This window comes from Pedobacter chitinilyticus (genome assembly GCF_003313385.1).
In the GTDB taxonomy this organism is placed as follows: Bacteria; Bacteroidota; Bacteroidia; order Sphingobacteriales; family Sphingobacteriaceae; genus Pedobacter; species Pedobacter chitinilyticus.
In genome coordinates, this window is sequence record NZ_QMHN01000008.1 from 115,344 (window position 1) to 173,014 (window position 57,671).

Consider the following 57,671-nt stretch of genomic DNA (forward strand, 5'->3'; position numbering starts at 1 on the left):
GCATCAAAGGCAGAAGGTTCTGGACTCATTACCATTAATGGCAAGGTAATTCCTGCTTTGCGCAAGGTAATGCCCTCGTCTACATATGCCACCGTCAGGTAATCTACCTTATGGTGCTGTAATAAATTAGCAATTTCGAAACTTCCACTACCATAAGAAAAGGCTTTCACCATGGCCATGGTTTTTACGCCTGGGGCTAATTTGGTTTTATAAGATTGTAGGTTGTTCAGCAGGGCATTGAGGTTAATTTCCAGTACCGTATCATGTATTTTCTGCGCCAATCGTTTAATGATTCTTTCGAACTCAAATTTACGGGCACCTTTTACCAAGATGGTTTCGTGGTTAAAATTGAGCTGCGCTACATGGTTCAAAAAATCATCGGTATCCTTAAAAAAGGACTTTTCCATTTCAAACAAATGCGCATGGGCAGTAATATGTTCGCCCACCCCAATTAATCGGTTAATTTGCTTTTGCTTTAATAACAAAGCAATTTCCTGATACAGTTGATCTGCCGTTTTACCCGTTTCCTGCAAATCAGATAAGATTAAGGTACGTTTGGGATGCTGGTTTTGTTGGTTAAGGAAATCTAAGGCAATGGCTAAGGAAGAAATATCTGCACTGTAGCTATCATCAATCAGCGAACATTGGTCTATACCGTTCACCAACTGCAAACGCATGGCTACCCTGTTCAGTTTCGAAAGTCTCGCAACCACTTCTTCCGCAGCATAGCCCATAGCCAATAAAGTTGCCCAGCAAATCACTACGTTTTCTATAGAAGCCGCATCCGTAAAAGGAACCACCACCGCAATTTCCTTGTTTTGATAGTTGGCAAGGATGCGGGTACTGCTATTTTCGGTCATCACCTTCGTGATTTGCAAATCTGCCGACTGTACAAAGCTCCAAGTGAATTGGTGCTTCCCTGGTAATTCAAGGTCTTTTGTTAGGATATGTTCAGGTGCGTAAACAAAAGTCTCTACGTCCTTAAACAGTTTCAGTTTTTCCTTTAACTTCTCTTCCTTGCTGGCAAATCCTTCGTCGTGTGCTTCCCTAATATTCGTCAACACCCCTATGGTGGGTTGTATGATGTTGGCCAGTTTTTCCATTTCATGGGGTTTGGAAATACCTGCTTCAAAAATGCCTAATTGGTGATGCAGATTTAACTGCCAAACGGCTAAGGCCACCCCTATTTGCGAGTTATAACTCTTAGGGCTGCGTACCACTTGTTCATCTGCCGAAAGCAATTGGTACAACCATTCCTTAACAATGGTTTTGCCATTACTGCCTGTAATCCCAATCACCTTTAATGCATACTGGCTGCGATGAAAAGCCACTAACTGTTGTAGCGCCTCGAGGGTATCGGGTACTTCAATCCAATTGGCGGCTGGAAACTGCTTGGTATCGACCGCTTGGGAGACTACAAAATTCCTGATCCCTTGCTGATAGGCATTGGCAATGAACTGATGTCCGTCTCTTTGTGCCTTAATGGCGAAGAACAAACTATGTGGGGCATCGGCCAAACTACGGCTATCGATAATTAAGCTCTTAATATGTGCTTGTGGATGGTCCAAAAAGCTTTTGCCATTTAAAATTTCTGCAATTTGTTGGATGGTGTAGCTTTCTTTCGTCATGGCCATGATAGGTTAATGGGAATTTTTTACGAATTTCAGCAAATATTTATGAAAACCGATAAAGAAAAGAAATACAATTACGATAAAAAAACAGCTTTACAGAAAGCTGCCAATTGGTGTGCTTTTCAGGAACGCTCCCAGCAGGAAACCAGGGACAAGCTTTATGAATGGCAAATGCGACCTGATGAAGTGGAAGATATTATTGCCACTTTAATTGCCGAGAACTTTTTAAACGAGGAACGTTTTGCTTTTGCCTACGTTTCGGGAAAGTTCAAAATCAAGAAATGGGGAAAGCTCAAGATTAAACAGGGTTTGAAATTGAAAAGGGTACCTGATCTCCTCATCAAAAAGGCGATGAACAGCATTGATGAGGATGAGTATTTGGAGACCTTGCAAACCCTACTTGAAAAGAAGCAGGCCTTGGAGCGGGAGAAAAATGTTTTAAAGCGTCAATTGAAGCTTTTAAACTATCTTCAAAGCAAGGGTTATGAAAAGGATTTGATCTTTACTTTACTAAAATCATCTTAATTTAAGCATTGATTTTACAACAGTGAAAGTATATAAATATGAAAAACAACGACTTAGATTGTACTGTTAAATTTTTATTAAATATTTCTTGGCAAAAATATAAATCTGCGTATATTTGCATCACCAAAACGGAAATGGCGTCTTAAAGAAGCTTGAAAGTTTTGAAATATCGGATGATATTAACAATGCGAAAGTAGCTCAGTTGGTAGAGCACAACCTTGCCAAGGTTGGGGTCGCGAGTTCGAATCTCGTCTTTCGCTCTAAATGCCTTCCTACCAGGGGGCATTTAATTTGAAAAGCATTTATTGCTTGCTGAAGTGGTGGAACTGGTAGACACGCAGGACTTAAAATCCTGTGCCCTCAACAGGCGTGCGGGTTCGATTCCCGCCTTCAGTACAAACCTTCTTTATTCAGATAAAGAAGGTTTTTTTTCGAGATCTCCTCTTGAGGATTCCTTGAAAAGAAAATGCGAAAGTAGCTCAGTTGGTAGAGCACAACCTTGCCAAGGTTGGGGTCGCGAGTTCGAATCTCGTCTTTCGCTCTGAGAAGCTCCGTACATACGGGGCTTTTTTTGTTTAAAAGCGTCTTGCTTGTTGGTGAAGTTGATAAACACGTCCCGATTTAATACGAAAAAGCTGACTTATCCTCCGTTTATCAGATCAAAAAAAGCATACCATATAGAAAAATAAATGAATTTTTGGCAATTATATTTTAATTAAATAATATTTAAAGCTTATTAAAATCATTCTTATTCACTAATACTTTATATTAATCAGAACGACAACAAAACGTTATCAATTATTGATTCTAGAGTTGGATTTTAATTTAGCTAAGATGTCTTTCTGAATAATTTGGGGTACACTTTCATAATGACTAAACTGTGTGGTGTAAGACGCACGATATTCGCTTATAGAATGTAATGTTTTTAGATAGTCTAACATTTCGTTCAAGGGTACATAAGCAGTGAGTACTTCTAAATTATTTCGTTTGTCCATCCCTTGCAGCATACATCGGCGACGATTAAGGTCAACTAATATATCAACAAAAAATTGTTCGGGAGTAAGTATTTCTATCAACATGATAGGTTCTAAAATAATTGGTTTTGCCTTATATACAGCTTCACGGAAACCATTTTTAGCACAAAGTTCAAATGACAGTGCATCAGATTCTACTGTATGGAATGAACCACCAAATAGAGTAATCTTCATATTCTCCAAAGGGAAACCCGCCATCGGACCATAATTCATAGAAGTTTCGAACCCCTTACGAATGAATGGTATAAAATCCTCTGGTACTACACCACCTACAACCCTATTGACAAATTGAAATCCACCTTTACCTTCTGAAAGAAACGATTGATCAGCTGGACCAATCTCGAATTGGATATCTGCGAACTTACCACGACCACCAGATTGCTTCTTATAGATTTCTCGATGTAAAACACTTGCTGTCAGGGCCTCCTTGTAAGCAACTTGGGGTATTCCTGTGTTGATTTCCACCTTGAATTCATGATTAATTCGCAAGATGGTTTTAGAAAGATGTAATTCATTTATACAACGCAAAATGATCTGACCTGTATCTTCATCAAGTTCTACTCCAAGTGTAGAATCTTCCTCAGCCAATTTGGTGATACTCCTACTTAATCTTTCTATTTCAGATTGTATCTTCGGTTCTACAGAGATAGCGATCACACGCAAAGGGCCGTAAATACGATTTTTGAAATAATTTTTGATAGCATCAAAACGATTGGGATTCAGCATCCACATTACATCATCAAGGCTTTTTGCAGTAGCTTTTTTGGCAATTACACTCAAGTCATCCTCATCTAACATTGGTAGTTCTTGATCCTGATATACCCCTTCTGCAACATTTAAAAACAAACTTTCATCATTCAAAACCAAACCTAAATTTTTGAAGGCTTTATCAAAAAACAAGTTCATTTCAGCATTCATTCGATCAAAGTAGTATCCGTGATACATCCACATCGCAGATTGTAGCAAGGGCTCATTTCCTATGCTTTCTAATAAGGATCGGAACTCACTCAATACATTTACAAACTTTATAAATCCCCAAACTCCTTTGGCCATTTCATTTTTTTCATTTAATGACAAGACTTCCTTTAAAACTGAAGACGAGCCCAACACCTCCAAAACACCATTCAAACGGGTATAGCCCGCTTGGCTGTCATCCTCATACCAGACATAGTCAAGCATTCCTAAAAACCTTACAACATCTTCATCTTCCCTTAAGATTCTATTCAAGGTCATAAATATATGATATGCTCCAATAGCAGCACTATTATCTTCTGGGATTTTAAACTCTTTTCTATCTGTAGAAAAAAATTGAAGTGTAAAAGAAGTCAATAAATAGGGATAGCGTTCCTCATAATAGTTAACTATAGAAGGGTTATTGAGTACCAATTGTAATTCCGAAATCGTATCACGATCCAAATCACGGTCCAAATACCCTGCCAATACCCCAATAAAAAGCAGATTGTACCATTCAATTAAGGCATCAATCTCAAATCGTTTTATCAATTCCTCTCCATACACTCCTTTTGGAATATGGAACCTCAAAAGATGATCAAACTCTTCTGAATTATGCTCTTTTATAAATGATTGGACAACATTGAAACCATTATTGGTCTTACCTTGATTCCGGTAAATGACCTTTAGAGATTGTAAATTGCGATCAAATTCTTGGCTAGTCATTATCAAAATAGGCTTTTTAATAATTCAAATGGTTTATTATAGATATCATTAGGCTTACAAACGCCGATGTGGGACTCTCCTGGGACTACCTTAGCTGGAACATCTCCCAAATACTGGATATTCCTAACAACCTTATCTCCCTTTGCGTAGACCACTAATTTTGCTTTGGTAAACTCTCCCCTCCCTGAATTCTGCAAATGTTCCGTCTGACTTCTGATTTGGTCAATAATTCCATTTGGCGTAGTTGGATCAAGATCAGAAAGTATAGGATATCTAAATTTCACAAAAATCCCTAGCAAATTCATTATTCCAGGAAGCGCTTGTGTAGCCAATGAGATTATATTTGCCCCCTGATGTGCTGGAGCAAATAAGGCCAGGTTAGTTTTGTCCATCCAAGAGACACCTGAATGATATGCTAACAACAGTACCTGCCTAGCGAGGATCGCACCAAGCGAATGTGCTACAATTACAATACGATTGTAGGTTCGTTCAGCAAGTCCCATATCAGCAGGTAAAATGCCAGATGCCAAGGGGTTTTCAGCCAAACATAGAAAAGCATAAAGTTCTGCTGCATGATCCCCAGCTTGTCCTTTTAAGGTATCATAGCCGTAAAACAAGATATCTGTTTTGACAAATAACGGATCCAAAAGTAGCATCGTTGAAAAGTTATTCCAAGTCCCCAAGGCGCTCCCACCAAATCCATGAACAAATACGATTAAGGAGTTAGGCTCCATGAAGGAAAAAAAGGATTGAGAATTAATCCCATAAGAAGACGGAATTCCAGGTGTATGATTCACCATAATTACTTGTTAATAAGTGTGATTTAAATCAAGATATAATAAAAAAATCAATATTTAAAATATATAATTCAGTTTCAAATTGAGCAAATATTTTGGTTTAAAAAGATACATATACCGACTTGACTTTGTGTTAAAAAAGGTGAACATAAAGCTTATGCCTACAATACATAATACAAGAGCTTTTATGATGTATTGTAATAAGAAATAAAGCTCAATTAGTCGCTTTCTCTACCAATTCATTCTGTCCAGATTGATAAAGATGCACATCTAAATGCTGTCTGGTAATTGGCAGAAATTGTTGAGATCTTAATTAAAGCTCATTTAAGATTTATTCACGAGCCAAGACAATCTTCGTAACACTCCCTTTTCAAACGCACGTCTTCTCAATCATTGGTACATGTGCGCTCAAGAGACACCCTACTTGTCATTCCGAGTATAACGAGGAATCTCCAATTGAAGCACTTATGAGATCCTTCGCTACCGAAGTGTCGGTACAGGTAACGCTCTGGATGACAGAAGAACGCTACCTAGTTGTCGGTATAGGTAATGCTCTGGAAGATAAGTCCCCTATTGATGACGAAGTAGGAATGGATGAGCCAATGAACTAGCGACCCAATAAAAAAACCCGTGGCAGCATACTTGCTACCACAGGTTAAATGAATAATGCAATGGTTTATAAAATAAAACTGGTTAATACATTACTGTATGTACGTTGCGGAGCTGCACTTATGCCTGTTACACGAAATTCGTACTGCACGCCACTCTCCAAACCTGTAATGATGATTTTACTTTTGGTATCTACCACCACATCCCATTTTTCCGCCCCCTTTTTACGATTTTCAAATTGGTAACCACGAGCGTTATCAATGGTCTTAACACTCAATTTAACAGTACCTATATCACTAGGTTCAACCACAAAGTTCTGCGGCTTAGCTAAAACGCCAACAGGTTCTGGGGCTTTGGTCAAGCTAAAACCTGAAGTGGCCAAAATTTTACCATCATCCTTTGCAGTATATTTTACATACAAAGAAAGTTGCATTAAAAGGCCAGTCAATATTTCACGTTTGCTGTCACGGTCCATGATATTGGCCTTGGTTGGCGCTTCTTTGGCCAGTACTATGGCTACTTCCAAATCATCAGTAGCCGCTTTAATAGCTGCCAGTGAAGGATCAGGTGTAGGAAAATACACATTGTTCGTTAAACTGCTAGTGATTAATTGTGCCTTTCCTACTAATTCAGAATCATTGTACTTACTTAAAGACGTAGCAATGTCTACTTTTTTCATAAAAAGATAATTTATAGTTGATTATTTAATTGATTACTACATTGGGACTAATTTTTAAGGGTTGTGAGTTTAGGGGCTTGGAAATAGTGAAAATGCAAAAACGAATGGCAGATGAGGTGCAAAGGGAATTTGCTGAAAAAACAGAAGATACTGTAGGGACACCAGTAACAAGCGTTGAACCATCAAGGATACACACTGCTTGGGGATATTTTAACGAATTGGAAATGGCAATTGCCGAAAAGTAAAAAGGAATTGTATCGCTGAAGGCATATACTTTCCTCATGGAATGATTTAGCTTAGGATAAAAGATGTTCATGTAGGTGGATGTTTTCTGTTTTTCTTTTACATAGCAATAAAAATTAAAGAGAATTTACGGCTTGAAGGAGATGGAGGTAGCTGATATGAAATCAAATTTATTATTCGACAATGAGATTGTCAAGTATTTTTTTCTTTTTTATTTTGTGAATCAGTCAGTTAGAGCTTTTATGTTTGAACAATGAGCGTTACAAACCTCAGGTTTTCCTCAAGAAACCTCAGGTTTTCCCCATGAAACCTAAGGTTTTTCCCATGAAACCTCAGGTTTTTCCCAAGAAATCTCTGGTATTTCCTTAGAAACCTCAGGTCTTTCCTAAGAAACCCCAGGTTTTTCCCGAGAAACCTCAGGTATGTTCCAGCAAACGTAAGGTTGTTATCTAACGCTTCCTAGCCGTTAGCGAGGACTACTAAGCAGCTACGAAGTAAACCTAGCCAAACCAATACCCAGTTCAAAGATCTCTCCGCTACGGTCGAGATGACGAAGTAGTAACGGGAAAATCGTTAATAGAACGTCATTCCCGTGAAAACGGGAATCATAAAGCGCTTTAAGATCCCCGCATACGCGAGGATGACGATGTAGGAACGGGATGAGCTTATAGACCAATGGAGATCCTTCGCTACCGAAGTATCGGGACAGGCAACGCTCTGGATGACAGATATGGAGGATAACCAGTTAAACGATTAAACAAATAACCATTGCTTAAAAAGATCCTTCGCTCCCGAAGTGTCGGGACAGGTAACGCTCTGGATGACAAACATAGTTGGATAGCAAAGTCCAAAGATATTACTTCGTAGCTGCTTCGCGGTCTCCGCTACGGTCGAGATGACGAAGTAAGAACGGAAAAACCGTCAATAGAACGTCATTCCCGTGAAAACGGGAATCATCAAACGCTTTAAGATCCCCGCATACGCGAGGATGACGATGTAGGAATGGGATGAGCTAACAAATGAACCAGTGAACCAATGAACCAACAACCACCAGAGATCCTTCACTACCGAAGTGTCGGTACAGGTAACGCTCTGGATGACAAGATGGGAACGGGATGAATTAAGCAGGTTCCTACTACCATTCCCAAGTACTCCTCTCGCTCTTTTATGGAGAACCGAAGCAACCTTAAATCGTTTTTTTTAAGAAAAAATTCTAATGAATTGCTTTTTTTTATATTTTTCAAAAAAAAACGCTCATGCTATCTAATACATTTCGACGTCCTTGTAATTCTGTTACAGTTTCCAACAGGTTATTATTGCCAGTTCCGACACTTCTCATATTTCTAACGTAACTCATCTCATGAAAAGACTTAGTTTACTTATCTTATTTTCCATAGCATTTTACTTCTATGGATACGGGCAAGCATTAAAGAGCTATGTCCCTCCATCACCAACTGCTGCCAGTTTAGGCATATTTGGGGATATACCTGTTAGCTACTATAACGGACTTCCAAATATCTCAGTACCTCTTTTTAATATTCCTTTAAGTGGATTAGATTTTGCCTGTGATTTAAATTATAGTGCCGATGGGTTAAAAATTTTCAATGAAAGCTCTTCAGTTGGGCTTCACTGGTCAATTAGCAATACGGCAATGATCACTAGAAATTTGAGGTTATTGGATGATTTTTCCGCTAATGGATATTTTAAAGTACCTCCAGCCAATCGCACATTAGGAAGTGGAAAAGATCTCGAACCCGACATCTTCAACTATTATATCAATGGCAGGTCTGGAAAATTTCTAATTGACTATTCAAGCTCTTCTTATATTATTCGTTTTATAGGGGGAACCGAAGATCTAAAAATAGAAATTATTAATGGCGATAATTTTAGAATTACTGATACTTACGGCAATATATATAGATTTGAAAAGAAAGAATATCAATCTCAAAAAACTGGATCTAGTGCAACCGTAAATTATATCTCTGCTTGGTACCTCACCACTCTTGAAACGGTTAATAAGGATGTAATGACCATTGCTTATAAACAAAACACGCCAAAAATCATCCACGACTACTCCAGTAGTGTATCTTTAGCGGTCAATCCACCTTATACCGCACCAGATTGCGCATATCGCAGTGGCGGAGCTATCTATGAACTATTTGCAAGCGGTTCTTCATCAACAAGCACACATACAGAAACCGATGAAATATTAGTTGATGAAATTTCTTACCGAGGAGGAAAAGTATCTTTTTCCTATATGTATAGGATAGATCTCCGCACCAATGGAACTCCTGCTTCTTCTTTAAACAATATAACCATTAGAAATAACCAAAATGCCATTATAAAATATATTGGTTTAGATTATTCTTATTTCTATTCGCCAGGAGGAGGATCAAATGCCATAAATACTAGGTTAAAATTAAATAAACTGTACGTAAATACGAATAGTAATGCCTACCACTTTATTTATAATGAGCAATCACAATTGCCACCAAAAACGAACACCTATGGTAAGTATTATGCGTCAAACCCTACATTGGGCTTATTAAAAAAACTTTACTATCCTACTGGCGGTTATACAGAATTTGAATACGAAACACATATAGGCAGGTCCGATCAATATATGTTTTTAGAAAACAAAGGGGCAAGGATTTTACGTATCATCAATAAAGAAATAGATAATAGCACGTTACAGGTTACCAGATTTGACTATACCAAGCCAAGCGGTAATGGTAGGGTCTCCAGTGGACTGGATCTTTCGCCCAGTTTGCATTCTTTCCCAAGCGCATCTTATGGCAACTGCGACGGCATTAATTTCATCTTTTATTATAGTAGAATTTTTTCAGAAAACATTTTGCCAAGCGAATATGGCAATCCAAACGGATATGATGAAGTAACGGTTTATCATGGAGAAAATGGAGAAAACGGCAAAAGTACTTATTATTACAGAAATGTTGTTGACGTTTATCCTAATGGAATATTTCCTGGTGGCTATGGTGCAAGGGATGTAGGAAACGGAATGCTTCTTTCTGAAGAACATTATAAAAGGAAATCAGATGGTACATTTATATCCATTTCTAAAAAAAATTTCGAGTATGAGGGCGTTGGACTAGCTACCATTTTAGGAGCCAAAATTATACAATCAGGATTATCATATTACCACGTTTATACTGGTACTTATAGACCTATCAGTGAAAAAGAATATGTTTTTAATGAGAATGCTCATACTCTAGAGAAAGAAATGAGCTACGCTTACAATGGCTCTTATTTGCAACCAAAACAGATAACAACTACTTCAAGCAATGGTGATATCGTAAAGGTTATTAAACGTAATGCCTATGATATGGTGCAACTCGGGCAATCTAATCCGTATCAGCAAATGGTTAATAATAATATGCTAGCTCAAATTGTGGAAGAAGAGAAGCAAGTTAATAACGTTATCTATTCTAAATCCACAACACAATACAGTAATGGCTGGGCAGCAAATAGCAATTTAATTTTACCATCGATAGTAAAAACCCAATTTAAAACGGAACCCGCCGAAACTCGTGTACAGTACCATAATTATGACAACGTCGGCAATCCGATGATGACAGCAATAGCCAATGACTTGCCTAAAAGCTATAAATGGGGCTATAACCAGAAATATTTAGTTGGGGAATTTACCAATGCCAGCAGCGACGAATACTTCTTTGAAGATTTTGAAGGAAATGGCACCTTAACGGCCAACAGTACCAATAGTCATACAGGCAAAGGAGCTTATTCTGGTTCAATAGCGTTATCGAATTTTTTCTCACCCTCATATAATGGCAAATCATACTTACTTTCTTATTTTTATTACGAAAATGATTCGTGGCATCATCAACAAGTACCTTATAACGGACAAACGATATCGGGGACATTAGATAATATAATTATTTACCCTTCAAATGGCAAAGCATCAACTTATACTTATGAACCAGGCTTAGGCTTAAGCAGTTCTATTGATGTGAGCGGAAATACAACTTATTATGAATATGATTTCGCTTATAGGTTAAAAGCAGTACGTGATCAAAAAAAGCATATTGTGAAAGCCTATGATTATAATTACGTACTATTTAGTTATTATAGCAATCAAAAATCAAAATATTTCACAAAAAACAATTGCACTGGGAATGATTCTGCCGCTCCAGTTCTTTTTGTTGTACCTAGTGGACAATTTACTTCAACAGTAAGCCAAGAGCATGCTGATTTATTGGCCGAAAACTACTTAAATGAAAATGGGCAAGCTTACGCAAATGCCAATGGTATTTGTACTCCAACGGCAACCTACGAAATTAGCTATAACGTCGACCCTTATTTTGGTGCTGTTAGTTATACCATTACCAAGTCTTTTGACGATGGAAAACGTGCATTATGTAAGATTCGTATCCGTTATGATCCAATCAATATGGGCGGAGCTTTAACTGAAACAGTTTTAGAAATTCAAATGGAAAATGGCATGTTAACTTACTCCGACTACATGCAAATCAATGCAGCAACAACTTGTGAGGTTGAAATACTTGAGATTATAGAAAATTAAACGTTCGAAAATGAAAAGGCTCTTATTAAATTATTGCGTTTTAATCCTGACCTCGCTACAGTTTATTACTGTAGAACTTAAAGCACAAGCACAAATCATTCTTAATCAACCTAACCAAGGAGGAACCCATATCGCAACTGAAAGTATCGTTTTAGCTGATGGTTTTACCTCAGCAAATGGTTTTCATGCGTTAATAATACCAACATCCAATTGCATTCCTTTACAATCAACACCAACGATATCAAAGGCACATGTGATTACTTGGACTCCGCGAATATCAGGTCTTACCAATGTTTCAACTTTATCTTCACGTCCAATTTGCGAAGTCAATCAAAGTATTCAATACTTAGATGGTCTAGGCAGACCTTTACAATTAGTAGAGACAAGAGCAAACCCTGATGGATCAAAAGATTTAATTACGATTACAAATTATGATCAATTTGGTCGCGAAAAATTCAAATACCTCCCTTACACCGCTGGGGGAGTTCACGGTAGCTTCAGACAGGATGCGTTAGTACCTTCTTCAGGTGTTCATGATTTTTATAATCCTCAAGGAAGCAGTGGCGATCAGCTTTCAAATGGAATACCTAGAATACCCTCCCCTTTCTCAGAAACACAATTTGAGGCTTCTACACTAAACCGAACTTTTCAGAAAGGTGGCCCTGGTGATCCTTGGCAATTAGCTTCAGGACATACCATACGTAATGATTATTCTAGTAACAACCAAAAAACTAACCCAGTCCTTTCGGATTTTAGAGGAGCAAAGCTATTTAGAGCACAAATTCAAAGCAATACCGTTACTAGGAACCTAACGGAGGATGGATGGTATCCTGAAGGTACATTAGCAGTTAATATTTCTAAAAATGAAAATTGGGTATCAGGTAGAGCAGGTACAGAAGAGGAATTTATTGACAGAGACGGAAGGATTATATTAAAAAGAACATGGGAATCAGAAACGTCTCCACTTTCTACCTATTATGTTTATGATGACCTTGGCAATTTATGTTTTGTATTAACACCAGGTAGTAATCCAGATGGTTCGACTGCCATAACTACTCAGGTATTGAACAATTTTTGCTTCCAGTATTCATATGATCATCGAAATAGACAGATTGAGAAACAAGTCCCAGGAAAAGGAAAGGAAGAAATTGTTTACAATAAGCTTGATCAAGTTGTGCTATCTCGTGATGCAGAACAGTTAGATAAAGGAAAATGGCTATTTAATAAATATGATGCTCAAGGCAGGTTAATAATTACGGGCATAGTAAGCTCGACTGCATCAAGAGAAGATTGGCAAAATGATGTCAACAACCAGCTTACTCTTTTTGAAAAACGAGATGACACCAATGTAGCGAATACAAATACGGGATATAGTGATCAAACGCTACCGCTTCATTCTACGACTAATTATCAAGTTAATCAATATTTAACCATTAGCTATTTTGATGACTATAATTTTTTCGGCAACAATTTTGGGCATCCACAAAGTGGGCAAAGATTAGATGTTCATGGATTAGCGACAGGAAACAAAACTAATGTACTAGGCACATCAAATATGCTCTTAGATGTTAACTACTATGATACATACGGCAGATTAGTGGAAACCAGATCTCAAAATTATGTTAATGGAAACGATATTGTTACCAGCGTATATAATTTTACAGGACAAACAGTATTAACAAAAAGAGTACACTCTGGCTACAACAATCAATCCGTTAGCATTTCAAAAAGATATGAATACGATCATGTTGGAAGAAAAATTAATACTTATCAACGAATTGGAAATGAACAAAGCCCTGAAGTACTACTAGCTACCCTTATTTATAATGAACTTGGGCAAGTTAGGGAACAAATTCTTCACAACGGATTATATCCAATTAACTATACTTACAATTCCAGAGGATGGCTAAAAACAAAAACCTCTAGTTTATTTTCTTTTCAGCTAAAATATGAAGAAGGAAACACGCCCCAATATAATGGCAATATTAGTGAGCAAAACTGGGGAACTTCGTTAAACTATAACAGCAAATCATTTAGCTATACTTATGATCAGCTTAGTAGATTAATGACCGCTTCGTCACCTGGCATGAATGAAACAGTACATGGTTACGATGCGATGAGCAATATGACAGGGCTTACTCGAGAAGGACAGTCTGGCACTTACCAGTACATTGGGAATAGACTGCAAAAGATCATTAATGGAGGCTTAGCTACCAACGAATATTACTATGATTTGAATGGTAATGTAACCACTGATGGAAGAATAAATAAATTAATTACATATAATATTCTCAATCTCCCTACTTCATATGGCTCAGGAATTAATTTCCTTTATGATGCCCAAGGTAAAAAATTACGAAAAACAAGTACAGATATAATTGATTATGTTGATGGAATTAGATATCTCAATGGTGTTATTGAATTTGTAAGCACTGATTTTGGTGTAGCAAGAAAAAGTGGGTCAAATTATAGTTACGAATATTTCCTTGCAGATCACTTAGGAAACACACGAGCATCTATCCAATACAATCAAAATAATAATCAAATAGAAGCTTTCCAATATGAGAATTATTTCGCTTTTGGCCTCAGAAGTACTCCTTCTTTAGTTTCGGCTAATTCAACGCAGTTTCTTTATAATGGGAAGGAATTACAAGATGAATTAGGGCAGTACGACTACGGAGCCAGGTTTTATGACCCTGTTATAGGCCGATGGAGTGTTATAGATCCGCTGGTTGAGCTTTATCAAGAGGATACCTCTCCTTATATCTATGTTTTAAATAACCCGATCAGACTAACCGATCCAGATGGCAGGTACCCTTTTCCTTATGATTCAGCGCTACCATTTTTAAATGGTGTGGGTAGAGGGATTGCGACGGGCTTTAAGGGAACGCTCTCATTTTTAAAAGAAGGAGCCTGGAAAGCTGAGACCTGGAAAGGAATGGGCAATTTATCCTTAGGTATGATGCTAAAAAATTCCCCTGGATCATATGCAAATTTAGCCGCTTTTGACGCCGCCTATGGTACAAATACCCTTAATGCCGTGCTTGGTTTTGAAAGCCAGATAGCTGGAGGAGTTGATAAATTCGTTAATGGTGATGCAGGACAGAAGGGAGAAGTGGTTGGCCAAGTGCTTTATGCCGTAGCAGAAAGCGTTGCACTCAGCAAAGGTGCTGGTGTTGTTAGCAACGGTATAAAAGCTGGAAAAACTCTTTCAAGTGCGATTAATGCCGCCGAAACTGTAACTAATACCATTAAAACAACAGAGGTTGTTAAGACCACAACTAAGGCTGCAGCTGCTCCCCTAAAAAATATAAGCGGAACTCTGGATAATGCTGCAAATTTGGCTAGAAATCAACATTACGGACCTAATAAAAATATTTTTAGAAGATTAGCTCAAAATGCTCAAGATGTACAAGCTTTAGCTGAAGCTGAAGCAGGAATGGGGCGTAACCTTAATTTAAAACTGGGTGACCCTAGATATCAAGGATGGGAAAAGTGGCATCATAGTGTTGGGCCAAAAGGGAGCAAATCCGTTGTGCATTATTTGAGAGATCCTCAAACAGGATTTTTAACTGATTTTAAATTTAAATAGTTTATGAAAGTACTTTGTATCGCCGATTTAATTTCTTCTAAAAATAGTCCTCAATCAATAATAAATTGGGCAAATAATTCCGAATTAGAAATTACAGTTGGAAAAACATATACGGTATTCGCGATTTCAAAGTATTTTGATGTCTTGTTTTATTACATAATAAGCGACGAATCTAGCGAATATCCTTTAGCATACCCACATTATCTATTTGAAGTATACGATGAAAACATTTCGATTTTCTGGGATACTTCATATCTAAAAACGAAATCAATAGATACACTTGAAATTAAAAATGGTGATATAATTAGTTTCAAAGAATGGAGTGTTAAAGGTGAAAGATTTTATGAGAATTTACTTGAAGGAAATAGCGAAGAACTACGTATTTTCAAAAAATATCGTGATGATATGCTACGGGAATGAACTAGAAAAAGGATTATAAGTATTATTAAAACTACCCAGACAGTAACAAACGTCATAAAAGCAGTAGAGATTGTTAATTATTCCACTTGACCATCAGGGAACTGATTTTCAATTAAGGGTGTGGCAAGCTTTATTGGATATTCCTTATGGACGGGTGAAAACCTATGGCGACTTGGCCCGATAGCTTGGGGACATTAAGGCTGTACGTGCCGTAGGTGGTGCATTGAACAAAAATCCTATTTCTATCATCGTACCCTATCATCGGGTGGTAGGTACTTCTGGAAAACTGGTAGGCTTTGCTGGTGGGGTTGCCAATAAAGCCATTTTACTTGATTTGGAGACTGCTCATACTACACCAAAGCTGTTCTAAAAAGCCATTGTTTCGGAGATTAATTCGTGGTACCTCCTTGCAATAACTATAAAAGGATTGGTATTGCCTAAGCAAAACTAATTAATGGTAATTTCTACCAGTTCATTCTGTCCAAATTGGTAAAGGTGCACATCCAAATGCTGTCGGAAATTAACGATATCAATCATGTGATCACTCAGATCTACAATAATTTGATGAAAATCGACAAAGGGTTTAGCCAGCAGTACCAGTTTTCCATTGGCAGTAAAATCGGCCATTAATAAATAATCTTGGTAATAGGTTAGGATTTCGTTCCTAAAAGATTCTAAATGTTCAGTCATAGCATAATGTTTACGATTAGCATAACATCAGTTGACGAAAATTGTTTAGGGGTTAAAACATGCTAGTAAACAATGAGCAAAAAACAATGACTAATCACCAATGACCAATGATTAATGATCAAACAATGGAGGAGATCCTTCGCTACCGAAGAGTCGGGACAGGTAATGCTATGGATGGCAAACATAGTTGGATAGCAAAGTCCAAAGATCTCTCCACTACGGTCGAGATGACGGGAGTAGGAATGGGATGTGCTAACCAATGAACCAGTAAACCAATGAACCAGTAAACCAGTACTCCAAAAAGATCCTTCGCTACCGAATAACTAACTACTAGCAACTAGCCACTAACCACTAAAAAAATTAACCATGCAACCTAAAATTGTTTTTATGCATCATTAAAGTATATTCGTAATGACATGAAAAAACTTATAGCCGTACTCGCTTTGTTTATCCCTTTGGTTTCATTTGCACAGCAATGTGATTGTGCCTTAAATCTCGAATACACCATCACCCATGTAAAAGCAGACTATGCTGGTTTTAATGACAAAATCAAAAGTAACCAGCTAAAAACTTATGAAAAGTTTATTGCTTCTCTAAAAAAACGGGCCCTTGAAGCCAATAGTACCGATTCATGCTATGTATTGCTGAGAACATTTACCAATTATTTTAAAGACAACCATCTTCGTGTTCAGCTGGATTGGAGATACAAGAAAAAATATCCTGAATTGGCAAAGAAATTAAGCCAGCAGTTTGCTAAGCCAGTAACAGTGTTGCCATCAACGGAGAAATTGGACTGGAAAACCAGCTTCAGAATTTTGGATGACAAAACGATTTTGTTAAGATTGCCATCGTTTGAATGGAGTGAAAAGCAAGTGATTGATAGTTTGCTTAACAAATACAAATCATCCTTGGAAACCCTGCCCCATTGGATCATCGATTTAAGAGGAAATACTGGCGGTACAGATTATGCTTTTAGCGGATTAATTCCCTACATCTATAGCGGTACGATCAAAATTAAACCCGACGAATATCGTTCCTCGAGAGAGAACATTAAAATATTAACCGAAAACCTAAAAGATGAAGAGCTTTCTCAAGCAGGAAAGGATTTTTTAGGGAAGCTAATTGATTTAATGAAGCAACATCCAAATCAGTTTGTAAACCCATCGGGAAAGGAAAGCTTTGACATCACACGCGACACAATCTATCGATACCCAGCTAAAGTTGCGATTTTAATGGATAGAAACACGGCAAGTTCCGCAGAGTCGTTTCTATTGAGTGCAGTACAAAGCAAAAAAGTAAAATTGTATGGAGAGAATTCTGCAGGTACTTTAGATTATAACAATACCCAGTTTTTTGATATTCCATGTAAAGACTTCAATTTGGTGATCCCCATTGGGCGTTCAAAACGTCTTCCAAAAAACCCCATCGACAATATTGGGATGAAACCTACAGTAATTATTGATACCAAAGAAATGGACAAGGTTAATTATGTTAAGCAAGCGATGGAAAGGTAGTTTTACGCTCAAAAGCAATTAACCAATTAACGATTAAACAGATGGCCAATGAACAGTTCGAAGATTGTCCTATAGTTGAGATGACGGTAGTAGGAACGGGAAAACCATTAATAGAACGTCATTCCCGTAAAAACAGAAATCTTAAAAGCCTTAAGATCCCCGCATAAGCGAGGATGACGATGTAGGAATGAGCAAATGAACTAATGAACAAATAGAGATCCTTCGCTACCGAATGGTCGGTACAGGTAGCGCTCTGGATGACAGGCATGGTTGGACAGCAAAGTTCAAAAATTTTACTTCGTAGCTGCTTCGCGGTCTCTGCTACGGTCGAGATAACGGGAATAGGAACAAGATGTGCTAACCAATGAACCAATGACCAATGAACTAATAAACCAATAAACTAACCAAAAAAATGAACACCCAGCCACTCTTTTACAAAGATATCCCTTCGCCAGTTGGACACATTAGGCTGATCACTAGCGATAAAGGTTTGGTGGCTATCCTATGGGAAGGTGAAGATTATCGCAGAACTAAGTTACCTACACCGCAATTACTTCCTGAGCATCCTATATTGCTGCAAACTGAACAACAATTAGAGGAATATTTTAAACTGGAGCGTCGTGAGTTTGATATTCCGCTTGACCTTCAAGGAACTGATTTTCAACTAAGGGTATGGCAGGCTTTATTGGATATTCCTTATGGACGTGTGAAAACCTATGGCGACTTGGCTCGATGGCTTGGCGACATTAAGGCTGTACGTGCCGTGGGTGGTGCATTGAACAAAAACCCTATTTCTATCATCGTTCCCTGTCATCGGGTAGTAGGTACTTCTGGAAAACTGGTAGGCTTTGCTGGTGGAGTGGCCAATAAAGCCATTTTACTTGATTTGGAAACTGCTCACACTACGCCAAAGCTGTTTTGAAAAGCCAATACTTCAGACATTGCTACGAAGTAAATCTCCAATAGAGGCACAAATGAGATCCTTCACTACCGAATGGTCGGTACAGGTGCGCTCTGGATGAAAGGCATGGTTGGATAGCAAAGTTCAAAGATCTCTCCACTACGGTCGAGATGACGATAATAGGAACGGATTGAACTAACAAATGAAACAATCAATAGAGATCCTTCGCTAAAGAATGGTCGGTACAGGTAGCGCTCTGGATGACAGGCATGGTTGGATAGCAAAGTTCAAAGATCTCTCCACTACGGTCGAGATGACGATAATAGGAACGGATTGAACTAACAAATGAAACAATCAATAGAGATCCTTCGATACCGAATGGTCGGTACACGTGCACTCTGGATGACAGGCATGGTTGGATAGCAAAGTTCAAAGATCTCTCCGCTACGGTCGAGATGACGGGAATAGGAACGGATGAACTAACTGGTTTCTGCTACTGCTCCCAAGCACTCCTCTCTCCCTCACAGGGAGAGCCGAAGCGGAGCGAGCTCATTGATGCTAAAACACAATAAATAGCTATCAATATATACCGATAGGCAGAGAGGGTATTTATCCGTCATACCCAAATCGATTGGATATCGTAATACCATCATAAGTTTTTATGTGTTTTAGGATTCCCGCCTACGCGGTAATGACGATCAAGCAAAGGAAAGTTTAAAATGCTACAAACCTCCCTAGCTCTCTCCGTTTCAAGGAGAGGGAATTGGATAGTGCTTATCTTTAGCTCGTCTATAAATAGGGATAGTTTTTCGTTAAAAGAAAAGGAATTGGACAGTAACAACGCACAAAACCCACCAAACTATTCAAAAGAATAGCTACAGGTGGGTTTAAGGGTGCGAGTATTAGATTTTAATATGATTATAGCTTTGTTTTCCGCTTTCTGTTTCGCAACTCCGCAGCTACTTTAATACGGATGATGGACTGAACTTCATTGTAAAGCACGGCACTCTGCTCTGCTTTGCTCAACATATTGTTGGCACGTTCATAAGCCTGTTGTAGTTCGTGTAGTACTTCACGCCAGCTTGAACTTTCTTCTTCGCTTAGCACTACCAAACCGTCAACCAGTCTTTTGTGTATTGCCCTGTCTATTCCTATTGCCAAAACACTCCTTCATCAGGTTCCAAAGCGCCTATCAAAAAGACAGGCGTTTGGAGGTTTTATTTTAAAAAGATCTTTCTTACTGCTTTATTTCCAGCATCAAGAATATAGATGTTTCCATCTTTATCTACCGCGATATCGGCTGTTTGACCAAGTCTAGCTGTTGCCAAAGTACCGTCTGCAAATCCCATAGTAGTTTTTAACACCGTAGAAACTGTCCTCGTTGGAATATCTACCTCTCTAATGGCAAAATTAAACGTATCGCCAACATATATTTTGTTGTCATAAATAGCAATACCTCCGTTAATTCCATTAAAGAGCGCATTACTACCTACGCCGTCGGAATAACCTCCCTCAGAATATCCCGCCCAGGAGTCTATTTTAGTTCCTGTTGGGGTAATTCTAACAATGCCATTATTGCTATTAAGCGCTTGATCTGGAAAATATAGATTTCCATTGGCATCCACCGCAGGCTTACTTGCCACCCAAGTTGGCCCGCCAATTTTACTATACGATCCAATTACGTTCACTTTATTCATTCCTAGCGCAAAACCATTGATGTTTACATAAAGGTTACCTGCCTCATCAATGGCCATTTTACCTGGAGCAAAACCAGAAACATAAATTGTGTTTTGCCCAGATGGAGTAATTTTACGGATATGATTGGCTCCTAAATCACCTACATAAATATTGTTTTGTTTATCGACAAGGATACTGAAAGGATTAACAAAGGTGATGTTTGTACCATTGGATTGTAAGGTGCTTACCGTACCATCGGGAGCAATTTTTTTGACTACCTTGTTTTGCGGGTCGGTTACATATACATTGTTATTTTGATCAACTGCAATTCCTGTCATATTAGCCCCAAAAACAGCACTTGATGGACCACCCGCAAGGGTAATTACGCCCGCTCTTTTGAAAGGTGAAGGTGCTAACGCTTCTTCGCTACCTACTACTACCTTTAATTGGCCTGTACTTAAATTTGCTGGTGCATCAAGTACCAAGGTGTTTTCGGTAGCTGTTTTAACCGTGGCTAATACGCCATTAAAATAAACTCGGTTGTTGGCCGCTGTAGTGCTAAAGCCAGAGCCTTTAATGGTAACCGTGGTACCTGCCAAACCATTATCTGGGCTTACGGATTGGATACCCAAATTTTGGTCCTTAAACTGCGGGCCGTTGGTCGGTTGGTCATTCACTACTACCCTTACCGTTCCCGACCCTGTTCCTCCAGGAATCACTAGCTTGATTTGAGTGGCAGAAGCAGCGGTAATAGGCACCAATACATCATTGATATATACTTTATTCTCGTCTATATTTGCACTGAACAAAGCGCCGGTAATGGTCATTTCGGCTCCTCTTGGCCCACTTAATGGTGTAACCACGTCAATAGCAGGTGGTGCTACTACGGTAAAGGTTGGGCCAGTAGTTTTTTGACCGTTAATGTTTACAGATAAAGGCCCTGTACTTACACCATCAGGGGCAGTTACGGTTAATTCGTTAGTGGTTGCCGCTATTACGGTTGCCAGTTTACCATTAAAATCAACCACGTTACCTACCGCTAAGGTTTCAAAACCTTCACCTTTGATGACTACTTTGGTGTTTTTTCCACCAGTTAAGGGCTTAATGCTGTGAATGGCCTGATAGGTAAAGTTTTGTCCAGTTGATTCCATGCCATTTACTTTCACCACAATGGGACCAAAACCAGCATCAGCAGGAACTTCGGCCACAATCATGATGTCGGATACACTGACCACCAAGGCAGGTTTGCCATTTACCATTACGGTAGCGGGACCTTTTAAACTGCTAAATCCCGTACCAGTGATTCTGATTTGTGAACCCGCAGGGCCATTGGCTGGAGATACTTGGGTAACGCTCAATGCTTGATAGGTGTACTGACCAACCTCATAAGTTTTATCGCCATGTTTTACACTCAGGTTGCCACTGCTGGCACCATCAGGCATACGTACTACCAATGCCTTGGCGGTAGCACTAATGACTTCGGCAGTTTTACCCGAAATGGTCGCGCTGTATTCGCCTAGTGAAGTTCCAAAACCTTCGCCTTCTATGGTAACCAAGGTGCCAGCATTACCACTATTAGGGTAATAACTGGTAATTTTAAAAGGTACTGGTGGGATTTCGTTTTTGTCTTTTTTACAAGCGGCCAAACTCATGACCAATAGCAGCATGATCCCAATGCTTGCCTGTATGTTTACTTTAATCCTTTTCATATTCATGATAGGTTGGGTTAAAAGGTATATCTTAATCCGAATTGCATTTGCGCTCTTGACGCAAAATAGTCGGTACTGTAAGGCTTGCCAGGATTATTGAAGGTAAATACTGGATAGTTGCCTGCATTTTGCTGTGGTGGAAAAAGCACTGGTGTTAGCCCCACACTGCTGGTTGAGTTAAAGGTATTGGGCGAAAAATATTGGATTCCCCAATCCTTGTTAATGAAGTTAGTTAAGTTGGTGACATCAACCGTGAGGCTAACTGATTGTGCTTTGTTTTTGCTTACCAATAATTCGTGGGCAATATGTAAATCGGCTTGTATGTTCCAAGGGGTGCGACCTTGGTTACGCTCTGTAAATTGGCCTCTTCTACTGCTCAAGTATTGGTTTCCATCAACAAACTGGTTAAAGGCAGCTGCCTGTTGAGCAGCAGTTTGTCCTGCAACATCCTTAAAGTAGCGAACAGCTTCTTCTCTGGTGGGAATATAGGCCAATGAAACTTGCTGTGGCAAGCCTTGAATACTGTTGTTTACAATACCATAGCTGAATGGGCTTCCCGATTGTGCACTGAAAAACAGGTTAATGCTGGTTTTGCCCGCATTTTTCCATTCGTAGCTGTAACCTAGAGTAGTGACAATCCTGTGCCTTACATCAAAATTGCTATAGGCCAAACCTGGGTTATTAGGCACCAATGCTTGATTTAACTGCCAATTACTTTCCATAGAGTTACGTACACCGTTGCTCAAATCCTTCGATTGTCCGTAAGTATAAGAGGTACTTAGGTTCAATTTTTTGAAGAAGTTTTTGGCAATAGTTCCTGTAATGCTGTAACGATAGCCTTCGCTAGTATTGCTCAATAGGTAAATGTTAGAGAAACGGTTGTCTACCGAACCATTGTAAACGGGTTGCTGTTTGTTTTTGTCGTAGCCGTAGTACAGTGGATTATCCTGCGTGTTTAACTGTTGGAAAAGTACATCTTTAATGTTTTTAGTGTACATCCCTTCTAAGGTAAAACGCCATTCGTTAGCGGCTTCATAGTCAATACCCAAGCTGGTACGCAATACCTGTGGCATTACAAAACCGTTGTCAACAAGGTCAACTTGCGTACGCCCGCTATTTGGGTTATTGATTACTGCGCCATTTTGTTCAATGAAATTTCCAATGCCGTTTTGGCTTGGTCTGATGGCATCACTACCAGGCACAAAAGGTTTTTGATCGGCACGTTGATCAAAAGCGCCATAGGTATCGCCAGTATTGTAATAGGCATAGGCGAGCCATGCAAATGGAATACGACCTGTAAATAAACCAACCCCACCTCTGAAAATCAGTTTCTGATCGCCAAGGGCATCGTACCTAAACCCAAGACGTGGCGATAGCTGTATTTTGTTGAGGAAACTGTTGTTGATTCGGCTCAATGGTGTGTAGCTGTAGGTGGAACCGAAGTTTACGTCGGCATTAACGCTACGGATTTTATCACTTAGTGTTGGCATGTTAGGTAAATGAGCAATGTCGGCCCTTAAACCTGGAGTAATTTTTAATTTATCGCTCACCCTAATTTCGTCCTGTACGTATAAGCTGTACATGTTTACGTTGAAATCCGCAGCAGGATTATTCAAAATATAATCGCGGGTGTTGTTGGTATAATTATAACTTCCCCTTACACGATAAGGATTGTTGGCAATAAAGTCTTCGATGTTGAGGTAATCTACACGGCCATTCCATGCGTTCACAAAACCATAACCAATGTTGTACAGCTCATTATGCGTACCTATTAAAAGTTTGTGCCGTCCTTTAACCCAATTCAAGTTGGCAGTAAACTCCCAAGTTTTTTGCTTCATGTTAAAAATGCTGGCTTCCCTATCAGTTCCCAAATAAATGGTACTTCCTGGGGTACGCCCCATAATTTGTACTTGTGGCAGGCTTGGATCACTTAAGGGATTACGGCTATCGCTCACTTGGGTATAGCCCACTACGATATTTCCAGAAAGTTGATTGTTAAAACGGCTTTTCAGCTCGGCAACAGTACTGCTTTGGTTATTTTTTTGCTCAAAAGCCATGCTGCTGAAACGGAAATCTTGCTGGTCGCGGTCCATGTGCGTGGCCTTGCTAAAGATGGTGTTATTACGCACCGCCAATTGGTGTTTATCGTTGATGTTCCAATCTACCCTGTTAAAGAATTTTTGCGACTTGCTCCAGTTGGTGTAAACGCCCGCAGTACCCACATCAAAAATACTTCCGTAACGACTTTTGGCAATATTGGCAATGCTTTGTGCATCGGCCGTGCTTAAAATGTGACTGGTTTCGGCAGTACCCACCATGAGTTGGGTTGGATCTTGCCGACGGGTAATTTCCTCATTACTGAAGAAAAATAGCTTATTCTTGATGATGGGAAAACCGATACGGAAACCCGCTTGATAATCATAGAAATCAGTATTCATCTTACCCAAACTCCCTACCCTATCTTTACCAGTAATGGCGGCATTACGACCAAAGCCGTAAACGGAACCACTTACTTTGTTGGTACCACTACGGGTTACAGCATTTACCGAACCGCCCGTAAAGTTACCAATCTTCACATCGAAAGGCGCTAGGTATACCTGCATGTCTTCAATGGCATCCAAGGATAGCGGATTGGTTCTGGTGCTGCTTCCTGCCATGCCCGATGTACCTGTTTGTCCGCCCAAAGATGGACTAAAACCAATGGCATCGTTGTTAATGGCGCCATCAATGGTGACGTTGTTGTAACGGAAGTTGGTACCACCAAAACTGTTATCGCGGCTACCTTGTGGCGTTAGGCGGGTAATGTCAGTAATGCTACGGTTCAAAGTAGGCATGTTCTTCACCTGATCGGCACTGATGTTTTTACCAGCGCCATAGGTATTGGCTCTTTGGCCCGAACCTGCTTTACCTGCAATGGTTACGGTACTCAATTGTTGTGCATTGTCCTGCAAAATGAAATTGAGCTGTTGCGCACCGCCAAGTCTAATGGTAATGTCGTCACGCACTTCGTTTTTCATCCCCGTTAGGGAAACCGTTAGGTGGTAAGGGCCGCCTATCCTTAGGTTATTAAGGAAGTAACGTCCATCAGCATCCGCCGCCACGGCATACTTAGTGCCCGATGGGGTGTGTATGGCCACAATGGTAGCACCTGGCAAGGGCTGCTGCTGCGCATCTTTTACCTGCCCTGTGATGGCACCACTGGTTTCTTGCGCCCTAACGCTCAAATGGCTACCAAGTACCAAGCTAAATAAAGCAATCAGCAAACGCCAATGGCTATGATCATGCTTTATATGTATCTTTTTTTTCATTTGTTTTAATTTTATAGGCAAAAAGGCAGTGCTACCAACCCCAGTGGGTTCGTCAAATTATCTCCCTGCCTTTTTGATCATGGTTATCTTCCTATTGTGTTAATCGTAAACCAGTATCGATAATGTGCAATACGCCGTTTCCTGTAAGGATATCCCTTTTTGACAGGTTCACATCGGCGGTATTTCCAATGCCTCGTAAGCTGATGCTGGTAAAACCACCTGTTGAATTGGGTTCGGTGATTAGTTTAACATTGATGCTGTTGCCATCTATCATACTTTGCTTAGCGGTATTTGTGGGTCCAGTACTCAAAATATAATCGTACACAAATCGCCTATCTGCTACAATGTGGTAATCTACCAATCGCTTTAGTTCAGCTACATCAGTTTGATTAATTTGTTGAATACTTTGATAGCCTAAGGCCTGCATGGCACTATTGGTGGGTGCAAAAATGGTATAAGGACCTTTACCGTTCAGTTTCTCTAAAACGCCAGAGGCCTTTAAGGCTTGGGCAAAAAGGGTTAAACTGCTTTCGGCCGCAATGGCATCACCAATCAAATCGTGCAGGTAAGGCGTTAATACCCGATCAATCACCTGCACCAATCCGTTTGATGCGGTAATGTTTTTTGATAGGATTTTTGAACCATTGATGGTTAGCACTGTATCTGTTCCCTTTACCCAATGCGTGGCATAAAGCTTTCCGCCACGTGAGCGCAACTCCTGATTAAATAGAAAGGGTAATTTATTGAGTTCATATTTACCGTCTAAGGTGTGATAGTTAGCAATACGTGCAATGGTGGTGGCATTAGCCGCTAATACGCCCACGGCACCATTGTAGCCAGCTTTGGTAAATGCGGCATCTGAAGGAGCCAATAAGGTATATGGACCCGCTCCCTGTTGCAATTCTTTATCGAGGGTGCTTCTTCTTAATGCGGCATTAAAAGCAGAAAGGTTAAAATTATCTGCCACCACCATATTAATCTTGTTTTGATCGAATTCACTAGCGTCTTTATCCTTACGACAAGAAATAGCCAAGGATGCCAGCAGGAATAAGGCTATCAATTTTAGGTTATGCTTAGAATGAAATCTCATATTAATGGAATTTAAAGCCCTTGGGAATAAGTAAATGATCAACCGCATGGATGGGACCGTTGAGGGTATTGATGTCTGTTTGAACAACGTTGGCCGCTGGAAAGGTGCTATCTTTTATTTTTAACTGTACAGCAGTTCCATTTACAGAAAAACCAAAGGGCATTTTATAGGCATAAGCAATTTGTGCCGTACCGCCAATATTTACGTAATATTCACTCAGAAATTCTGGGCGTAAATCGTTGCTGTAAAACATGGTACTATTTGCCGCTGCCAAACCATAGCTAGGATCTCGGGGCCCAAACATTCTTCCCCAGTTATAGTGATAGTTAAATAGCGTATCGGTGGGAAAATTACCTTCTGGCGAAAAGCTCATGTCGTCAAAACGGACATTATTATGCTCATTAAACCTCATCACATCTGCCACCGACTGGAAACCTGCATTTTTAAAAGCTTCATCGGTTGGAGCAAACAAAGTATTCATCGTAATATTTGGCCCAATAAATCCTTGGTAAATAGGCCTATTGATACCACCCCAGAAATCTCCAAAGAAATCACGTTGTTTATACATGTCCTTAATTTCATCTGGACTTGGTTTATAGCCAAACCACATTTCCATTTCCGTTGATACTTTATCTAGGTACAGTTCATCGCAAGCCTTTAAAACGCCCACAAATATGCTGAACCTGGCATCGGCCTCTAACGTTTCTTTAAATGTTTTGGTAGGTCTTTCTACCGCTTTGCTGATGAAATAAACCGCTCCGTTGGTTGCAGGCTGGTAATTAAGTTTTCCTACTGATTTGCCATAAATCAACAGTTCATCGCCTTTTGTTGCCAAATACAATCTATGGAAGTACAAATCGTAAGTCTGTCCGTTGTTCAAGTTACTTTCATAAAACGGCATGTAAAGATCTTTTTGCTCCAATAAGGTTTTTAGTGGGATGCTATATGCACCTAATTGTTCTTTACGCAGCACTTTATTACTGGTGTAAAACATCAATAAACTGTCTACGTCGTTCACAGCCATTTGGGCAATACTGGCGTTGGTAATACCTGCAGCGGTAAGGGCAGCATCATCTGGCACAAAAACCGTGAACTGTGTATTTTTACCCATAGCCTCCAATCTTGCCTTCATGGTGCTTTTTTGCCAAGCCGCATAAAATATCTTAGCTGGAGAGGCCGACAACAATTGTTCGATACTTTGAGTGGCATCGCTTTGATAAGGTACCTGAGCCCCCTCTGGATCAGGCATAAATTCGGATTTTCGGCATGCGGTTATCATCATTACCGATAACAATAAGAATGAAATGATGCTCGTATTTTTTATATTCCTCATGTTATTTATTGTTTAATAGATTGTTGTGGCGTTAAAAGACCACTTTCTAAGTGATGAATAACTCCATTACTGCATAAATTGTCCATTTTGGACTGCACATAGTATTCTACTGACTTAATGGGGGTGGCAAACAGCTCGTTGCTAGGTTTAACTATTAAACGATAGTAGAGATTTTGAGGATAAGCCACGAGTACACTAAACTGCATGTAGTGTTTGTTATCCTTTAAATAATAGCTGTAATCTCCCCTACCACTAATGATTCGGAGCGCTTCAGAATCTGAAATAAAGAAGTGCCTATTGTACATTAAATAAGCGCCAAAAAGAAGATCACCATTGTAGTTATCCTTGTTTAAAGCAGCTAATGAAGCTGATGTAATCCCAATGCTTGCCAATGCTGCATTGCTAGGTGCAAAAACGGTGAAGGGTCCTGCTTGCGCCAATTGATCCCAAAGACCAAATTTTTTCAGTCCTTCTATAAATACACTATACTCGGCTCTTTTTTCTAACCATTGTTGCGTTGTGACCTTAAAATTAGGCTTCATCATTTTTTCAATCACATGTAGCACACCATTAGAAAGTATGACGTCTTTTCTTGTGGCATAGGCTCCGCTAAAGAAAAGCTTGTTTTCTTTATATTGTCCTGAGCCTAAGGTGGTGTAGAGTTCCGAGCCTTCCAAAGTAGGATAACGTACATCTACACCATCTGTCGGAACGTCCGCCAGCATTAATTTACGAGGCATGATATGGTAAGAAATGACTTTCTTTAGGCTATCCACATTCATTTTATCAAAATCAGAAGGACTAAATATGCCAAGCTCATTAAAGGCCAAATCATTAGGCACCAACACCGTAAATGGCCCCGCACCGTTCAATTGTTCGGCCAAACCTGTTTTTTTTAAGGCTGCGCTAAACAAGGTCATTTCGTAGTTATTTTTGATGAAGTCTGTAGCGGGACGGATATTTTCATTAGGCACCGTTACGGTTAAATCATCGTGTTTACAGGCTGCCATACCGCATACCAGCATAGCCAACACCAATATTTTTAAATGTTTCATTTCTCCGTGTTTTAATAAATTGGTGGTGCGTATTTACGTTGAATGGTAGTGAGGTAAATTCTACCGTTAACCACCTCTAGCGTATTTACGGTGGCAAAAGTCCTAGGGTTATCTTTTCCAGAATGTACGTTGACCAACAAATTGGGTAGCACCGTGCCGTTTTCATTACTCTGTAAGCTTACCTTGCCATTTAATACACAGTTGACCACGGCCCAGTTACTTCCAGTGTTTATCTGACTGTCGTGTATTGGATTGTTGGAGATATCCATCCCTGGCAATAGAAACTCAAACCTTTGCCAAATATCCGTGACCACACCGTTAGCTTTACTGCTGCTCCAAAGTGGGAAGCTTACATAAGGACTAACTGTTGCTTCAGTATTGTTTCGTTTTACATTGGTCAAGTATTTTCCTTTATACCCTGGCACGGTTAAGCCACGATGGTTAAGGTTACTTTGGCTTTCGTAAAGAGATACATAAACATTCATATCATCTTTGATGCCTCCCTTAAAACTCTTTAAAGCAAAATCATCGTCTTTAAACTGATCGTCAGCTTGCCAAAAGCCTTTGGCGCTCATGTTATAGAAGTTCACATAAACCAGCGAATCTGACAATGGAAGCTTATAGAAGTTTTCATGTCTGAGTAAAACCCCGCTTGTTTTCTTCTCGAAATCTTTCTGTAAGAGGTGAAGCGTGTATACTTCTTTACTGGTTAAATTAATGGTAGTATCAACCAAAATATCCTTTTTAAGATGCGTTTCTAATTGAAAAAAAGGAATGGTGTTTTTGGGGCGATAAGCAAATACTACCCTCAATTTGCCCGAAGGCACCTGTGCCCAACTGCTCAGGTCGAAACCATTTAATATTGGTCCCACCAATACATTTTCTTTTCCTGGGTACTCTGGGTTATTTACCGAAGTACTGTTTCCAATATGTGAAGGGTAAGGCGGCGCATAAGCGTCTCTTTTATCCAAGAAATCGCCCACAATTTCTGCTCCAGTTAAATTACCATTGGCATCGGTAGTTGGGTTAATCAACATACAGAAAAATGGCACCTTGTCATCTTTAGTACCTAAGGTTTGTACATAGTTGAGGTTATTGAACACACGCAGATAGGCAGGTTGATCTATTTTGGTATAATCAACCTTCCTGCATCCCGTAGCAATTACCATAGCCAATAGGCTTAAATAAATACTTAAAATCTGTTTCTTCATTACTTGGTATGTTTAATAATGATCATTTTGGCCTTGTTTGCAGATGTAGCATTTGTGCTAGTCCCTATCAATGCCACCGTGTACACGCCAGGTTCATCTACAGGCAAGCCTTTGTTTGGCTTTTGATATAAGGCTTTGTTGGCAATAAAGGAGTCGTGTGTAAGGGTTTCGATATCATTTGCCCAAGTACCTGGCACTACATTTGGCTTAGACCTGTAAGCTAAAATGTTGTAAGCTTCTCCAGTAGCAAAACCACTAATATAAGGCTGTTCAAAAACAGGCAATCCAGGTTGTATATTCACTACTGCATTGGAATTGTATTGTCCGTTATCAAACGTGAAGGTGATGTAAGGATTCCCTATCGAAAGATTGAGGAAGCGCTTAGAAAAGAAGAACTTTTTAGCCTGTCGAGCATAAGTAGCATCATCCGTAGGCCCCATAAATGAGGTTCCACTTAAATCGTTAGCGACCAATAACAACTTTGCCTTACCCGTTTGATCTGGATGCAACCAAGCCGTATAGTTTTGAGAAGGGCGAAGTTCTTGCGTTGAAGTAGCCAACACATTTCCTGAAGCATCTAAAGCTTCAACGGTGTAATTGCCTTTAATCAAATTGGCATAATCGCTTCCACTGCCGTAAGCAATATTATTGGACAGTAGTTTTCCGTTTACCCTTAAACCCATCACTTGTCCAGCCATGGCATTAGCTGCCTGCAACCTGAAATAGGTTTGATTTGCTGGGGCGCTCACATCTGTAATTACCCTAAAAGCATTTTGATAAAGGAAAGAGTTGTTGCCAATATCATCTACCAAATAATCAAAACGTTGTGGTGCTACCAAAATGGTGTACACGCCACCTGGCTGATAAGTTTGTATGGGTGCATATACCTGATGGCTCACTTTGTAATAATCCTTTGGAATACTAGAGGTAGCTGGATCAATGAGTCCTAGCGAATAATCTTCGCTACTGCCTGGCGAAGGCAATTGTTTGCCATCTTGCAATAACACTCTAAACTGGTAAGTGCCATATGGCAGTTCTACATATTCAGAAACTTTGGCTGCCGCAGTAATGTTATTGGTGGCATTGTTCACTAATGTTCCGTCAGCAAAGGCTAAAGAAACTGGCCCACGTAAATCTTCTTGCGGCCCACTTAAACCATAGGCGGGATTATTGATGTTTGCTGAGAGGTTAACTATTCTGATTTTAAAATGATCAGGCTTAGATGGCGAGGCCACTCCTCTAGGAATCGCTACCACTTCCGACTGTCCGTTGGTATAGCGTGTAGGCATCAACACATAGTCTGTTGGCGTGTTGTAATCGTTTTTAGCCACCATGCTAATATCAAAATTGCCATTGGTTTCGTTGATGTTTCTGACTCCAAACTTTAATGTTGCTGTTTCTTGTTGGCTAAACAAATTTTGCGGTACCGACCAAGTTTGTCCTAATCTTCCGTCAGTTGGAAAATAAGAGGTACCTGGATATTTATAGCTATCTGGGCCTGTGGACGGACGAACAATAAAACTTGTTAAACTATCACCATTGGCTACCACTTGGTTAAATCCCGCAAAGTTAATGATGCGAACATTAGAATTCACGCGGTTTTCTGTCAGTATCCTATTGTCTACCTTGGTGTCTATCTTGTCTTTTTTACAAGCTTGCGCTAATAGCGTGAGGCAAAAGCACAGACTTAAAATTTTATAACTTAATGTTCTCATTATTTAAACAGGTTATAGGTAAAGCCTACCATGATTTCGGCACCTCGTTTGAAACTACGGTTGATATACTCATTACCATACCATTTTCCTCCAGTTTCCGGATTGGCGTAAACTGTTTTAATTGCTGGGTTAAGAATGTTTTTAGCGTATCCCTTAAACAATATCTTTTTATTGATGCGTTGGCTGAAAACGAGATCCAATACGGGTACTGGTTGGCTGTACAAATCGGGTTCACCCGTAAGATTGATCTGTACCAAACGCTCGCCTACCATATTAAAGGTTGCCGTAAGGTCAGTTCCAGACTTCTCGTTGTTATAGTTTAACCAAGCGTTTATGGAATAAGGTGCCTGCTCAAAAAGTGGGCTATTTTTAGGGGTATATCTATCTAAAGAACGGCTAGCCTCATATCTGGCAGGGGTCTTTTTGATATCGCTTTGCGCCAACAATAGGTTGGATCCAATGTAGAAGTTCTTTAAAGGATCGAACATTGTTCCAAGGTTTTTCACTACTTCCAACTCAATTCCCCAAACACGACCAATATTAGGGTCATTTTGAAACTGAATGGTTGGAAACTCTGGATAGGTTGCTGCTAACCCCGCTGTTTTTAAACTAAACACCTTTACCAATTGGTTTTCGATGCGTTTTCCGAAAGCAGAAATGGCCAACACTTCTCCTTTTGCAGGGAACCATTCCCATCTGAAATCGAGGTTTTGGGTTTGCTGGTTCACCAAGTTTGGATTTCCAACGACCAAGCCCATTTGAAAGGCATCAAATTCGAAAACGTTGGTAATTTCTCTGAGCTCTGGTCTAGCCAAAGTAGAGTTATAGGCCGCACGGAAATTCATGTTATCCTTTAAGGTATAGGTGGCATTTACGGAGTAAAATGGTTTATAATCCGTTTGATATACCGAGTTAGGATTAATAGGATTTAAAGGCACGCCACTATTGCCTGCTGTTAAAGCAGGGTCCAAGAAAACACCTGCGGTATCAACGCTAGAACCAATATTGGTCATTTCGAAACGTACCCCACCAGTTAGGCGTAGCTTTTCGGTCAGTTTCAAATCCAGCATTCCGTAAAAAGCATTGGTTTCGTAATAACCTTTATAGTTGTTTGGTGATTTTTGACTGTTGTAAAGAAATCCACCAATAGGCATCATTCCCTCACCTTGTCCAGCACCCGGAACTTTCACACCGATGATTTCATTGCTCACCAAGCGGTCTAAATTTCCTTGTACGTCATACAACGGCACTGCCTTGTTGCTGGTAAAGTTAGATCCTGGCAAGAAAAGCTGGTTTTCTGTAAAGGTTCTCTCTCTGAAAAGATAGTTAGCACCTGTTTTTAATTGCTGAACCTGTCCAAAAAGCTTAAACGGAATGCTTAAATCAGCCTTGTAGTTATAGTTATCTTCTTCAAGGTTACGCCATCTTCGGCCGTTAGGTTCGGCTTGGATAATGCCATAGCTACCAAAACCATTTACATAACCCGAAGTTAGGGCATATAAATGCGGGCTATAAGTAGGTACACTAGGAGTATTTCCTGCGCCTACTACAGGTCGGTTATACCAACCACCACCTCTAGGGGTATAGTCTGCCAAACTAGCAAAGCGAAAATCGGGATCATTTTGTTTTGAATTGGAAGTGGCTACGTTATAGCTTAAACGTGGCGACAACTCGCTTTGCAATAACTTGTGTTCGCCTTGTAAGTTAAAGGTATTGAGGTTACGGAAAGTTTGTTTAAGCGAATAAGTGGTACTGGCTACCTCTCCTGGCAACCCCGTATATTCGTATCTTCCATTCAGGTGCGTAGCCTTGGTTTCGCCACCCCAACTGCCCAGGTACTGCATACTGATTTCGTGACGAGGGTTGAAACGATAAGTAAGCCCTGCCAAAGTACCATAGTTAAGGGTTTCGGTCCCCGTATTTTCCTTATAGGTTTGATATTTACCCATGTAAAGGCTGTTAGGGGTAATATAGTTAGGGATATTACGGAAGCTATACACATCTGGATTTCCAGTAACTACACCTTGGTATATACTGTATTGTGTTAAATCGCCACCGTTGATATCGGTAATTCTTCTATAATAGTTACCTCCCAGAATTAATCCCAAAGTGTGCTTTTTAAACATCTTGTAACTGTTGCCATAGGTGGCAGAGTACAATTGGTTTAAGGGTGCTTTTTTGTATTGGGTAGTCATCACTGGATCAAAGCTTTGCATAATGCGATTGACACGGTTGACTTCTTGGTAGGCATTAGGACTATAATTGCTATTGGCTACCATATTTTGGATGGAGCTTAAACCGCCTGGGTATTGCTTTGCAAGGTTTTTGAAATCTTGCGACAGGTTTTTATCGTTGATTTTTGTACCTAGTACGCCCATATCGCTGTTCCAAAAACTATTGTACTGGCCACTCATGCCTACATTGGAGTTCAGTCCTGTTTGTGCAATAATTTCAAAGGTTTCCTTTTCGGGCACCGATTTGGTTTTCAATTCCACAATCCCCGCAGCTGCATCAGCAGGCTTATCTGGCGCTACTGTTTTATAAATGGTGATGTTATCTAAAAGAGATGCTGGAACCAAATCCAAAGGAATAGCACTCCTATCTGGATCTGAAGAAGCCAAACGCACACCGTTTAATTGTCCAATGACGCTTCTATCGCCCAACCCACGGATGGCCACATATTTATCATCGGTTACCGTTACCCCCGAAACACGTTGTAAAGCCTGCGTGGTGGTGATACTGGCCGTACGCTCAATCATTTGCGCCGAGATGGCATCCTGTACAATGGCGGAGTTTTTACGTTCGTCCAATACTGATACATCTGTGCTGGCTCGTCTGCGTGCCTGCACCACTACTTCGCCTAAGGTTGTAGAAGAGGCGTTTAATGAAATGGTAAGGTTTTTGGTATTGGCATCAACCTTTATTTCTCGGGTTTCGTAACCGATATAGGAAATGACCAAAGTGGCACCCCCTTCTGGTATGGTCAATTTGAACTTACCATCGGCATCTGTAGATACGGCATTGTTGGTGCCTTTAATTTTAATACCTACACCTATTAAGGTTTCTTTGGTTTTGGCATCTATCACCGTACCTGCAATCACAATTGGCACAGGTTTTTTAGTGATGACCACATAGCCTTCTACCACTTTATATTGAAGGTTGGTATGAGCTAAAACCAAGTTCAAAGCCTCTGCCACGGTAATTTCCGTGTTCAAGCTGATTTTTTTGGAGATGCTTTCCAAGAGCTCAACCTGTGCATTAATTTGTACTTTACTTTGTTTTTCAATAGTAGCTAAACTATTGCCTAGTGTGGCATTATCCAGCTTTAGCTTAATTTTTTGGTTTAAATTTTGACCGAGTGCACTATTAGCCAAAAGTACTCCAACACAGGCAAGCTTGATAGCTATCAGAAGAAACGAGCACTTCATATAGAAATAAATTTTATCTGCGGGCAGATGGTCTTTAAGCACCCGACGGTATTTCTTTCGTATACGGAGGACCAGGGTTGTTAACTGCCTCACATATCGAGAAGAAATATGCAGGTGTAATAATTTTTGCATATTTTTGATCGTTATGGTTTTTCGCCTTTGGCGGATATCTATTAACTTAATCTTGAGGTTGTGTGTCGTCGAAAAGCAAGCAACCTAAAGCATTGGCGTCCTCCTCAAAAGGGAGGGCGTTTTATTTTGGTAGTCGAGATATTTACATAGTTTTCCTTTCCTTGTTATTAATATGGATTTCCTTTCCATTGATCTGATAGTGGAAATCGCCAGCTACACTTAAAATATTCATGATTTTTACGATGGAGATATTGGTGGTAAGATTCACTTTAATCAATCTTTTAGCCAAAGTAGGATTAACAATTTCAATGTTAACGTTGTACCATCGCTCTAAAATTTTGGCAATGTCGGCCAGTTTGGTTTCATCAAAATGAAGCTTGCCATCTTTCCAACCTGTTACCTCTGTTACGTCAACATTGGCCAATACCTTCTTAGCGGTATTTTCGTTCCAAGTCACCATTTCCCCTGGCAACAACATGGCTATCGGCTGTATTTGGTGGTTAATATGTCTATCAACCCTTACTTTTCCAGTACTTACCAATACTTTAATAGGCTGCCCAGCAAAAGCATCAATTTTAAAGGAGGTTCCTAATACTTGGGTACTGATATTTCCTGTATGGATAATGAATGGCTTTTTGGGATTTTTGGTCACTTCAAAAAATGCTTCACCTTCCAATGCTACTTCTCTGATATTACTTGCAAACTTTTTAGCGAAGCGTATTTTACTCATTGCGCCTAAGTAAACAATAGAACTATCAGGCAAAATGATTTGGGTACGCTGCCCCTTGGGGTTCTGCATTTCGGTAAAAGCAAATGTTTGCTCAACAGTAGTCTCCTTTTTTGAACTTACTTGCCAAAAAGCAACGCCTAAAATCAATACTAACCATACCGCAGCGTAACGCCAAAATTGATTATGCTGATAAAAAGGTTTTATTTGGGGTGTAGGTGCCGAAGCGTCCTCGAAAATCCGTTGATCTAACATTTGTTTCCAACGTTGTTGTTGTTGAGATGTAGCGTTATTTTGTTGCGGATTTATTTGGTGTGCCCATTCTTCGTCCCATATTTGGTCGAAAAGCTGTTGAGCATCATCCTTCTTTAGTATAGCCCTTACTTGTTTCAATTCTTCTGGACTGCATTGTCCATCCAAATACTTTTTAATCAAGGCTTTTTGGTTTTCTAAACTCATTTGTTCTATCCTTCATTAATAAAGACACCAGTTTTAAAGGGATAGGGTGAGTGGGAAATGAAAAAAAGTTTTGCTTCGCTATTGAGCTTTATTTTAGCCACAAATACACAGATAATATTTGGTTAGAAAATAGGCATTGCAAGGCTTGGTAACAATTTGCAAATAAGATTGAAGCTATTAACTAAAATAAGATAAATAATAATCGACAAATCATTGATGAGCTAAAAATCATCTGTGCATCTGTGGCTGTTATCTATTTTAAGAAATAGCATACAAGGAAGGCCAAGGTAATATCTACATGTTCCTGCATGTTTTCCCTCAGGTATTTTAAAGAAACCAACATTTGGCTTTTAATGGTATTGATAGATAACCCCATCTTTTCGGCAATTTGCGGATAGGTCAATTGTTCTTCCCTACTTAATTGGAAAATCTTTTTGCGTTGAGGGCTTAGCTGCTCCAATTTTAATTGGTACAAGTGCTCCAGTTCTTTGTAGGCCATTTGTTCGTCCACCGCATCTTTAGCATGTTCAAGTTCACCTAAACTGTCAATATCTACTGTAGCCAACTGCTTTTTGCGGATATGATTGAACAGGGTATTCTTCATCGCTGCAAAGAGGTAGTTTTTAACCTCACCTTTAATTTGTATTTCGGCACGTCGGCGCCAAATGTTGTGCATTACATCCATGGCTAGTTCTTCAGCCACTTCGGTTTGCTTAAGGTAATGAAGTGAAAACTTGTACAGGGATTCGAAGTAACGGGCAAATAATTCATTGAACGCCCTAAGGTTATCCTCACTGCATTCCTGCATCAATAACGTATCGGAAAGTTTCGTATAATCTTTGCTCATCTGCCGTAAATGCTACGATGCCAAAATTATCTTCCCAAAACTTACTTTAAATTACCCTTATATTAACTTATGGTAAAATGATAGGGTTTGTTTTTTAAAACTTAGGAAGTTTGTAACTCTCATCGTTCGTCATTCCAGCCTACGAGGAAATAATGTGGTGAAAGGTAATGTAACACGTAACAAACCTCTCTCTAACTTTCTCCTTGAAAAGTAGAGAGAATTGGATAGTGCTAACAAATATATAACTACAAACTTTCAAGTATATGCACAAATCTTTCCCAAGTCCTCGTCTCTCTCTACTAGGGAGAACCGAAGCGTAGCGAGCTCATTTATGCCAAAACACAATAACATATTTATCAATAGATGCCGACAGGCAGAGAGAGGGTCTACTTCGTAAGTCAAATCTATTCAACTCCCCAATAATGTAAACCTCCTGTCATTAATCTCAATCCATCAACAAAGTGTATTGATTTTCTTAACTTTGATCAATGGCAGCAAAAACGCAACGTTCCGTATCTAAATTTAACAACGAGCTTAAATTAAAAGGCTTTAATGTATGGGAGCTAAACGATGATTGTAATGCGACAAGGGTTTACAGTCGAAAGGACTTCTATAAAATCTGCCTTTCTACTGGAAGCAGTACCATTCACTATGCCGATAAAAGCTTTGACGCCAATGATACCGTATTGTTTTTTGGAAACCCACATGTTCCCTACTCATGGGAAACACGCTCACCCAACTATACTGGTTATGCTTGCTTATTTTCAGAAGATTTCCTAAAACTCTCCGAACGTTCAGAAAGCTTATTACAATCGCCTTTCTTTAAAATTGGTGGCACCCCCATCCTGAACATTAGTCAAACACAACGGGAGTTTTTGAATACCATTTTCCAAAAAATGATTGAGGAACAGCAAACAGACTACTTTTACAAAGATGATCTGATGCGCAATTATATTCACCTCATCATTCACGAAGCACTTAAATTACAGCCTTCAGAAAGTTTCGATCAGCATAAAAATGCCTTATCAAGGATTGCTTCGGTTTTTCTCGAATTGCTAGAACGACAGTTCCCAATTGAAACACCAGACCGTCCATTATTGCTCAATACTGCACAAGCTTATTCGAGCAGCTTAGCCATACATGTGAATTACCTGAACCGTGCCGTAAAAGAAACGACAGGTAAATCGACCACTACACACATTACCGAACGCATTGCCCGCGAAGCAAGGGCCTTGTTGCAACATACGGATTGGAATATTGCCGAAATTGCTTATGCCCTAGGTTTCGAATACCCTACCTATTTCAACAACTTCTTTAAAAAGATGACAGGAACCAACCCATCGACCTTTTGCGAGAGTATGGTTTGAAATTCTTAATAATTGGTTTGAAGATTATAAACTATCAAGACTACAATGCACGAACTTTGTGGTATTAAAATCTAGACAGACTTAAATATCCTATTAGCACAAAGATTCACAATAATCATTTTGTACTCCAATGGCGACATCAACAATGGTTCAATGGCTAATGTTATTAAGTACGGCTAAACTTTAATAAATTAGAATTACAAACCCCAAAACAAAAATAATAATCATGAATACAATCAACGTAAAAGCGTATGGTACCGAGGCTGCCGACGCTCCATTACAAGGCCTCAGTATTCCACGGAGAGAAGTAGCTGCCCATGATGTAAAAATCGAAATTCTTTACTGCGGCGTATGTCACTCTGATTTACACACTGCTAGAAACGAATGGCATAATACCATTTATCCAAATGTACCTGGACACGAAGTTGTGGGAAAGGTAGTAAGTGTAGGTAACCACGTTAAAAAATTCAAAGTAGGTGATACAGTCGGTATCGGTTGTATCGTTGATTCGTGCCGTGAGTGCCAATATTGTAACGAAGGATTAGAACAGTTTTGCGAACCTGGTATGACAGGCACCTACAATTCTCCTGATAAATATTTGCCAAATGTTCAAACTTATGGTGGTTATTCTGAGAGCATTGTAGTTGATGAAAACTATGTATTGAGCATTCCAGAAAACCTTGACCTGGCGGCTACCGCACCTTTATTGTGTGCTGGAATTACCACTTACTCGCCTTTGAAACACTGGAACGTAGGTCCAGGTAAAAACGTAGGGATTGTAGGGATTGGTGGCTTGGGCCACATGGGTATTAAAATTGCCAAAGCCATGGGTGCTCACGTAGTCGCTTTCACTACTTCAGAAAGTAAGTTTAAAGAAGCACAACGTTTGGGCGCTGATGAGGTAGTACTTTCTACCGATGCAGCACAAATGAATAAATTCAGAGGTAAATTGCACTTCATTTTGGATGCAGTATCTGCCGAACACGATATCAATGCTTACTTAGGCTTACTTCGTGTAGATGGTTCATTAGCTTTGGTTGGTGCTCCTGAACAACCACTACCAGTAGCAGCCTTTAGTGTGATCTTAGGCCGTAAAAGTTTTGCAGGTTCTATGATTGGTGGTATTGCTGAAACGCAAGAGATGCTTGATTTCTGTGGCAAACACAACATTACTGCCGACATCGAAATGATTGACATGAACCAAATCAATGAAGCTTATGACCGCTTGTTAAAAGGTGACATCAAATATCGCTTTGTGATTGATATGGCTTCATTAAAAAACTAACGAACGTCCATTGTCAATATAAAGCTTCGACCATATGATGGTCGAAGCTTTTTTGTTTTTATGGTAGACTGGCTAAAACGTACAAACTTCCCTAAGCACTGCTCTCTCCCTTTTAGGGAGAGATGCCAATAGGCAGAGAGGGTTTATCCGTCATGCCCAACTCGATTGGGCATCGTAATGCATTAGTAGACTTTTAAGATTCCCGCCTACGCGGGAATGACGCACCAGTGAAAGTAACTGCAAAATGAAACAATCCTCTTTAACTTTCTCCTTAAAAAGGATAAAGAACAGGCAGTAGTATTGAGCTCCTTAAAAGTCGCAAGAAATGAGTAAGAACAAACTTTTCCAAGCATTCCTCTCTCTCTCAGGGAGAGATCCCGATCTTTTCGGGAGAGAGGGTTTCAAAGCTCACTACTTACTCCTCATCACTAGTATTTTTCAATTTCATCAACAACGAATAAGCTCCTTTTACGACCACTTGTTTGCCTTTCAAATCGGCAGTAATGGCGGTTTTACCCTCTGAGGTTTCCCCTACCTGCACTTCATGCATCATAAATTTACGAGCGGCTATTTCAACAAATACATAATCCTTATTTTCGAAACTTACCACTGCATCCTCTGGCAAGAACTGAACCTTTTGATTTTTGAATTGCAGTTCAGCATTCATGTACATGCCTGGTACTAGGTTTTTATCATATTTTTCAAAATGGCAATGCACTTCGCTATTACCCCCTTCGCCTACATTATGACTTACTAAAATCACCTTCGTTTCGTATTTCACCTCTGGCTTCACGTTGGTAAAGGCAATCACTCGCTGACCAATATTAATTTGGTGTAGGTCTTTCTCAAAAATAGTGAGGTTCAAATGGATATCACTTGGGTTAATCAATTCGAAAATCACATCCGATGGGGTCACATACTTGCCAATATTCACATTCACTTTACTTACATAGCCATTAATTGGCGAATAGATATTGATTGATTTGGAAATCTTACCTTCATTAAGCTGTGCCGCATTGATATTGATCAGCTTTAACTTTTCTGTTAGTGCCATTTGCTCCACTTTCAAGTTTTTGTATTCTGTTTCTGCTTGCTGAAGGGTTTTATCGCTATTCGCTTTGCTCAAATTAAGTTCTCTTTGGCGAGCAAGCTCTTTACTGGCGTAACTTAATTTGTTACTGATGTTCAGATAATCTTGTTGCATTTGGATATACTGTGGATCTTCCATCACGGCTATCACCTGTCCTTTGCTCACATGTGTACCTGGAAGCATTTTGGTGGTTTTAAGGTAGCCTCCTAAGGGAATACTCACCGACACCAAGTTTTGAGGGGGTACATCTATTTTACCTTGTAGCTTTAAGGTTTCATTGATTTCGCCGTAAGCCACTGCACCAGTTTTCAGGTTAATGTGCTTTGCCTGCTCGGGCGTTAAGCTTACTTCATTTTCGTTCATTGGAACTTTGGCTTCTTCTTTGGTTTCGCTGCTACTGCTACAGGCAAACATCATGCTGATGGCTAAGGCTCCTAAATATAATGGGTACTTCATGTTATTGCGCTAAAAGGTAATTAAGTTCTGTAATGCTTTTGTTCAACTGTTGGATGGCTTCAAAATAACTCTCCTTAATGGCGATGGCCTGGTTGTTCAACATCGTCCATTCTAAGTAATTGATTTCTCCGTTCTGTAATTGTTTATTTAAAGTAGTGGTAATTTCCTTGGCCGTTTTCAATCCGTCTTTTTCAAGTCCACCTACGATATCCAACTGTTGCTGATATTGTACATAAACTGCTTTTAAATTGGTATTGACCTGCCTGCTGGCATTTTCGGTTTCCGATTTTCGATATTCCTGATAAACCTTGGCCGATTTAATCTTGTTACGCTGCGAACTACCAAACAAGGGAATACTTAAACCCAGCTGGAAGGATTGGAAACGGTCGTTTTGATCAAATTTGATATCGTCCCTTAATGTGGTATTGTTATAACCTACATTAAATTCGGGCAATAGTTTAGCCTGTTCCGCTTTGGTACTTGCCAATGCAACTTTCTCTTCCTGCTGCTGAAGTTTAATTAAAGGATGACTTGTCCAGTTTAGGGTATCTGCAAAAGTAATGTCAGCCCTCAAATGTCTAGCCTGTGGCTTCAACAACATTGGGGTATTGATTAAAAAGGCCAATTGCTGTTGTAGGGTCAACTCCTGTATCTGTAAGTTTTTCAGTTTGGTGCTTACCTGCAATAATTGGTTTTCGGCACTAGCCCTTTCCAGCAAATTACTTTCGCCACTCTTTAACCTCAGCTCTGCCAAATGCCTTAACTTTCTATAAGAACTATCGGCTTGCTGGTAAAGCTTTTGTTGTTGTGCTACCACTAGCAAATCATAAAACACCTGCGTAGTAATTTTAGTAAGTTCTGCTTTGCTCAGCTCCTTCTGTAACAATGCGGTCTTCCACTCTTCCAATAATTTATTCTTTTGTCGTGCATACACATTAGGCAGGCTAAAGCTTTGATTAACGCTCAATTTATTATCTACCAAATTACTGTTGAACTTGCCATATTCGCCACTAATGTTCAAGGGAGCAATCGTGGTAGCAGTTTTACTCAATTGCTGACTATAATCTGCTCTTAGCTGGCTACTCTTTAAACTGATATTGTTTTTGTACAAGCTATCCAAAGTGGCTTTTAGCGTAATACTTTGCTGGGCATTGGCCGAAGAAAATCCAAAACAAACCAATAGTATGGTCAGTGCTTTAAGATGCTTCTTTTTTCTTTTCAAACCCTTTTCAAAACTCACATATAAAATAGGAAGTACAAATAGAGTCAGCAAAGTGGCAATCATTAAGCCACCAATCACTACAGTTGCCAAAGGCCTTTGCACCGAAGCACCCGCACCATTACTAATGGCCATAGGCAAGAAACCTAAAGAAGCCACGAAAGCCGTCATCAGCACTGGTCTCAATCTGGTTTTAGTTCCTTCTAACACTACTTTTTTCATATCCTGTTCTCCAGTTTTTTTAATGTTGTTGAACTCGGCAACCAGTACAATCCCATTTAATACTGCGATACCAAATAGGGCAATAAAACCAACTCCTGCACTGATACTAAAAGGCAAGCCACGCAAAGCCAACAAGAATATTCCACCAATAGCAGATAATGGAATGGCCGTATAAATGAGCAAACCATACTTGATAGAACCAAAGGCGAAGTAAAGCAATAGAAAAATCAGGATGAGCGATACAGGCACGGCAATCATCAACCTTGATTTTGCTTCGTTAAGGTTTTCGAAGGAACCACCGTAGGTGATGCTGTAGCCCGTCGGCAATTTAATTTCGGCATTTACCTTTTCCTGCAGTTCATTCACAATGCTTTCTACATCACGACCGTTCACATTGAAACCTACCAAAATACGTCGTTTGGTATCTTCCCGTTGGATTTGACTAGGACTATTTACCAAAGCAACGGAGGCTACTTGCGCTAAAGGAATTTGCTTACCATAGGGCGTTGGTATCAGCAGGTTTTGTACATCTTTAATGCTTTTACGTTTATCGTTCTGTAGACGTACTACCAAATCAAAACGTTTCTCGCCTTCAAACACCAATCCTGTGCTTTGTCCAGCAAATGCGGTATTGATATTTCTATTAATATCGGCAATGTTTAAACCGTATTGGGCAATGGCTGCTCGGTTATGTTGGATCACAATTTGAGGCGTTCCAGAAATTTGTTCTACATAAATTTCGGTTGCGCCTTGTACCTTTTTCACCAAGTTACCCAGTTTTTTAGAGTATAGTGCCAGGGTATCAAAATCCTCCCCAAAAATCTTACACACCACATCTTGCCTAGCCCCTGTCATCAGCTCATTAAAACGCATTTGTACGGGAAACTGGAAACTGGTAGTTACCCCTGGAATCTCGCTAGCCGCTGCTCCCATCTTCTCCGACAATTCTTCGAAAGTCTTGGCCGAAGTCCACTCGCTTTTAGGTTTCAGGTTAATGATCATATCCCCCATATCCATTGGCAATGGTTCCGTAGGCACCTCGCTACTTCCTATTTTGGCTACAATGTTCTTGACCTCTGGAAATCTGGCTTTAAGGATACCTGCTACCTTTTGCACATTTTCAATGGTGGTATTCAAATTACTGCCCGAAAGCACCCTCGTTTCTACCGCGTAATCTCCTTCTTCAATGGATGGAATAAACTCTCCTCCTAAATTAGACAGGATCACCACCGCAGCCACAAACAAGGCCAACACTACACCAATCACCATTTTTGGGATACCCAATACTTTACGAAGCATTTTGGAGTAGCTGTTCTCCACCTTGGCCATTACCTTATCAGAAATATTAGGTGCAGTTTTGATTTTCTTGCTCAAAAACAAGCTAGATACCATTGGAATGTAGGTTAACGAAAGGATAAAGGCACCCAACAGCGCAAAAGCAACGGTTTGTGCCATCGGTTTAAACATCTTCCCTTCAATGCCCTGCAAACTAAAAATAGGCAAGTACACAATGAGGATAATGATTTGGCCAAACACAGCGCTGTTCATCATTTTAGACGAAGCACTTTTCACTTCCAGATCCATCTCATTTTGTTTCAGGATGGATAGGCCTGCAAACTTTTTACTATGACTGAGTTGGTGCATTACCGCTTCCACAATGATCACCGCCCCATCTACAATTAAACCAAAATCCAAGGCCCCCAAACTCATAAGGTTGCCACTTACGCCAAATATGTTCATCATGATGATGGCAAACAACATGGATAGAGGAATTACCGAGGCGACAATAAAGCCTGCCCTAAAATTGCCTAGGAAGATTACCAGTACAAACACTACAATCAATGCGCCTTCCAACAAATTGGTCTCTACCGTTTTAATGGCGTTGTTTACCATACTGGTACGATCCAAGAAAGGCACAATCTCTACGCCCTCGGGCAGGGTTTGCTCTATTTGTTTGATTTTGGCTTTGATGTCATCAATCACCACATTGCTGTTGGCGCCTTTCAGCATCATTACAATGGCACCCGAAACTTCGCCTTCATTGTTAAAGGTTAATGCGCCATACCTAGTGGCATAACCGATTTCGATATTCGCTACATCTCTAATCAGCAAGGGTGTTGAACCTTGATTATTTCTAACCACAATGTTCTCGATGTCTTCCTTACCGCCAATCAAACCTTCACTTCTGATGTAAAGTACCGTAGATTGTTTTTCGATATAAGCACCTCCTGTATTCTGATTATTACTTTCCAGGGCATCAAAAATATCACTGATGGTTACCTTGTGCGCCACCAACTTATTAGGGTCAATGGTCACTTGGTACTGCTTCAACTTACCACCGAAACTGCTTACTTCGGCTACACCTTTAACACCCAGTAGTTGTCGTCTAATGATCCAGTCTTGAATGGTACGCAGCTCGGTAATGTCGTATCGTTTTTCGTAACCTTTTTTGGGTTTTACGGCATATTGGTAAATTTCACCTAAGCCTGTGGAGATAGGTCCCATCTCTGGTTTTCCTATTCCCTGTGGAATTTGCTCCTGCACTACCAATAATCGTTCGGCCACTTGTTGTCGGGCCCAGTAAACATCTACATCATCATTAAAAACAAGGGTAACGAGGGAAAGTCCAAAACGGCTGTAGCTCCTAATTTCCTTAATTCCAGCAATGTTGCTATTGGCCTGTTCCACAGGAAAAGTCACCAATCTTTCGATATCGGTAGCACCATAGGAAGGTGCCGTAGTAATGATCTGTACCTGATTATTGGTAATATCGGGCACGGCATCAATGGGTAATTTGGTCAGCTCAAAGCTTCCATATATGATAAGGCTAATGGTAAATAGCCCAATAATGAGTTTATTCTTAATAGAAAACTCAATAATTCTATTCAGCATGAAAAATGGGGATAATCGTTTCTAATTAATCATTACGACCTTACAAAGGCCGTTCAAGTATTAAGAAAGGATTACAGATTTTGGCGGTTGCCAAATTTTTCCAGCATAGGCCGAATTTGGAACATGATCATTGTTGATCAAGATTTTTTGTTTGGGCAGTATTTGATAGACCTTTTTAAGGCTCAGGCCAAAAGAAGGTGGCAACGCAGGACTTAAGGCATTAGTCGCCGAAAGACCATGTGTTTTAAAAGGAAGCTGGTTGTCTCTTGCTTCGTCGTTGTCCGTATGGGGAATATCGTTATAGTGATGTTCCAGGTATGCGAAGAAAGTAATGTTACTATCTAGGTTTTTATGCTCGAAATAATGCTGAAAGAGCACAGGCAGCTTGGCCAACTCCTGTAATTCAGTAGAGGAAAGCAGATATAAGCTAAGCAGCAGTATGTGAAGGGCTCTTTTCAACGCCCCAAAATTAGCCAAATGAGGCAAAAATGCAATGGTTGGTAGCCAATTGTTACATAACACTGTTAGTTTTGAACGTCGATATTTTTACTTTCCACCACAAACCCGGGATTGTTGCTCACTTGATATTGGAGACTCAACTGGTACCTTCCTGCTTGCATATTTGGCTTTACAGATTTTAACAAGGTTAAGGAGCTATCATTAAGCCCAAGCTTAAAGCCTTTGTAAATAGTGATTTCTGTATGATAGCATAACCTTTCACCTTGTGCCAATTCAACTTCTAACGCTATTTTTTCAAAAAGCTCTTGATTAGCATTAGTTCTTTTATTGAGTTCAGCCATACCTAATTGATCAAACTTGATCAACGTTTTTAGCTCTTCCAAATCCTTACGCCCTTGTTTACATAAAGCAACCTTAATTTGGTTGGGCAGGTATAATGCCTTATTGCCTAGTTGGCGCTCAAAATTCATCATGACACTTACTTGAGGTTCTTTAAAAAGTGCCAGATTCATGGTTTCGCTCAATACAATATCAACATCGTAATTCTTTAACACATAACTTGTAGCATCTACTAACTTTGATTCTTTCACATAAGGTAACAGATCCAATCTTTTCATGAGATCTTGTAGTTTCGCATAACTATTCTGATTGATTTCTAATAAAGTAAACTGCACTTCAGTAGGTTGAAATGTGAGCATGATGGGTAAGGCAAGTGCTGCAAACGGCCCCGTTCCTGCATACAATACGTGTACTGTTCTTTTTTCATTGCACTGTATATCTCTAATAGCCTGCGCCAAAGCCTTTGCAAAACGTTGCGTTCTAAAAACTTCCTTCACACAAGTAGCTGCCCACCATGTACCTATGGCATTTCCTTTTTCGGTTTCTATGTGCTCCTTTTCTTTTTCATCGTCTGGATCAATCTCCAACATTTCAAATAATAATTGGTGGTACTTTGAAATTGCTGGCGCAAGTGATTCATGAAAATCTCCCTCCTTTAAAATATCTTGAGCAACCGAGCGTAGCTGTTCCTTAAATTCGAATTCGAGCATTAAAAATTCTTCTATGATTGAGTTTTAAAGCTACAAATAAAAAGCGTTTGGCCTACTGTCTTTTTTTAATAGAAATAATATCTTCGCTTTACTCAAATGAGCCAAGATGAAAGATATTGCACTGCTGATTGGAAACGACATCAATAATATTTCTCCAGGAATTAGCTGGGCAGATTTACTTCAAAAGATTACCGATTTTTGCAAGGTATCAGACAAGGTGACCATCCATAAGGAAAAACCTTTCCCCATGCTTTATGAAGAGATTTTTTTAGCCGCCATCAAAAACAAGCTGATTGAGGAGAAAGATTTAAAAACTTTCATTGCCACAAACGTTGCAAAGATTGATCAAAACGACATTCATCATCAAATTAGCGCATTGTCTGCGGCCAATGTAATGACCACCAATTACGATTATACGCTTCAGGGCACCAACTTGCTTAAAAATACAGGTGTAGTGGCTGAGCGTCTGTACAGTGTTTTCAGAAGAAATGAATTAAACGGTACTAACTACTGGCATTTACATGGTGAAGCTAATCACCCCATGTCCATTAACTTAGGTTTTGAGCATTACTGTGGACAGTTGCAAAACATGCGCAACTATGTGGTAACGGGTACTGACTATGTGAGCTCGACCGTCACCAAAGCACCCTTATTGAAAAGATTGCAATCTAAAAAGCCTTTGGTCAATCAGTCATGGATTGACTTATTCTTTACCAAAGACATCTTCATTTTTGGCTTGGCACTTGATTTTATCGAAACTGATCTTTGGTGGTTACTGACTTTTAGGGCCCGCAGCAAGTTCTATAAAAACAAAATTTCCATCACCAATAAAATCTACTATTACATCCCCGTAGAATATATTGTGCTATCGCAATACAAGCTCGATTTGCTAAAAGTGAATGATGTAGAGGTGATAGTGATTAAAGGTAATAGCAAATTGAACTATTACGAAAGGGTACTTGAAAGCATCGATGAGCTATCCGATTAATTACCACGACACATCATCTTACCTTCGGTTCATCGCCCTAATCAACCTTTCATTCCGTCTGTCTGCCCTTGAGTTTTGCAAAGAGATGACCGCCCAAACTGCCGCAGGAATCCAACCAATTAAAGTAATTTGTAAGATCAAACAAATGATCCCTGTAATGATTCTACCTCTAAGGATGAATGAAATAAATGGGAAAAAGATGGCTATTAACGTCATTGTTGTTTCTATATCTTTTTAGATGATCTTAACTATTGCCGTTATTAGAGCAAATAAAGCGCATTATGTTTCACCAAAATCACATTAAACTTTTTAAAGTTACAAATTACTGTTGCTTCATTAACACCTCTTTTGTTGAGAAATTATTCAATTAATTTAGAGAGGCTTTTGTTCTTAAAACTTGTAGCTGTAGATAACCTAAACACCTCCGTTTTTAAAAAATTAGGATTTTAAGACTTACGAAGTCTAACATAAAGTTAACCTGACGCATGCACCAAGTTAATCTACACTTAATATGTGTCTGCTAATTTTGCGCTATGATTAGAAGAGACTTTCTTAAAACTGGCACGCTATCCGCTTTGGGTATTTCTTTACTAAGTGCTACCGAAACATTTGGGCAATTATTCGCACCAGATGAAAGGGCAGTTGGCAGCGCTAAAAACATTATCTTTTTGGTAAGTGATGGCATGAGCAATGGCACCCTAACGATGGCGAATTTATTGTCTCAACGCATGTATGGACGAGAAAGCAAATGGATTTCACTCTACCGTGAAAATAAAGTGGTAAGGGCTTTCATGGATACTGCTTCTGCCGATTCTATGGTGACGGATTCCGCAGCCTCTAGCTCAGCTTGGGGAGGTGGTGTAAGGGTTAACAATGGCAGCTTAAATGTGAATGCTGATGGCTCATTTAACACGCCAATTTTACAGAAGTTTAAATCCGCAGGTAAAAAGGTAGGCTGTGTCACTACGGTTCCCATTACCCATGCTACACCAGCAGGCTTCTGCATTTGTAATAAATCTAGAAGTGACCAAAATGGCATTGCTTTACAATATTTGCCACTTAGGTTCGATGTAATGATGGGTGGAGGCGACAAATACTTTAACCCATCTAAAAGGAAAGATAAAGTAGACGTGTATAGTCAATTTGAGAAAGCAGATTATCAATTGGCTAAAACAAAACAACAAATGCAGGCCCTAGATCATCAAAAACCAGTACTTGCGGTATTTGACAATGATGCTTTACCTTTTAGTGTAGATTATGCTCACGATCAAAAACTCCAGAATACCATTCCTACCTTGTCGGAAATGACCGTAAAGGCTATTGACTTGATGAAAGACCACGCGGAAGGTTTTGTGCTACAGGTAGAAGGCGGAAAAGTAGATTGGGCAGCCCATTCTAACGATACCCCAGGTTTGTTATTTGATCAACTAGAATTTGATTTGGCAGTGGAAAAAGCCATTGAGTTTGCAGAAAAGGACAGAAATACCTTGGTAATTATCACTACTGACCATGGAAATGGCAATCCAGGACTTTTTGGCGAGGAAAACGCTGATCAGAAGTTTGACTTGTTCCAAAAGTTTAAGCATAGTAATGATTGGGTGTTGAATAGCATCAAGCCTAATGATACCGCAGCAAACCTCATTGCCATGATTAATGATGCGCAGGGTTATACCATTACCAATGAGCAGGCAAAAGACATTTTAACACATTATCAAAAACTAGACGGTGGCGGATTGTACAACGTCCGTAAGCTACCTTTCGAACGATTTGGAAAAATCCAAAGCGAATATACTTCGGTCAACTGGGGTTCGATGGAACACTCTGCGGACTATGTGGAATTGGCTGCTTTTGGTCCTGGTAGTACTTTAATGAATCCATTTGTACGCAATACAGAGCTGCATAACCTAATGCTAAATGCAGCGGGTGTAAAGGTTTAAATAGACTTACGAAGTTTAGAAAACTTCATAAGTCTATTTAGCCAGCAACAAAAAACCTCGTAGGTTTTAAAACCTACGAGGTTTGAAATATCCACTATCCTTCTGACGCTAGATATGCTTCTTTACCTGCATATTTGGATAGCTTTTTGAACCTATTATGATATTTTGTACGTTCGACAAAACGATTTTTCCAACGGTAGCTTCGCCCATAGCTAAGCAAATTGATCCGTGGTCCGAGATGGTTTACGTCAATATGAGTTTCTATGTAACCTAACTCTCTTTCTAAATCAAGATCCTTCATTTTCACATGGGTAACCATATGAGGAGCTATTTTTAGTACATAGCGCCAAGGTTCCGTGAGCACGTATCTAATTTCATTACACTTTGTTTTTATATCGAAAATTTCTACTTGGGTAAAGCAGGTTTTTTCTTCATCGGTTAAGGCCACCCTATTTACTTTCCAGCTGTGAGTAGAAAAATCTCGCAACAATTGCTGTTTTATTTCGTATCCATAACGTTTTTTTCTCCGTTTCTTCTTTTTAAATGTTTTGTCATAATGAAATTGTATTGTATTTATTTTAGGCAATAACGCTTCATAAAACTGAGCGCTAGCACTACGTTTAACATCATCTCTCAACACAAAAAGTCGCTTCCAACCTCTCTGATAAGGTTGTTGTAATGGAACCATTGGCAAACTCATTTGTTGCTGATAAAGTTCTTCACGTCTTTTTTGTAACTTTATTAATTGTTTATCTCGATCTGTTTTAACGATTCGTTTTTTCTGTCTTGCCGATCTAATACGGCAGTTCCATTGATGGGTGTCCATCACTTTTCATTTTAATTTTCTTAGCTTGATTTCGGATCACAATTCGTCCTTAATGAGGATATACCCTTTTTCAATGCTCACAAAATTCCTATGAAGTGGAACAGATAAACCAACAGTTGATTTATACCGTCACTTAATTTTAAAAACAAAAAGGAATTACTGCCTACTAGGCAATGAACAAAGGGGTTATATGTAGCGGTATGCTGTCATGATATCTTGATATTAAAAAGATGAATAAATCAAGAACTGATGCAAAGGTAATAAATATGGGAATATATAGACTTACGAAGTTTAGAAAACTTCATAAGTCTTATTTTGGCCATTAACGAACAAGCACTTCCAGCTTAAAGGTTAACTAGGCAAAAAGCAAAACTGGAAATTTGGAATAAGTATTCGAAATCTTAAAGCATCTAAAATTAGCGAAGAATTCATGCCATGATGTATTGCAGCATAGCCTATTTATCAAGGCGCCAATTACAGAAATAGTACCGACGATGGATGGACGGAGGACCGACGGTAGACCGACGGTGGACGAGTACACCCAAAACACTCAGATAATCTAGTGTTTAAACAGACTTACGAAGTTTCGAAAACTTAGTAAGTCTACTTGGCTTGCAGTGAATTTGCGCTTCAAAAAATAAACTACCTCATGATACTTATTCTTTTTACCTCGCCAGCGCCACATTAAAAAACCAGTAATAGGAAGCGATGCAGCCACTAATCCTGCTGTACAAAATTGAACCATTTCCGAACGAAAACGAACCCTCCCACCTATAGTTTGTAAGTAGCTTTATCAATACCAAAGGAGATACCTCTCTGTAACCAAGTATTAACCAACCATTTCAACTACAGCAAAAGTTAAAATGGTGTAGCTAGCCGCTCCTTTCCGAACCTCTTTTGGGTACAACAACATTGAATTCATAGAATTGCTAACCAAATATTTAATGTTAAGACCATGAGAAAACTAAACTGTATGAAACTGGGTAAGGTCGCCCTAACGGCATTCATATGCCTTCACGCCATTTCTTGCTCTAAAAATCCTGAAAAAGAATTGCTAGACTCCGCTAGTATTGACGCCCTCAAAAGAGCAGACGTTAACATTGCCGCCATTCCTGGCAACGTAGTGATTACTCCTACTTACAACAGCACTACTTTTTTACGCAACCCGTTAAATGGCTGGGTAATGTACGGCCGACGAGATGCAACTGATACCTATTGGGACTCTGAATTTTTTGTACCCCAATTGGGCACCAACGTTAAAGCCATTGACTATGCTTCCGCCTGTTATATCCGAACCAGCTGGAGATCGCTAAATCCAAGTCCTGGGGTTTATACTTGGCGAGACCTCAATTCGCAAATGGGTAAACTGATCAACGGGGTTAAAACCAGAGGGTTGCCTATCGCCTTCCGTATTGTAGTAGATGGACGGGACCAGGGTGAAAATACCCCTGCTTTTGTGTTCGATGCCGGAGCTGCTTATTGGCTGTCTAATCCTGCAGTCACTTCACAAAAAACTCCTTTCCCTCAAGATCCAATTTTTAGGCAGCATTATACGACGTTTATTGAAGAACTAGCTAAGGATTTCAATGATCCAGTCGTGACTTCATTTATGGATGCCTATGGTTTGGGCAAATGGGGAGAAGCACACAATGTAGTTTATGCGGCTCCAGGAACTTTAACCGCTGCACAAACAGAAACAGCTAAAGAAGAAACTTTAGATTGGTTTATGGCATTATACAACAGAACTTTCACCAAAATACCACTGGTAATGAACTATCACCGGCTCATTGGACATCCCACCAGTTGGGGTGCGGTAAATGCCAATAGCGATATGTTACTCACCAAAGCCATTAACCAAGGGTATAGCCTCAGACATGATGCTTTTGCCATGACCGACTATTATCAGACTTGGGAAAGAACATTTGCAGCAACCTGGAAACATAAACGTCCAATTATTATGGAAGGTGGATGGATTACCACAGGCACACATCGCTACTGGATAGACTCAAGTAACAATTACAGAGAAGGTCATCCTGAAGATGTAAGGCAAGGTGAGTTTGATACATCGGCCGAGGCGGCAGTAAATATGATGGATTTCCGTGTGGGCGAAGTGGCTTCTTGGTTCCAAAACAGCTTCAATTTGGTACAACGCTTTAATGCCGAAGGCGGTTACCGTTTATATCCCGATGAGGTTTCTTTACCCAATACCATTACGACAGGAGCCATAGCAAACTTAAGCCATCGCTGGAAAAATATGGGTTGGGGTTATTGTCCTAACAATATTCCTCAATGGAATTATAAATACAGAGTTGCCTTTGCTATCCTAGATGCTGCAGGAGCGGTCAAAAAACTATTTATAGATAATGTGAGCGATCCTTCTAAATGGATTAAAAACAATCCTGTTGCTTACAACCTCACCACCACAGCCGTAGATTTAACCCCTGCAGCCTATACATGGGCCGTAGCTATTATTGATAAAACCAATGCCAACAAACCAGGTATACAGCTAGCCGTTACTGGCAATTTTTCTAACGGATGGTTGAAACTTGGCAATTTACAGGTAACTCCTCCAATTGGACAAAGCGTTAAATTAAAAGGTCCTAACAACCAATTTGTATCAGGAGAGAACGGCTTAAATCCAATGATGTGTGATCGTCCAACCGCATCAACTTGGGAAACTTTTACGATTGTTGATGCCGGAGGCGGAAAAGTGGCACTCAGAAGCATGAACAAATACGTATCTTCTGAAAACGGCGCCACAACAGGCATCACCTGCAATCGAACGACCATCAGCGATTGGGAAAAATTCGACTGGATAGTAAACACTAACGGCACCATTTCATTAAGAGGAAATAACGGCAAATACATTTCCTCAGAAAACGGGCAATCGGTAATGAAATGCAACAGAACTACCATTGCTGGCTGGGAAACTTTTACGCTAAACTAGCTTTCATCGCTAATAACCAAAAGCCCTTAGATTAAATGGTCTAAGGGCTTTGGTTTGAGAAAGACTACTTTCTCTAATTATTCGTTATCCAATGTAATATTTTGGCGTCATCTACCCTACTAAGCGATACTATTTTCAATCAAGCTTAAATTGTTTGAATTTTGCAATTATCTGTTTGAGTTGTGCTAACTATAGGGCTACGCATTGCCCCAACTTTGTACTAACAAAAAACAAGAGCAATGAAAACAAGAAAAACTTGGTTAATTACTGGTGCCTCAAAAGGACTAGGATTAACCTTAGCAAAACAATTATTAGCACGAGGCTATCAAGTAGCAGCCACTTCCCGCGATATTCAAAGTTTAGAAACTGCCTTGGGAAATGCAACAGCTCAATTTCTTCCTTTAGCCATGGACTTGACTAATGAAACCGATGTTGCGGCCAACATTCAAAAAGCCATCAAGCATTTTGGCACCATCGATGTAGTGGTGAACAATGCAGGCTATGGGCTAATTGGCGGTTTAGAAGAACTGACTAGTGATGAAGCAAAAGCAAATTTTGAGGTCAACGTATTTGGCACTTTGAACGTCATCAGAAATGTAATGCCTCACCTTAGGGAGAACAACAATGGCCATATCTTTAACATTAGTTCCATTGGCGGTTATCATGGTGGTTTTCCAGCCTTTGGCATCTATTGCGCCACTAAATTTGCCGTAAGCGGATTAACAGAATCACTATCGCACGAGGTGAAACCTTTCGGTATCAATGTCACCTTAGTGCTACCTGGTTATTTCCGTACCAATTTCCTGAGCGAGGGTTCCATAGTTAAACCTAAAACAGAAATAGCTGCTTACCAAAATGTCAGAGCGGTACAACAAAATCACTTAGAACAAATTAATACCAACCAACCTGGAGATCCAGAAAAAGCAGCAGCCGTAATGATTGCGGTAGCTGTGCAGGCAGACCCAGCCTTACATTTATTCCTTGGTGCGGATGCCTATCAATTGGCAAAAGACAAGATAGAGCTGGTACAAAACGACCTAGCTACTTTTGAAAGTTTAGCGACTCGAACCTCTTTTGAATAATGAACTCAAAAGGTCGCTCAGGCATTGCTCTAGAGCGACCTTTTTTTGAGCTTAAAATCAATTGAAAATGTTTTAATTTTACAAAATGGAACCGTTAGAAACCCTAGAAGATTTTTATGACCGTAAACTCAACCAAAAACGGGAAGGCCTCAATACGGTCCTTGGGCACTTCAACGTATTCCGTCTAGAAGACTGCAATGCCCCTGGAAAACCACCCGTACAGTATACCCGCAGAGACTTCTATAAAATCTCTTTCATGCGTGGTCGCCACCTTTACCATTATGGCGATAAAACGCTGGAAGTAGATGGCACTACCCTATTGTTCTTCAATCCGCAGGTGCCATACACCTTTGAACCGTTAACCGAAGATGTGACTGGCTATTTCTGTATTTTTAAGGATGCTTTCTTTGCCGAACACCTCCGCGGAAGTCTAAAAGACTTGCCGATGTATGCCGTCAACGGTAAACCAGCTTACGTACTTGACCAACAACAGGAAAAGAATTTTAGTCAAATCTTCGAAAAGATGCTGGATGAAATCAATTCTGACTATGCATTTAAATTCGACCTCATCCGTAACTATATCATGGAAATGATCCATGGTGCGCTCAAATTACAACCTACAGAAAACCTTTACCAACATACGGATGCCAATGCTAGGATCACCGCCGTATTTAACGAACTCCTAGAGAGACAGTTCCCCATCGAGACTCGCTCCCAACAGTTCAGCTTACGATCGGCCAAAGACTTTGCTGAAAAACTGAACATCCATCCCAACCACCTCAACCGAGCTGTTAAAACAACTACGGGAAAGACCACAACCCTTCACATTGCCCAGCGCTTGGTGACAGAAGCCATTGCCCTTTTGAAACATACAGATTGGAATATTTCTGAAATCAGCTATACCCTAGGCTTTGAACAACCCGCCCACTTTTCTAACTTCTTTAAAAAACAGACCAAGATAGCCCCACGGGCTTACAGAAATTGATTGTGATATTTGATATAAGTAAAACTAATAAAGTTTAAAAAATTGAGAATTCAAAAAGATGACTTCCAAAGGAAGGTTTTGAGTTTCCTTAAATGATTTTTCAAGAAAAATTTGCTGCACTTATATATTAAAATTTTAACACGCTAATTTTTTCCAAAATACATCATAATCTATTCGGGGATGATCGATACGAATATTTTTTCTAATCATATATACTCCAATATGGAGTAACCGAAAAATTCCTTAAAAATATTTCAAATTTTATTTATGCAATCGATTGCAATTTTAAAATATTTACTTAACTTTAGTCTATAGATGTTAGATTTTGATCCGTTAAAATCACCAACTATTCACCTACCAACAATTAAAATCAAGTAGTTGAATAGCTTTTTACAGATGAAATTTTAATACAAATATTACGTGAACAATCGCGTAGATTAATAACCAAACATACACCTATGATAAAAGTAAGCTTAACATTAATGGGCTTTGCCATTCCTATAAATGGCAACTATCCTCTACAAAGAAATCTCCTTAACAAACTAGCATTTACGCAATTTTATTCGCCCCTGCGATATCAATTACCAATTGATAACTAATCGACATCTATAGGCAACTGTCAGTTTTTTCAATTGCGATATCACCAAAGAAGTTGCGTTAAGGAAAGCTTTTCGAAACCAATCGTTTTATTTTTCATACTGGTAGCATACTATGGCTGTTAATTTAATGGTGCTATAAGTTTTAACCGAATAATATTTAACGAAGAGAGTGCAAAGAATTTAATCAAATCAGATACAAACCTTAAATCAAAAATTATGAAAAACACCAACATGAGTTCAGAGGACTTAACATCTCATGTGAAGTCCGCACTGCTCATACTTTTTATTTTTCTAAGCAGTTTGGCAAACGCCAAATCCATGGAAATGAAATCGTATGAGTCAGAACCAAATGATGCTATTTTCAAGAATGCATCAACACTTAATTTTTTTCAACAGACAAAAGTGGTCAAGGGTACAGTTAAGGATGAAAATGGGCAACCATTGGTTGGCGTAAATATCACTGTAAAAAACAAGAGCCTTGGAACTACTACCGACACTGCAGGTAACTTCAGCATCAATATACAAAGCAACCAAGAGACACTTGTGTTTACACTGATAGGATACGCTACTAAGGAATTACTGGCTCGAGGTGGCACAACCCTTAGCATTACAATGACAGAGCAGGAAAATTCATTGAGTAGCATTGTTGTAATTGGGTATGGAACTGCCCTCAAAAGAGATATTACAGGTGCAATTACAAAGGT

At 39.6% G+C, this 57,671-nt stretch carries 38 protein-coding genes, 3 tRNA genes and 1 pseudogene (2 of these 42 cut by a window edge); 20 read left to right on the top strand and 22 right to left on the bottom strand.

Annotated features, from left to right (window positions below):
- Positions 1–1,628: the 5' portion of a bifunctional UDP-N-acetylmuramoyl-tripeptide:D-alanyl-D-alanine ligase/alanine racemase gene (locus tag DUT70_RS20150; protein WP_113649270.1), read on the bottom strand. Its footprint begins 829 nt before the window's first position; the window shows 1,628 of its 2,457 coding nt (coding positions 1–1,628); its start codon is at positions 1,626–1,628; its stop codon lies beyond the left edge, outside the window.
- Positions 1,629–1,676: 48 nt separating this feature from the next.
- Between DUT70_RS20150 and DUT70_RS20155 the strand changes: the two genes are divergently transcribed.
- The 4 genes from DUT70_RS20155 (at position 1,677) to DUT70_RS20170 (ending at position 2,697) form a co-directional block, all read left to right on the top strand.
- A complete protein-coding gene (locus DUT70_RS20155) occupies positions 1,677–2,156 on the top strand; it encodes a regulatory protein RecX (protein ID WP_113649181.1) in 480 nt (159 codons plus the stop codon).
- A gap of 187 nt (positions 2,157–2,343) precedes the next feature.
- Positions 2,344–2,416 (top strand) — tRNA-Gly (locus DUT70_RS20160).
- A 51-nt stretch (positions 2,417–2,467) separates the two neighbouring features.
- Positions 2,468–2,552: transfer RNA gene (locus tag DUT70_RS20165), tRNA-Leu, on the top strand.
- Between the two features lie 72 nt (positions 2,553–2,624).
- Positions 2,625–2,697 (top strand) — tRNA-Gly (locus DUT70_RS20170).
- A 253-nt stretch (positions 2,698–2,950) separates the two neighbouring features.
- On the opposite strand, the gene DUT70_RS20175 is transcribed toward DUT70_RS20170, so the two are convergent.
- Together DUT70_RS20175 and DUT70_RS20180 are read right to left on the bottom strand one after the other, a co-directional pair.
- Entirely contained in the window at positions 2,951–4,867 is a 1,917-nt protein-coding gene (locus DUT70_RS20175; RefSeq protein ID WP_113649182.1) for a translation factor GTPase family protein, read from the bottom strand.
- Positions 4,868–4,869: 2 nt separating this feature from the next.
- A complete protein-coding gene (locus tag DUT70_RS20180) occupies positions 4,870–5,667 on the bottom strand; it encodes an esterase/lipase family protein (protein WP_128353410.1) in 798 nt (265 codons plus the stop codon).
- 464 nt (positions 5,668–6,131) lie between these two features.
- Between DUT70_RS20180 and DUT70_RS21250 the strand changes: the two genes are divergently transcribed.
- Entirely contained in the window at positions 6,132–6,275 is a 144-nt protein-coding gene (locus DUT70_RS21250; protein WP_162926683.1) for a hypothetical protein, read from the top strand.
- A 65-nt stretch (positions 6,276–6,340) separates the two neighbouring features.
- Here the strand turns inward: DUT70_RS21250 and DUT70_RS20185 are convergent, their stop codons facing one another.
- A complete protein-coding gene (locus DUT70_RS20185) occupies positions 6,341–6,952 on the bottom strand; it encodes a fibronectin type III domain-containing protein (RefSeq protein WP_113649184.1) in 612 nt (203 codons plus the stop codon).
- Positions 6,953–6,993: 41 nt separating this feature from the next.
- On the opposite strand from DUT70_RS20185, the gene DUT70_RS20190 reads away from it, so the two are divergent.
- From DUT70_RS20190 to DUT70_RS20210, 5 genes and pseudogenes are all read left to right on the top strand, one after another.
- Positions 6,994–7,197, top strand: a complete 204-nt coding sequence (locus DUT70_RS20190) for a hypothetical protein (protein WP_113649185.1) — start codon at positions 6,994–6,996, stop codon at positions 7,195–7,197.
- Positions 7,198–8,555: 1,358 nt separating this feature from the next.
- Positions 8,556–11,756 (top strand): DUF5977 domain-containing protein, encoded by a 3,201-nt coding sequence (locus tag DUT70_RS20195; protein ID WP_113649186.1) that lies wholly within the window; start codon positions 8,556–8,558, stop codon positions 11,754–11,756.
- Between the two features lie 10 nt (positions 11,757–11,766).
- On the top strand, positions 11,767–15,348 hold the full coding sequence (locus tag DUT70_RS20200) for a DUF6443 domain-containing protein (protein WP_113649187.1): 3,582 nt from the start codon (positions 11,767–11,769) through the stop codon (positions 15,346–15,348).
- Positions 15,349–15,351: 3 nt separating this feature from the next.
- Positions 15,352–15,768 (top strand): hypothetical protein, encoded by a 417-nt coding sequence (locus tag DUT70_RS20205; RefSeq protein ID WP_113649188.1) that lies wholly within the window; start codon positions 15,352–15,354, stop codon positions 15,766–15,768.
- Positions 15,769–15,838: 70 nt separating this feature from the next.
- Positions 15,839–16,138 (top strand): annotated as a pseudogene (locus tag DUT70_RS20210) (methylated-DNA--[protein]-cysteine S-methyltransferase).
- Positions 16,139–16,215: 77 nt separating this feature from the next.
- Here DUT70_RS20210 and DUT70_RS20215 read toward each other — a convergent pair.
- Positions 16,216–16,458: a hypothetical protein gene (locus DUT70_RS20215; RefSeq protein ID WP_113649189.1), complete on the bottom strand. Its 243-nt coding sequence runs from the start codon at positions 16,456–16,458 to the stop codon at positions 16,216–16,218.
- Positions 16,459–16,874: 416 nt separating this feature from the next.
- On the opposite strand from DUT70_RS20215, the gene DUT70_RS20220 reads away from it, so the two are divergent.
- Together DUT70_RS20220 and DUT70_RS20225 are read left to right on the top strand one after the other, a co-directional pair.
- On the top strand, positions 16,875–17,972 hold the full coding sequence (locus DUT70_RS20220) for a S41 family peptidase (protein WP_113649190.1): 1,098 nt from the start codon (positions 16,875–16,877) through the stop codon (positions 17,970–17,972).
- Between the two features lie 412 nt (positions 17,973–18,384).
- Positions 18,385–18,894 (top strand): methylated-DNA--[protein]-cysteine S-methyltransferase, encoded by a 510-nt coding sequence (locus DUT70_RS20225; protein WP_113649191.1) that lies wholly within the window; start codon positions 18,385–18,387, stop codon positions 18,892–18,894.
- A gap of 897 nt (positions 18,895–19,791) precedes the next feature.
- Here the strand turns inward: DUT70_RS20225 and DUT70_RS20230 are convergent.
- From DUT70_RS20230 to DUT70_RS20280, 11 genes are all read right to left on the bottom strand, one after another.
- Positions 19,792–20,034, bottom strand: coding sequence for a hypothetical protein (locus DUT70_RS20230; RefSeq protein WP_113649192.1), 243 nt, complete (start codon positions 20,032–20,034; stop codon positions 19,792–19,794).
- Positions 20,035–20,090: 56 nt separating this feature from the next.
- Positions 20,091–22,259 carry an IPT/TIG domain-containing protein gene (locus tag DUT70_RS20235; RefSeq protein ID WP_205529852.1) on the bottom strand — a complete coding sequence of 723 codons (2,169 nt, stop codon included), beginning with the start codon at positions 22,257–22,259 and terminating at the stop codon, positions 20,091–20,093.
- 17 nt (positions 22,260–22,276) lie between these two features.
- On the bottom strand, positions 22,277–25,567 hold the full coding sequence (locus DUT70_RS20240; protein ID WP_113649194.1) for a TonB-dependent receptor: 3,291 nt from the start codon (positions 25,565–25,567) through the stop codon (positions 22,277–22,279).
- Positions 25,568–25,658: 91 nt separating this feature from the next.
- Positions 25,659–26,657: a fasciclin domain-containing protein gene (locus tag DUT70_RS20245; protein WP_113649195.1), complete on the bottom strand. Its 999-nt coding sequence runs from the start codon at positions 26,655–26,657 to the stop codon at positions 25,659–25,661.
- 1 nt (position 26,658) lies between these two features.
- On the bottom strand, positions 26,659–27,990 hold the full coding sequence (locus DUT70_RS20250) for a fasciclin domain-containing protein (RefSeq protein ID WP_113649196.1): 1,332 nt from the start codon (positions 27,988–27,990) through the stop codon (positions 26,659–26,661).
- 5 nt (positions 27,991–27,995) lie between these two features.
- A complete protein-coding gene (locus tag DUT70_RS20255) occupies positions 27,996–29,045 on the bottom strand; it encodes a fasciclin domain-containing protein (RefSeq protein WP_113649197.1) in 1,050 nt (349 codons plus the stop codon).
- A gap of 11 nt (positions 29,046–29,056) precedes the next feature.
- Positions 29,057–30,256, bottom strand: a complete 1,200-nt coding sequence (locus DUT70_RS20260; protein ID WP_113649198.1) for a hypothetical protein — start codon at positions 30,254–30,256, stop codon at positions 29,057–29,059.
- Positions 30,256–31,971: a DUF4397 domain-containing protein gene (locus tag DUT70_RS20265; protein WP_113649199.1), complete on the bottom strand. Its 1,716-nt coding sequence runs from the start codon at positions 31,969–31,971 to the stop codon at positions 30,256–30,258. Before DUT70_RS20265 ends, DUT70_RS20260 begins: the two co-directional genes overlap by 1 nt.
- Positions 31,971–35,531, bottom strand: a complete 3,561-nt coding sequence (locus tag DUT70_RS20270; protein WP_240432209.1) for a TonB-dependent receptor — start codon at positions 35,529–35,531, stop codon at positions 31,971–31,973. Before DUT70_RS20270 ends, DUT70_RS20265 begins: the two co-directional genes overlap by 1 nt.
- 142 nt (positions 35,532–35,673) lie before the next feature.
- A complete protein-coding gene (locus DUT70_RS20275) occupies positions 35,674–36,717 on the bottom strand; it encodes a FecR family protein (protein WP_113649201.1) in 1,044 nt (347 codons plus the stop codon).
- 253 nt (positions 36,718–36,970) lie between these two features.
- Entirely contained in the window at positions 36,971–37,564 is a 594-nt protein-coding gene (locus tag DUT70_RS20280) for an RNA polymerase sigma factor (protein ID WP_113649202.1), read from the bottom strand.
- A 488-nt stretch (positions 37,565–38,052) separates the two neighbouring features.
- Here DUT70_RS20280 and DUT70_RS20285 point away from each other — a divergent pair, with 488 nt between their 5' ends.
- A complete protein-coding gene (locus tag DUT70_RS20285) occupies positions 38,053–38,931 on the top strand; it encodes a helix-turn-helix domain-containing protein (protein ID WP_113649203.1) in 879 nt (292 codons plus the stop codon).
- Positions 38,932–39,157: 226 nt separating this feature from the next.
- Positions 39,158–40,216 (top strand): NAD(P)-dependent alcohol dehydrogenase, encoded by a 1,059-nt coding sequence (locus DUT70_RS20290; RefSeq protein WP_113649204.1) that lies wholly within the window; start codon positions 39,158–39,160, stop codon positions 40,214–40,216.
- 415 nt (positions 40,217–40,631) lie between these two features.
- On the opposite strand, the gene DUT70_RS20295 is transcribed toward DUT70_RS20290, so the two are convergent.
- From DUT70_RS20295 to DUT70_RS20310, 4 genes are all read right to left on the bottom strand, one after another.
- Positions 40,632–41,762 carry an efflux RND transporter periplasmic adaptor subunit gene (locus DUT70_RS20295; RefSeq protein ID WP_113649205.1) on the bottom strand — a complete coding sequence of 377 codons (1,131 nt, stop codon included), beginning with the start codon at positions 41,760–41,762 and terminating at the stop codon, positions 40,632–40,634.
- 1 nt (position 41,763) lies between these two features.
- Positions 41,764–46,095, bottom strand: a complete 4,332-nt coding sequence (locus tag DUT70_RS20300) for a CusA/CzcA family heavy metal efflux RND transporter (protein ID WP_113649206.1) — start codon at positions 46,093–46,095, stop codon at positions 41,764–41,766.
- A gap of 60 nt (positions 46,096–46,155) precedes the next feature.
- Positions 46,156–46,554: a hypothetical protein gene (locus DUT70_RS20305; protein ID WP_128353411.1), complete on the bottom strand. Its 399-nt coding sequence runs from the start codon at positions 46,552–46,554 to the stop codon at positions 46,156–46,158.
- Between the two features lie 65 nt (positions 46,555–46,619).
- Positions 46,620–47,603, bottom strand: a complete 984-nt coding sequence (locus tag DUT70_RS20310) for an SAM-dependent methyltransferase (protein WP_113649208.1) — start codon at positions 47,601–47,603, stop codon at positions 46,620–46,622.
- 106 nt (positions 47,604–47,709) lie between these two features.
- Here DUT70_RS20310 and DUT70_RS20315 point away from each other — a divergent pair, with 106 nt between their 5' ends.
- Positions 47,710–48,591: an SIR2 family protein gene (locus DUT70_RS20315; RefSeq protein WP_113649209.1), complete on the top strand. Its 882-nt coding sequence runs from the start codon at positions 47,710–47,712 to the stop codon at positions 48,589–48,591.
- 18 nt (positions 48,592–48,609) lie between these two features.
- On the opposite strand, the gene DUT70_RS20320 is transcribed toward DUT70_RS20315, so the two are convergent.
- The gene (locus DUT70_RS20320) at positions 48,610–48,807 is read right to left on the bottom strand and encodes a YqaE/Pmp3 family membrane protein (RefSeq protein ID WP_113649210.1); all 198 of its coding nucleotides are present in this window, start codon (positions 48,805–48,807) and stop codon (positions 48,610–48,612) included.
- A gap of 317 nt (positions 48,808–49,124) precedes the next feature.
- Between DUT70_RS20320 and DUT70_RS20325 the strand changes: the two genes are divergently transcribed.
- Positions 49,125–50,528, top strand: a complete 1,404-nt coding sequence (locus DUT70_RS20325) for an alkaline phosphatase (RefSeq protein WP_113649211.1) — start codon at positions 49,125–49,127, stop codon at positions 50,526–50,528.
- A gap of 94 nt (positions 50,529–50,622) precedes the next feature.
- Here the strand turns inward: DUT70_RS20325 and DUT70_RS20330 are convergent, their stop codons facing one another.
- On the bottom strand, positions 50,623–51,354 hold the full coding sequence (locus DUT70_RS20330) for a hypothetical protein (protein ID WP_113649212.1): 732 nt from the start codon (positions 51,352–51,354) through the stop codon (positions 50,623–50,625).
- Positions 51,355–52,309: 955 nt separating this feature from the next.
- Here DUT70_RS20330 and DUT70_RS20335 point away from each other — a divergent pair.
- The 4 genes from DUT70_RS20335 to DUT70_RS20355 form a co-directional block, all read left to right on the top strand.
- Positions 52,310–54,301: a DUF4832 domain-containing protein gene (locus DUT70_RS20335; protein ID WP_205529853.1), complete on the top strand. Its 1,992-nt coding sequence runs from the start codon at positions 52,310–52,312 to the stop codon at positions 54,299–54,301.
- Between the two features lie 239 nt (positions 54,302–54,540).
- Positions 54,541–55,383: an SDR family NAD(P)-dependent oxidoreductase gene (locus DUT70_RS20345; RefSeq protein ID WP_113649213.1), complete on the top strand. Its 843-nt coding sequence runs from the start codon at positions 54,541–54,543 to the stop codon at positions 55,381–55,383.
- 85 nt (positions 55,384–55,468) lie between these two features.
- Positions 55,469–56,368, top strand: coding sequence for a helix-turn-helix domain-containing protein (locus DUT70_RS20350; RefSeq protein ID WP_113649214.1), 900 nt, complete (start codon positions 55,469–55,471; stop codon positions 56,366–56,368).
- Between the two features lie 815 nt (positions 56,369–57,183).
- A protein-coding gene (locus DUT70_RS20355; RefSeq protein ID WP_113649215.1) for a SusC/RagA family TonB-linked outer membrane protein crosses the window boundary here: on the top strand, positions 57,184–57,671 show its 5' portion. The gene runs 2,719 nt beyond the window's last position; 488 of the gene's 3,207 nt are visible here — the first part of the coding sequence; its start codon is at positions 57,184–57,186; the stop codon falls past the right edge of the window.

What these genes read in the sequence shown, in the direction of transcription:
- DUT70_RS20315 (WP_113649209.1), top strand. Translation starts at nt 47,710, where the DNA reads ATGAAAGATATTGCACTGCTGATTGGAAACGACATCAATAATATTTCT.
- DUT70_RS20255 (WP_113649197.1), bottom strand. Translation starts at nt 29,045, where the DNA reads ATGAAACATTTAAAAATATTGGTGTTGGCTATGCTGGTATGCGGTATG.
- DUT70_RS20310 (WP_113649208.1), bottom strand. Translation starts at nt 47,603, where the DNA reads ATGCTCGAATTCGAATTTAAGGAACAGCTACGCTCGGTTGCTCAAGAT.
- DUT70_RS20175 (WP_113649182.1), bottom strand. Translation starts at nt 4,867, where the DNA reads ATGACTAGCCAAGAATTTGATCGCAATTTACAATCTCTAAAGGTCATT.
- DUT70_RS20235 (WP_205529852.1), bottom strand. Translation starts at nt 22,259, where the DNA reads ATGAAAAGGATTAAAGTAAACATACAGGCAAGCATTGGGATCATGCTG.
- DUT70_RS20290 (WP_113649204.1), top strand. Translation starts at nt 39,158, where the DNA reads ATGAATACAATCAACGTAAAAGCGTATGGTACCGAGGCTGCCGACGCT.
- DUT70_RS21250 (WP_162926683.1), top strand. Translation starts at nt 6,132, where the DNA reads ATGAGATCCTTCGCTACCGAAGTGTCGGTACAGGTAACGCTCTGGATG.
- DUT70_RS20260 (WP_113649198.1), bottom strand. Translation starts at nt 30,256, where the DNA reads ATGAAGAAACAGATTTTAAGTATTTATTTAAGCCTATTGGCTATGGTA.
- DUT70_RS20280 (WP_113649202.1), bottom strand. Translation starts at nt 37,564, where the DNA reads ATGAGCAAAGATTATACGAAACTTTCCGATACGTTATTGATGCAGGAA.
- DUT70_RS20205 (WP_113649188.1), top strand. Translation starts at nt 15,352, where the DNA reads ATGAAAGTACTTTGTATCGCCGATTTAATTTCTTCTAAAAATAGTCCT.
- DUT70_RS20300 (WP_113649206.1), bottom strand. Translation starts at nt 46,095, where the DNA reads ATGCTGAATAGAATTATTGAGTTTTCTATTAAGAATAAACTCATTATT.
- DUT70_RS20265 (WP_113649199.1), bottom strand. Translation starts at nt 31,971, where the DNA reads ATGAGAACATTAAGTTATAAAATTTTAAGTCTGTGCTTTTGCCTCACG.
- DUT70_RS20240 (WP_113649194.1), bottom strand. Translation starts at nt 25,567, where the DNA reads ATGAAAAAAAAGATACATATAAAGCATGATCATAGCCATTGGCGTTTG.
- DUT70_RS20320 (WP_113649210.1), bottom strand. Translation starts at nt 48,807, where the DNA reads ATGACGTTAATAGCCATCTTTTTCCCATTTATTTCATTCATCCTTAGA.
- DUT70_RS20220 (WP_113649190.1), top strand. Translation starts at nt 16,875, where the DNA reads ATGAAAAAACTTATAGCCGTACTCGCTTTGTTTATCCCTTTGGTTTCA.
- DUT70_RS20185 (WP_113649184.1), bottom strand. Translation starts at nt 6,952, where the DNA reads ATGAAAAAAGTAGACATTGCTACGTCTTTAAGTAAGTACAATGATTCT.
- DUT70_RS20350 (WP_113649214.1), top strand. Translation starts at nt 55,469, where the DNA reads ATGGAACCGTTAGAAACCCTAGAAGATTTTTATGACCGTAAACTCAAC.
- DUT70_RS20285 (WP_113649203.1), top strand. Translation starts at nt 38,053, where the DNA reads ATGGCAGCAAAAACGCAACGTTCCGTATCTAAATTTAACAACGAGCTT.
- DUT70_RS20250 (WP_113649196.1), bottom strand. Translation starts at nt 27,990, where the DNA reads ATGAGGAATATAAAAAATACGAGCATCATTTCATTCTTATTGTTATCG.
- DUT70_RS20245 (WP_113649195.1), bottom strand. Translation starts at nt 26,657, where the DNA reads ATGAGATTTCATTCTAAGCATAACCTAAAATTGATAGCCTTATTCCTG.
- DUT70_RS20345 (WP_113649213.1), top strand. Translation starts at nt 54,541, where the DNA reads ATGAAAACAAGAAAAACTTGGTTAATTACTGGTGCCTCAAAAGGACTA.
- DUT70_RS20275 (WP_113649201.1), bottom strand. Translation starts at nt 36,717, where the DNA reads ATGAGTTTAGAAAACCAAAAAGCCTTGATTAAAAAGTATTTGGATGGA.
- DUT70_RS20270 (WP_240432209.1), bottom strand. Translation starts at nt 35,531, where the DNA reads ATGCAAAAATTATTACACCTGCATATTTCTTCTCGATATGTGAGGCAG.
- DUT70_RS20195 (WP_113649186.1), top strand. Translation starts at nt 8,556, where the DNA reads ATGAAAAGACTTAGTTTACTTATCTTATTTTCCATAGCATTTTACTTC.
- DUT70_RS20325 (WP_113649211.1), top strand. Translation starts at nt 49,125, where the DNA reads ATGATTAGAAGAGACTTTCTTAAAACTGGCACGCTATCCGCTTTGGGT.
- DUT70_RS20180 (WP_128353410.1), bottom strand. Translation starts at nt 5,667, where the DNA reads ATGGTGAATCATACACCTGGAATTCCGTCTTCTTATGGGATTAATTCT.
- DUT70_RS20155 (WP_113649181.1), top strand. Translation starts at nt 1,677, where the DNA reads ATGAAAACCGATAAAGAAAAGAAATACAATTACGATAAAAAAACAGCT.
- DUT70_RS20295 (WP_113649205.1), bottom strand. Translation starts at nt 41,762, where the DNA reads ATGAAGTACCCATTATATTTAGGAGCCTTAGCCATCAGCATGATGTTT.
- DUT70_RS20215 (WP_113649189.1), bottom strand. Translation starts at nt 16,458, where the DNA reads ATGACTGAACATTTAGAATCTTTTAGGAACGAAATCCTAACCTATTAC.
- DUT70_RS20200 (WP_113649187.1), top strand. Translation starts at nt 11,767, where the DNA reads ATGAAAAGGCTCTTATTAAATTATTGCGTTTTAATCCTGACCTCGCTA.
- DUT70_RS20225 (WP_113649191.1), top strand. Translation starts at nt 18,385, where the DNA reads ATGAACACCCAGCCACTCTTTTACAAAGATATCCCTTCGCCAGTTGGA.
- DUT70_RS20330 (WP_113649212.1), bottom strand. Translation starts at nt 51,354, where the DNA reads ATGGACACCCATCAATGGAACTGCCGTATTAGATCGGCAAGACAGAAA.
- DUT70_RS20335 (WP_205529853.1), top strand. Translation starts at nt 52,310, where the DNA reads ATGAGAAAACTAAACTGTATGAAACTGGGTAAGGTCGCCCTAACGGCA.